The organism is Cytobacillus luteolus, assembly GCF_017873715.1.
Lineage (GTDB): Bacteria > Bacillota > Bacilli > Bacillales > Bacillaceae_L > Bacillus_BV > Bacillus_BV luteola.
Genome location: NZ_JAGGKM010000002.1, coordinates 1 through 57,671, shown reverse-complemented (window position 1 = coordinate 57,671; position 57,671 = coordinate 1). Strand labels below are relative to the sequence as shown.

The following is a 57,671-nucleotide window of genomic DNA, read 5'->3' as shown; positions in this document are numbered from 1 at the left end:
TAATTAAGTAAATTGCTGAGTTTTGAAAGTATTTTATAAATGTTGTTAAGTATTTATTAGTAATAGTTAAGTATTTTATCGAATTAATTAAGTATTTTACCCTTCAAAGAAAGTATTGTAATATCCTTCCAAAAACAACCCATAATCCTAACTCATCAGTAAGCCTCCCGCTCCACTTCCGTCGCTTTCCTTGCAGCTACTAAATATTCATACGAATAAATCATAAATTCGATCGTTAATCGCTTTTCATGATTCATAAAATCCGGGCCAAGTAGTTTTTCTAGTTTTTGAATTCGATGATAGAGAGTTTGCCTTACAATATAGAGTCTTTTGGCTGTCTCTTGTTTTGAGCCATTGCAGGATAAATAGATTTTTAACGTTTCCATGAGCTTTCCATTGTATTTTTTATCATAAGCAATAATTGGTTCAAGGTATTCTAGGACAATTTCGTGTAGGTCTAAGTGGCGATTTAGTTGTGAGATGATACGGTAAATGTGAAGGTCGTCGTAAAAGTGGCTTTCAGCTTTGTTTCCAATGCGTTCTTGGATTCGGATGGTTTCTAGTGAAGTTTGATAGCTTGAATGAATGGCTGTAATGTCTTCTACATATTTTCCGATGGCTATTTTTTTCTTTTGTTCACCTATTTGCGATTTTACATTACATACTCTTTCCATGCCTTGCTTGAATCTTTTTTTCCAGGTGGAACTACCTCTTTCATTTAAAAAGATGAAAATCAATGTGTTTCTCTTTTCAATCGCAAACAAACTGAACCCCTGTTGTTCGAATATCGATCTAACAAAAAGTTTAAAATAAGTTATATCCGCTGAAGAATATTGTTCGAATGACTCAAGTTTAATTAAACAAACAACGGCTCCTTTTGTTTTAAACTTCGGATTAAAATAAGAAAGGTATTCTCTGATCTCTTCTTCTGTATGTATACCTTCAATCCACCCATTAAGCCACTCGGTCTCTTCCATTCTTCTCTTTTCTTCTACATAAAGTTCCCGTAATAATAACTGAGCAAGTGCTGTTGCAGTCCTGTCTAATATTAGGTGGTCAAATTCTGTTAAGACTCTTTCATCAGAGCAAATAATCAACTCGGCATAATTATCACCTAATAGTTGAACTGGATTTCTTTCGATCGAGTAAAGCGTACTATCCTTTTTTTCAATAGATTTTAAGAGTAATTTTCGTTCATTACTACTACTGATTTCAGGTAAAAACTGAACTTCCTCATTACTAAATAGTAGAATCACTTGTACCTGTAGATACTGGTGAATGAATTTTAGAATCTCAATATAATTATCGATAGTCAAGAGCTTCTTATTTAGAGCCTGTGAGTAGCTTTCCAAGTCTGATATCATCTGATATTGACGGTGGATGAGGAGTGTGTGAATGTCTTGAGTAATTTCGACAAATGGAACTTCATGATGAAATAGAATAATTGGAAAGTGTGCTTGATTTGCTAGGTCAATGACCAGCTCTGGAATAGTGGATGTGAAGGTACCGATTTCAATACATAGGCCAGCTGCGTCTGAATCAATTAACTGCTGGACAAGAGAAAGAAAGATGTCATGGTTGTCCTTCCATGCAACACCTGTTGAAAGGATTAGTTCACTTCCATTTAATAGTTTACGAATATTTATAACCTCGACAACATGGACCCATTTTACTAATCGGCCCAGTCCCTCTTTCCCCGCAATCACTTCTATGTTCTCAAAATGTTTTCTTTCTAAAATATCCTTAACCATGAGATAAGATTTCAAAGTTTCGTCTCCCTTATACATAAATTAAAGAATTATAGTTAATTATAATACAAACGCTTTGAATTATCTAATTTTTCAGATAACAGAAAAACTGGTAAGCTATTTAGTAGCTTACCAGTTTCTAAAGTAAGAACTATTCATTTGGATAATATGCATCGTACTCTTGAATCATTCCGTTGAACTTCTCTTTGTCATAAAAGTCTTCGGACTGCCAAAAAGCTTTCATCCACTTGATCACTTCAAAGGGTGTGTTACCATTTCTAAGATTGTTGTTTACCAACTCTTCATGGTTAATTTTCGATTTAAATTTCACGAAGAATCCCACATATGCTCCTCCTTTAGGCTTCTTTGGTTTGTTTGATTAACATAACTGAGAAATACTTCCGAGCTTCTGCCGTTTGGATGTGTAGCGTTTCTTTTTCCTTTTCTTTGTTTTCAAAATCGACTAAAGCCCCACTTAGGTTTTCAGTAATGTTCGTGATTTTATAATCGTTTTGAAGTAGAAAATCAATTCTGTCTCGTTCCTGTAAAAATTGTTGATAATCGGACATTGTTTTTTTCTCCTTTATCTCAAAATTTTTATACTTTTACATCCACACTTTCAGGAATTATAACCGGCTCTGGATCTAAACTTATTTCCCAATCCCTACCTGCTGTAATCCCTAAATACTTTTCATCACTCGGGTCTTCAATTTCCGCTTGCTTATACTTGTTAAAATACCAGTACTTGCAGAGCACGTAATACATAATCGCCCCTACGCCAAACCCGACAAAGAAAGAGTAAGCAGATAACCAGTACGCTGCAAAACCTCCTACAATCCATGAAATTAAACCTGCTATATTTATCCCATTCATGTATCTAAACTGACCATCTGCCTTGTAAAGATCATGAACATTTACACGTCTTTTACGAAGCACATAATAATCAGTAAACAAAATCCCTACGATAGCTGATAGAATACCCCCAATAACGAGTAAAGCAGGGATAATAATTCCAAATAAGCTCCAAGGCTGAACAACAATTCCAACAATACCCGCAAGGATTACACCCGCCCAAAATGGAACTCTTGGTCCACCTACATTTGAGAATATTGTCGCTGCAGGAATAACATTTGCCGAAGTATTTGTTGACCACTGTGCTAACACAATCATTAAAAGGAGAATACCTAAAATAAATCCACTTGCTGCTTGTTGAAGTCCAACTACGGGATCATAGTTCATCACCGCAACATAAGAAACTGCTCCAATGATAACCATAAATGTATTTGTTAAAGGCATAGCGATTACACTACCAGCTAATTGGGCTTTATTACGTCTAAACCAGTTGCGCTCGTTTTTAGGTGCTTTAAAGAATCGGGATAAAGATGGCATATCAGCAGCTAAAGTAGCCCAGAATCCCATATTACTCATAACAACAACCATAAATGCGGTAAAGGCTGCACCACCAGTGACTGGATTTTCAACCCACGTCCATACATCCCTGCCTTCAGCTAAAGCCTTATCCGATAAAGAAACATACATCCAAGCTGAGATTAGAATGATGATAGGTGCTGCTAAATCAGCAAAGCGCTCAACTGCCTTAATTCCTAATGCGGTATTTACTAATTGAACTGTTGCAAATAAAAGGAAACAAATAAACCAATTGTCAAAGCCAAAGAGAGTTGCTAAAATTGCATTCATCGCGGTTGCACCAAAATAGGTATTAATTCCAAACCAACAGGAAGCTGTAATTCCACGAACTAATGAAGGAATATGGGTACCAATCGTTCCAAATGGTGCCCTCATGTAAACTGGAAAAGAGAGTCCGTGTTCAACCCCTATATCCCCGATAATCGTCATGAAAATACCTATTAAGACTGAACCCAAAAGTGTGCCAGCAATTACCCAGCCTAAAGGTAGAGATTGAATGCCCGAACCACCAATAGCAAAGGCTGCTAAAACAACAGCCATCCCAACCCAAATGACTGAGAATCCAAAAGCACTAATCTTCCTGTTACCATGAGAAATGGGAAGTAAATCTGGAGACTTTAAATAATTCCCGCCTTTTTCCATACAAACACCCCTTTAATATTTTTAATATTCTGAATAATTTATGCGTACTTCTTTATTCAGCAAGGTCATTTAGATCAGTGGAGGTATTCGAACACACCATCCACTGATCCTTTATTTAAAGGGTTACGGACTTGCTCTCTTTTGGCTCAAGCGAATGTCCGTAATTTGCTCGTTTCACAAACTGTCCTGCACCAACTGTACCTACAAACTGTTTATCGCGAATAACAAATTCCCCTCTTGAGAGCACTGTGACAGGTTCACCGGTCACTTCCATCCCTTCAAAAGCACTATAATCTACAGCCATATGATGTGTTTTGGCAGAAATAGTTCTTTCCACATTCGGATCAAAAATAACTAGGTCCGCATCAACCCCTACGGCAATGGTTCCTTTTCTTGGGTATAATCCAAATAGCTTTGCAATCCTTGTTGATGTAATATCAACAAACTGATTTAAGGAAATTCTTCCTTTTTTAACACCTTCTGAAAATAAAATGCTAAAGCGATCCTCGATAATTGGTCCTCCGTTTGGAATTTTTGAAAAGTCTCCTCTTCCTAATTCTTTTTGTCCTTTAAAATCAAATGAACACTGGTCAGAACCAACCGTTTGAAGCTGTCCTGTTTTTAATGCTTTCCATAACTCTTCTTGATTCCATTTCTCACGTAGTGGCGGTGACCAAACATATTTAGCACCTTCAAAATTCGGTTTTTCAAGGTAAGATATATCTAATACCAAGTACTGTGGGCAAGTTTCTCCCCATACTTCAACACCGTTTGCTCTTGCTTCTGCAATTTTTCGAGCAGCATCTGCGCAGGATACATGTACAACATATAATTGAGAGTTTGCTAGACCTGTTAAGGTTGCTGCTCTAGCCGTTGCTTCGCCCTCAATTTCAGGTGGCCTTGTAAGAGCATGGTAGATTGGGTCTGTGTTTCCTTCTCTCAATGCTTTTTTTACTAAGTAATCAATAACGTCTCCATTTTCAGCGTGCACCATAACAAGCGCACCGAGTTCCTTAGCCGCAAGTAGGGTTTGGAATAGCGTGTCATCATCTGCTTGAAGAACATTTTTGTAAGCCATAAATACTTTAAATGATGTAATTCCTTCCTCATTAATAACCAATGGTAATTCATTTAGGACCGATTCGTTGACTTCACCAATCATTAAATGAAATCCATAATCGATAACTGCTTTACCTTTTGACTTTTTATGCCATACATCAATCGCATTTTTCAAAGGTTCACCTTTTGTTGATAAGCAAAAGTCAATGATCGTCGTTGTTCCTCCAAATGCAGCAGCAATTGTACCTGTTTCAAAATCATCCTTGGTTACCGTACCTCCAAAAGGCATTTCGAGGTGAGTGTGGGGATCAATTCCACCTGGAAACACGTAGCAACCATTTGCATCAACGACCTCTGCTCCTTGTTCAGTCAGATTTTGACCTAGTAAGCTAATAACCCCATTTTCTATTAAAATGTCCGCTTGATACGTTTCTGTTGCCGTAACGATGGTACCGTTTTTGATAATCTTCTTCATGTTTACCCTCCTTAACAGCTATTTATTTTTTCACCGTTTCGGTACTACAAGAAACAGTTCCTAATACAGCTTGACGTTCGTTCCAGGTCATAGGTGGGAGTTCATTCGGTATCTCAACCATATCGATTGCACCATCGACCGGACACACAATTGAGCATAAGTTACAGCCAACACAATCTTCTTCTCTTACCTTCAAAATATTGTAGCCATTGCCATCCTTCAACATATCAATACACTGATGTGACGTGTCTTCACAGGCTATGTGACACTTATTGCAGTTAATACAAACATCATTGTTAATTCGGGCTACGATTTTATAATTCAGATCTAAATCGCCCCAGTCTGAGTATTTAGTTACTGATTTACCGACTAAGTCCATGGCTGAAGTAAGACCTTTTTCATCAAGATAATTATTTAATCCTTCTATCATATCCTCAACAATCCTAAATCCATGGTGCATAACCGCTGTACACACCTGAACCCCGGTTGCACCCATTAACATAAATTCAACAACATTTTGCCAGTTTGATATTCCACCAATCCCTGAGATTGGGATATTAATTCTCGGATTTCTTGCACAGTCTCCAACCATGTGAAGAGCAATAGGCTTAACTGCTGGACCACAATATCCACCATGAGCCCCTTTTCCACCAACATGTGGAATCGTGTCCCACGTATTGATATCGACTCCTGCTAAACTATTAATTGTATTAATCATACTGATCGCGTCCGCACCACCTCTTGCTGCTGCCTCTGCCGTTACAGTAATATCCGTAATATTTGGAGTGAGCTTAACAATTACAGGTGTTTTAGCTGCTTCTTTAACCCAGTAGGTTTGTTTTTCAACAAGTTCTGGTACTTGCCCAGAAGCAGAGCCCATTCCTCTTTCAGCCATCCCATGTGGACATCCAAAGTTTAGCTCTAGACCATCAACTCCAACATCTTCAACTCGTTTTACAATCTCATGCCACTTTTCCTGTTTTGGCTCAACCATTAGCGATGCAATGATCGCATGGTTTGGAAATCGTTTCTTCGTTTCATAAATTTCCTTTAGATTTACCTCTAGTGGTCTATCAGTAATGAGCTCTATATTATTAAATCCTGCAACTTTTTGGCCATTAAAGCTTACCGCAGCAAAACGGGATGACACGTTTAGAATTGGCTCGCCTAGTGTTTTCCAAACAGCTCCTCCCCAACCAGCTTCAAACGCTCGTTGAACCTGATACCCTGAATTTGTTGGAGGAGCAGAAGCTAACCAAAAAGGATTGGGTGATTTTATGCCTGCTAAATTAATACTTAAATCTGCCATTCTCTTACCTCCGTTCTATTTAGTGATTATGCTGTTTCTACCGATTGTTTTGATAATAGTTTATGAATTGCATAAGCGGTCTCTTTGCCTTGTTGAGCTGCAGAAACGACCATGGCCTCACCCTGACCCTTTCCAAAAATAACATCTCCACAAGCAAACACCTTTTCATTTGAGGTTTGATACGTATTCTGATCAATTTTCACAACACCGCCTGAGTGTTCAAGCTGGAATTTTTCAAGCAACTCCACATATCTGGATTGACCGATTGCCTTAATTACCGCATCTACTTCAAGCGTGAATTCAGAGCCCTCAATAGGCACAGGACGCCTACGACCATCTTTACCTGGCTCAGTTAATGTCATCTTGATACATTCGATGGCTCTCACTTGACCTTGCTCATTACCAACAATTCGAGTCGGAGCCGTTAACCATCTGAATTCAACACCATCTTGTTTTGCGAATTCGTATTCAAAATCATAAGCCGTCATTTCCTCGACTGTTCGTCTGTAAAGGATTTTGACATTTTCAGCTCCGAGACGTACGGAACAGGTTGCACCATCGATTGCTGTATTACCAGCACCAATAACCACTACTTTTTTGTTTAAAAATTGATCTGAGATTGGTGTTGTTTTTGTATTTTTAACAAACTCTATCGCATCGTAGACTCCATTTAATTCTTCACCTGGAATACCAAGATTAGGTACACTTGACATTCCAACGGCTAGAATCACAAAATGGTAGTTATTTAGAATCTCTTCAACCGAAATGTCTACGCCAACTCTAGTATTTGTTTGAATTTTCACATCCAAGCTTTTTACTTGGTTTACTTCCCAGAATGAAATCTGCTGTGGCAATCTAAACGAAACTATACCGTACGTGTTTAATCCACCCGCTTGTTCTTCTGCTTCAAAAATGGTCACATCATAGCCTAGTAAACCAAGCTCTCTAGCAGCAGATAAGCCAGCTGGTCCTCCACCAACAACGGCAACTGATTTCCCGTTCTTCCGACCAGGCTTGAACAAAACCTGCTCATTTTGAATAGCCCAGTCAGTTGCATACCGCTGTAAATTTCCAATCATGATTGGCTTGGTTGAATGATTTAAAACACATGCACCTTCGCATAATTCTTCGGTTGGACATACTCGAGCACAGCTTGCCCCAATTGGATTGGCTGTCATAATGGTCTTTGCAGAACCTTTGACATTACCTGATGAAATCTTTTTTATAAAAGTCGGGATATCAATCCCCGTCGGGCAAGCCTGAATACAGGGAGCATCATAGCAATATAGACAGCGATTTGCTTCTTCTATCGCTTCTTGTTTTGTTAACCCTGGATGCACTTCTTGAAAGTTCTTAGCTAAATTATCAAATGAAATTCTAGCTTGGTTTCCGTTATTCACCATTAATACCTCCTTTAGTAGATTCATAGGAATGAGAGCTAAAATAAAAAGACAGGGCCTTTACCATTCTCATGTATGTAAAGCCCTGTAGGATCTAAATTATGGTAATAAGGACGTCATTTCTTGATATGTCTCAGGACGGCGATCGCGGTAAAATTGCCATGTATCACGAACCTCTCGAATCATCTTTTTATTCATTTCGCCAATAATCACTTCATCTTGATCTCGGCTTCCCATGGCTACAAAATTGCCTCGTGGGTCAACCAAATATGATTGTCCGTAAAATTCACCCATATTCCAAGGGCCTTCAAACCCTACACGGTTTATCGCGCCAAGAAAGTATCCATTCGCTACAGCATGTGCTGGTTGCTCAAGCTTCCATAAGTATTCAGAAAGCCCTGCTACTGTCGCCGAAGGATTGAATACAACCTCAGCACCCTTTAAACCTAGTATTCTAGCACCTTCAGGGAAGTGACGATCATAACAAATATAGACACCTACTTTTGCAAAAGCTGTATCAAACACTGGATATCCTAAATTACCAGGTTTGAAATAGAATTTTTCCCAAAATCCATACCCATCATTCCCTACACCAACATGAGGAATGTGTTGCTTTCGGTATTTTCCTAGATAGGATCCATCTGCGTCTATAACAGCAGCTGTATTATAGTAGGTAGCGATACCTTCTCTTTCATAGATTGGTAAAACGATAACAACCTCTAATTCTTTTGCTAACTCTTGAAAGCGCCTTGTTGTAGGGCCATTAGGGATTTCTTCGGCTGCATCATACCATTTCGTGTTTTGTTCAGAACAAAAGTATGGCCCATAAAAGATCTCTTGCAAGCAGATAATTTGTGCCCCTTTTGCCTTAGCCTCTCTTACTAGCTTTATATGTTTTTCAACGGCTTTTTCTTTGTGAACCTCGACTGGTTGGTTTCCATCTACATCGTTCGAAGCTTGAATAAGACCAATTTTCACTTGATCTGACATCGGAAATGCCCCCCTTGATATTTTTTTATAGAAAACGCTTACAGCTAAAAAAGTGGTTACTAGGATGAATACTAGATGTTTTATAATCTAAGATATTCAAATTAACTGAAAAATTAGAACTTTATGTACATTTTACTTTTTAACAAATTTGATTGCATTATACACTCTGTTAAATGGTGTACTACTTTTGTGTTGCAATGTGTAACATGTACAAAAATAAAGACTAAATTCATAGTTTTGCTAATAGATTAAAAGTTGGTCAACTCTTCTTCTACTCATTGAGGTGCATCCTATGATATAATGAATGAACATTCATTCAATTATTGCATGAAAGAGGTGTTGTACAATGAACCGAATTGGCCCAATTGTCATTGTAGAAGGTCCAAATCAAAGTAAGGTTCCCTTTTCAAGAAGTTTATATATTGATTGTTCAGATAAAGTGTTAATTGATTCAGGTGGAGAAGCTTCTAGCTTACAAACAATTAATGAAGAGTTTGGAATAGATTTAATTATTAATACTCACTATCATCCTGATCATACACAGCACAATCATTTATTTAAAGATGCTCTAAAATGGATAAACCCAATCGAGTATAAAACGACACGGACGATTGAGGGTGTTGCTAACGAAAATGGCATTTACCAAGAATGGGGTTCCAAAGGTGTGGAAATGTGGCGTAAATCTCTTCCACAAGAATGGGTCGAAAACATAGGTCAAATCACAGGGACCTATGATTATGAAACAGAGTACTGCTTTGGTGATGTTAAGGTTCACTTTTTACATACGCCAGGACATACAAAAGGATTATCTTGTCCCTACTTCCCAGATCAAGGCGTCGTTTTCGTTGGGGATTATGATATGACCTCCTTTGGCCCTTGGTATAACGGATCAGACGGAGATATTGATGATTTTATTTCTTCTGGTAAACGCCTCTTAACACTTGATGCGGATACCTTTATAACTGGACATCAGAAAGGAATTTTTACTAAGCAAGAATTTAAAGTAGCAATGTCTGAATTCCTTGCCATCATCGATAAACGAGATGAACGAATTGAACACTATGTTCGTCAAGGGTTAAACTTTGAAGAGCTTGCATCAGTAGGGATTTTTTATCCTAAGAAATTATTATCGGAACCCCTACTACAAACTTGGGAACGCAGTGGGATTCGGAAGCATTTAATTCGCTTAGGACTTTCAGTTCCAGGTGCGAAACTTGAGTATTCACATAGTTAATGGATTAAACAGGGTTGTAACTTAAGAGACCCTGTTTTTATTATTGGGTGAATTTAAACCCTTGAATCAAAATAATTTTTAATAGTTTAAAAATAAAGTAAAATAAAATTCATAACTACTAAATTTGGAAGGTGGTTTTACTTTGAGAGAAGACATAGATACACCTAACACGACTAAAAAGCCGGTTGAGATTAGTAAAGATGGATCGTTTAAACGTCAAACAAACAGATTTACTACTCCATTTGGGAATGAGTTAGGTAATTTACCTGTTGAAGCAAATCGATACCGACTTCTATGGTCACCTGCCTGTCCTTGGGCACATCGTTCTGTGATTGTTCGTTGAGTACTAGGATTAGAGAATGTAATTAGTCTAGGAACAGCTAGTCCAATGCGCCCTATCCTACCACGTGTAGATTGGGAATTTTCTCTGGATGAAGATAGTACTGATCCTGTTTTAGGAATTCGATACATGAGTGAAATTTATTTAAAAACAGATCCTGAATATTCTGGTCGACCAACGGTACCTGTTATCGTTGATGTCTTAAAAAATGAAGCAGTTAACAATGATTATTTCAAGCTTACTAACTATTTTGAAACCGTTTGGGAACCATTTCATAAAGAAAATGCTCCTGATTTGTACCCTGAGCACCTCCGTGTGGATATTGACGCATTAAATGATGTTATATTTCATGACATCAATAATGGCGTATACAAGTGTGGTTTTGCTCAGTCTCAAGAATCCTATGAAGAAGCATACAACCAACTTTTCTCTCGTTTAGATGAATTAGAAGAACGGTTATCGAACCAACGCTTTTTATTTGGTGATTATATTACAGATTCTGATGTACGATTGTTTGCAACACTAGTTCGATTTGATGCAGCCTACTATAACGGATTTAATACCAATCGTAATTTAATTCGTGAATATAACCACTTATGGGGCTATGTTCGTGACCTTTATCAAACAGAGGGTTTCGGTGATACTACTGATTTTGATGCGATAAAAAAACATTATCATACGTCTATTACCATTTCCCCTGAAAAAAAGGAAGTGAAAATCCTACCTAAAGGGCCTGATTTAACTGTTTGGAATTCAGAACATAATCGCCATCTTTTAAGTAAACAAGAAGATAAGTTTCTTATTAAAAAAGGAAGTTGATTTCAATGAACATTCGAGATGCTTTACCTCATGAAGTCCCTATTATCCGAGAACAACGAGTTGCTGCTTACAGTGAACATGCAGAGTCCATCCCAACTGATCATTGGAATGCTTTAAGAAAAGCCATTTCTTCAGATGCTGATATTCAGCCTGGAGTCGAGTTAATTGTTGCAGAAATTGATGGCAAGATTTTAGGAAGTGTTGCCCTTTTCCCACCAAAAACGGATGCGTACGAAGGGTTTATCGAACAATTAGAACATGCTGAAATCAGATTGCTAGCCGTCTCTCCTGCTGCTCGTGGAAAGGGCGTAGCATCAGCTCTAATCCAAGATTGTATTGAGCGGACGAAGGCTAAAGGTTATGATGCAATCGGCTTACATACTGGTGACTTTATGGAAAGCGCGATGGCACTCTACGAAAGGATTGGTTTTGAGAGATTGCCTAAATATGACTTTGAACCGGCAAATGACGGTATTATTGTGAAGGCGTTTCGGTTGAAGATATAATTTGGATAAAGGAGTTGTTTGGATATGAGTAAAATAAGAGTAGGAATTATCGGTACAGGATTCGGGGCAAAGGTTCACGCCCCTATGATGAAGTTACATGGAGGCTTTGAGGTTGTTGCAATTTCTAGTGTATCACGAGGTAATGTGGACGAAGTTCGAAACACAAGTTTAGTTGAGAGTGTGTACACAGACTGGAAGCTTATGCTTAGAAAAGAAGAGCTGGATTTAGTTGTAGTTGCTTCTGCTGTTCACTTACATAAAGAAATGGTACTTGCTGCTTATGAAAAAGGAGTTCATGTTTTGTGTGAAAAGCCAATGGCGTTTGATACAATCGAGACGGAGGAAATGATTTCAGTTCGTGACACAGCAGGAAAACTTGGTCTGATTAATCATGAGTTCAGGTTCCTCCCTGCCCGTTCTAAGGTAAAGGAAATCCTGGAAAGTGGAAGTTTAGGTGATATAACGCATATTCGCTACCAAGCGTCCTTTGCGAACTACTCAGGTCTTTCTACTAGATCCCGTGGCTGGCTTGGTCAAAAAGAAACAGGCGGTGGAATGCTTGGCGCACTTGGTTCACACATGATTGATGGTCTTCACTGGTGGACCAATAGTCAATTTATCGAGGTGTTTGCAAATCTTCCTATCCATGTTCCTACCTCAACCGAGGCGGATGGAACAGTTGAAGTACGAACTGCTGATGATGGATTTCAAGTAATGGGTACACTTACAAACGGCGCTACTGTTACTCTTGAGTTAATCTCAGCTGCTCGACAAACAAAAGATACTTGGCGTCTTGAGGTGTTTGGTGAGAATGGAACCCTTGTCATGTTAGATGATAACAAAGTTTTCATTGGCAGTGGTGATGCTGGACTAGAAAGTGTTGAATTAGCCCCAGAAATTAAAGCACCTGATGAAATGCCAGCAGTTGCCGCTCGTTACTATAACGGATTTAATCGTATGTTAGATGCCCTTCAAGAAACACTACAAAATGGTTTAAAACACCCTTACCTTGCAGATTTTGAAAATGGAAACACTACACAAAAAGTGTTAGATGCTGTTAGGGTTTCACATGAGGAAGGCAGAAGAGTAAAAGTTGAGTAAAATATATGGATTTGAATTGGATTATAAGATCTGGTTCAAAGCCTCCCCTTTAAACTTCCAACCCTTTTTTTGCTAAACTATCAATATACTTTTTTATAAAACAGAAAGTGGTGAAACGCGTGACTAAAGTAAATGTTGAAGATAAAATCTCTGAACTAAAGCGAGAATACGTTCGAATACAAGGTGATATTGAGCGTCTTGAATCACTTGGCCATTCATTTGAAAAGCTTGAAGTAAGGCTTACTGAGATTGAAAAAGAAATTCAAGAATATCGTTTACTAAAATAGCTTCACAACAGCAGTTCAAAATTTGAGCTGCTGTTTTTTTATGTTTTTACCCCATCTACTCTTTCTTTTTAAGTATATTTTTACGCTTATGATAAAAAATAAAACTCAAACTATAATTTATGAGGAATTAGCGAATGAAGATTGCTTTAAAGAAGTTATTTCAACAAATCGGATTACTGTGTGATGAGGATATTGAGATTAATGGGATTGAATTCGATTCAAGAAAAATAAATGAAGGTAATCTTTTTGTTGCTATTTCAGGACATATTTCGGATGGCCATACCTTTATACAGGCGGCGGTAGACAATGGTGCTGTTGCAATTATTGGTGAAAAGGAGTTAAAGAAAGAGGTTTCAGTCCCCTATTACCAAGTTGAAAATTCCAGATCACTTTTATCGAAATTGGCAAATGCCTTTTTTCAAGAGCCTCAATATAAGCATAAGATGATTGGAATCACAGGGACGAATGGAAAAACCACATCAGCGTATATGCTCCACCACATTTTAACAAGTAACGGTAAAACAGCTTCGCTTATTGGAACTGTTGGATACATTATTAATGGAGAACAGCATGAGTCAAGCTTAACTACTCCTGACGCGATTACTTTGCAAAAAATGATTTTTGAAAGCAAGGATGAATATGTTGTGATGGAAGTTTCCTCACACGGTCTAGATCAATATCGCGTGGCTTGTCAAATGTTTGATTACGCATTATTTACTAATTTGACTCATGAACATTTAGATTATCATTTAGACTTAGAAACCTATTATCAATCAAAGAAAAAGCTTTTTAACTGTCTTAAAACCGAAGGGAAAGCCATTGTTGGTACGTATACCCATTGGGGAGAGAGATTATATAGAGAACTGTATAACGAAAAAATACCTGTTTTTTCATATGGGCAGAAAAAGCGGAGAGAAAACATTTATTTGAAGTCGTACACTTCCACTCCAACAGCAACTTTGATCGTACAAGATCATGGTGAAGAATATCAAATTCATATGAAAATTCCAGGAAAACACAATTTATTAAATGCTCTTGGAAGCTATATTTGCGCACGAGATATTGGGTTTTCTCCTGGAGAAGTTATTTATGCATTGGAGAAATTTGAAGGAGCACCTGGCAGATTTGAGCAAATACTCACACCAATTGGCTCGAAGGTTATTATTGATTATGCCCATACACCCGATGGCCTTTCTCACGCTTTAGAAACAGCTACTTATTGTATCAATAATGATCTTTATCATATATTTGGTTTTAGAGGAAATCGTGATCGTTCGAAGCGTAAAGAAATGGTTGAGATTAGTCAAAAGTATTGTAATCATGTCTACTTAACCCTTGATGATTTGAACGGGATAGAAGAAGAACTAATGGTTAAAGAATTGTTTGAGCTTAGTAAACCTTATGCGAATGTTACTGTGATTAAAGACAGGAGTGAGGCAATTTATCAAGCAATAGGCTTACTGCAAAACGGTGATGGATTAATTATTACTGGAAAAGGACCAGAAAAATACAATGAACAGTATACCTATCCTACCCTTACCGATAAGGAAACAGTTCTTCGTTTTTTACAGGAATCAATAATATATGATGAAAAATATCATAACCAGGAACAACAAAGATAAGGAAGCCTTCATTCTAACATGGGCTTCCTAATTATTTTTTATTGGAAAATAAACAACACGATAAAATATATGACCATACAAATTAAACCAATTGGTATACCAAAACGTGCCCATTCTACACTTGTAATGTTAAGCTTACCTGCTGCAATGATGTTAGGAATATTCCCTGGGATTAGCATTCCACCACTGATTAATAGACCTAATAAGATAGCTCGAATAGTTTCTCCATCCATTGAAGGACTGATTTCAGCAGCTGCAAGTGTTGCATTATCTAATACAGCTGAAATGATATTTAACCAGTATAACAAGGCTGGCTGTAGGCCAAGAATATACGCATCAATTAATGGTTTGAACCCATTTCCTAGATACGTCAAACCCATAACGAATATATAAATCTTAAAAGACCTAACAAGTACCTCAGTGTAGCTTTCTATAGGTTGGTTTGCTGTTAATCCTTTTGTACGAGAAATTGGCTTGATAAAAATAGGTGTTAATAGTCCTAATACAATTACCGCAGTTATAACCTCAGGTCCAATTAGTTTGAATAGGAGGGAAAAGTCTCCGTTAAGCTTACTGACCGTAATGGTACTTAGTGGTTCACCAATTGGGGTTAAAGCTGCTCCAAGACCAATCGAAAAACACGCTAAAATCGTAAATCGGATTTCTGATTGACGGTCTAGTGATATAACACTGATTACCGTTACTAGTATAATAGCGGCAATAATTGCAGTAATCATACTTGAAGCAAGCCCTAAAATAATGACCGTTAACGCGAAAAATACTCTTGGTGACAATACGCGGATTAGTAAAACGATTGAACGCTCAATCGATTCTTTTAGCCATTTACACAACAAACCCGCTATCAATACGGCAATACTAATATTTATTGGATCTATAAGTGCTTTACTTATGATTGTACGATCCATAGAGGTACTCACAATACAAGCAGCAACCCCCATAACAAGTAGAAACAATTCTAAATTGTGCTCTACCCTCTTATTCCAAAAAGGCAAAAACAACACGAACACCAAGATGACAACTAGTCCTATCATAACTTCAGATCCCTCTTACCCGAATTTTATAATTCACTAACCACTATTAACCCTATTCGGACTAGCATCAAAATATGACAGAAGGGGCCTGACCCCCGGCGCTTTAAAGCGTTATCGCGCTGGGGGTCAGGCCCCAATTTTAGGATATGTTGTTTTCGGTTAGTTCTTGCCTTGCTTTATTTGTTTTAGGTATTGTGATGGATACTGTTGTTCCTTTGTTTTGAGTGCTCTTGATTACAAAGTTCCCGTTGTGATTATGGATAATTTTTTTACTGACCATAATTCCTAGACCTGTTCCTTCTGTTTTTGTTGTGAAGAAGGGATTTCCTATTTGTTTCATGTCTTCCATTGAAATGCCAACACCCTCATCAATAATGGTTAGTGAAATTGTTGAGTTGTCACTTTCAAGTTTCACATATATTTTCCCACCATCTGGTGTTGCTTCAATTGAATTTTTAATCACATTAACCAAAACTTGTTTGATTTGATTTTCCTCACATGTGGTTAGAAAATCGTTGCCTACGATAGCAGTGAGTATTTCAATATTTTTTAAAACCGCTTGAGTTTTTAATAATGTAACCACACTATGTAAAACACTAGATAAATCGCTAGAGGTAAACTTCACTAAGTGTGGTTTTGATAAGACCATAAACTCACTAACGATGAAATTGATTCTGTCGATTTCATCCATCATGATAGTTAGGTATTCTTTATTTGTTTTATCCCTCGTTTTTTGATAGATGATTTTTGTGAAGCCTTTTAACGAGGTTAACGGATTACGGATTTCATGAGCCACACCGGATGCTAGCTCACCTACAAGTGATAGCTTTTCTGACTCTTTTAATTTCCTCTCTGTTTCCCGTAGTTCTTTAATATGTACAATTAACTTTTTATCTAAAAAAGCACTTGATACAAACATAATGAATAACACGATTATTGCTGGTAGACCTATAAATGAACTAAGTGTATCCGAGGTGATTTCATAGTATGTAAAGTATTCTTCAGGTATTGGGTCAATGTAAAAATGTGTACCCCACATTCCACTATAATGCATGCCTGAAATTCCGATTCCCATTAAAACACTACTAATAATTCGATGACCAATTCGGACGGAATGTTTATCATTAAAGAAAAATAATAACCACAATGCACCAAATGCAGCAGTCATCGCGATTAAAGTAGAAATTATCCCAAACAGGGGATCGTAGTGAATGATATAATTTACACTCAAAGCACTAAGTCCAACATAATGCATACTTGATATACCTGTACCCATGAACAAACTTGCGATGATTAAACGAAGTAGATTTGTCTTCATTATCAAAAAAGCAATTCCCGTTCCTATAATAGAACAAATCATAGAAAGTAAGACTAGCCTCATATCATAAACCAAATCACCTGGCATCTCCAAGGCTACCATTCCGACAAAATGCATAATCCAAATTCCTATACCCATTACAACGGCACAGCAAATTAACCACTTTTTATACATTATTTCATTAAACTCTATCATTTTCCATCTAAGGTCTAAAGCTATATAAGAAAAGATAATTCCAATAAAAATGGAGAATACGAACCAGTAAATATTATATGAACCTATATGTTCCATGAGTGAATCTCCTATCCAGATATATTTCTAATCTAGCATAGCCTTATAGTTGGAAATATATAATAAAAATAGGAAGTAAGTACGAGTAAGCTTATTTCTACTGAATAATAAAAGGACCTGAGCCCTAGTGCACTAACGCTTTAACGCACCGGGGGTCAGGCCCCAAAAGACACAATTAGACCATAACTTTACAGATGTCGTTTGTAAATTCGACTGGGTCACCTACAGGTAGTCCTTCAACGAGAAGGGCCTGGTTGTAAAGGAGGTTTGTGTATAGGTTTAATTTTTCTTTGTCATGTTCAAATGCATTTTTTAATGATTTGAACACATCATGATTTTTGTTGATTTCAAGTATTTTGTCAGCTTTAATGTTTTGGTTATCGGGCATTGCTGCTAGAATTTTCTCCATTTCGATTGTTACTTCCCCTTCTGTTGCTAGGCATACAGGGTGTGTTCTCAATCGTTTGGACACGCGTACATCTTTCACTTTACCAGTTAATAACTCTTTCATATAATCAAATAACTCTTTGTTCTCGTTAGTTTCTTGTTCTGTATTCTCTTTGTTATCCTCTTGCTCGATTCCAAGGTCACCGCTTGATACAGACTTGAATTCTTTCTCTTTGTATGTCATTAACATACGAATTGCAAATTCATCGATGTCATCCGTGAAGTATAGGATTTCATAGCCTTTTTCAGCTACTAGCTCGGTTTGTGGTAATTTCTCAATTCTTGCATGAGACTCACCTGTTGCATAGTAAATGTACTTTTGGTCCTCTGGCATTCTTGACACATACTCGTCTAATGTGACCATCTTCTTCTCTTTTGAAGAATAGAACATTAATAGGTCTTGAAGAACATCTTTATTGCTTCCAAAATCACTATAAACACCGTATTTTAATTGTCTGCCAAAGGATTTATAGAATTCGTCGTATTTTTCTCTCTCATTTTTTAACATAGCTTGTAGTTCACTCTTAATCTTCTTATTAATATTTTTAGCAATGAGCTTTAGTTGGCGGTCATGTTGTAGCATTTCACGAGAGATATTAAGTGACAAATCCTCTGAGTCTACGAGCCCTTTTACAAAGCTGAAATAATCAGGTACTAGGTCTGCACATTTGTTCATGATTAGTACACCATTTGAATACAGCTCTAAGCCTTTTTCATATTCTTTTGAGTAAAAATCATATGGCGTTTTTTCGGGAATATATAAAATCGCATTGTATCGGATTGTACCATCTACACTAATATGAACATGCTTTAAAGGCTTATCAAATCCGTAATGCTTTTCATTGTAAAACTTCTCATAATCTTCATCCGTTAGTTCATTCTTATTCTTTTTCCAGATTGGAACCATGCTGTTGATCGTTTTTTCTTCAACAACTTGCTCGTACTCGCCTTCTGTTCCCTCTTTTGGTTTGCTTTCTGTCACATCCATTTTAATCGGGTAACGAATGAAATCTGAGTATTTTTTAATAATAGACTTTAATTGGTACTCCTCTAAATACTCATCATAGCTTTCATCTTCTGTGTTTTCTTTAATCGTTAAGGTGATTTCAGTTCCAACAGTATCTTTTGAAGTTGGTGCGATTGTGTAACCATCCGCTCCCTTTGATTCCCATTTATACGCTTCATCGCTTCCTAACGCCTTACTTACAACCGTTACGACATCTGCTACCATGAAGGCTGCGTAAAAACCAACACCAAATTGTCCAATAATAGCATGTCCATCTTTAATTTCATTTTCATTTTTAAATGCTAAAGAACCACTTTTGGCAATAACACCTAAGTTATTTTCTAGCTCTTCTTTTGTCATCCCAATCCCAGTGTCAGTAATTGTTAGCATTCTATTTTCTTTATTCGCTGTTATTTTTATGTAGTAGCTGTCTTTATCAAAACTTAATGATTCATCTGTAAGAACTTTGTAGTAAAGCTTATCAATTGCATCACTTGCATTTGAAATTAATTCCCTCAAGAAAACTTCACGTTTTGAATAGATAGAATTGATCATCATTTCTAATAATCTTTTAGATTCTGCTTTAAATTGTTTTTTGGCCATAACTAGATCTCCTTCCACAACGATTATTTCTTATTTTACATATTAATTAGCACTCGTTCAAGGAGAGTGCTAAACTCACTAATTTTTAATTATCATAAAAAACTTTTTCTGTCAATAAAAAAATGCAAGTAGCTCTGTATTGAAACAGATCTCTTGCATGATTCTACTATACTCGAAGGACGGTAAACTCTCCTCCACCTAATAGCTTTTTCGTGTAATCAATCTTTGCAGAATCAAAATATACTTTATCTTTTTCATGTACAAGGAACTGTATGCCATCTTGCTCAGTTACTTCATCATTTTGTAATGCTGACTCTTCCAGAGCCAGGCGAAGTTGTGGACCTCCTCAGCCAATTCCCATTGTTAATCGAATAAAGGGCTTCTTTCCCTCAGCAATTACATCTTGGACTTCTGACTTGATTTTATCTATTGCCGCTTGAGTTATTTTAACCATTGTGATTCCTCCCTTTTCCTTATTTTAGACTACTTATTATTATTGATACAATTAAAAGAACCTGAATTATAGCGTCAGTAATCCTTGACGCATGGAAATCAGGCTACCTTCTGTTTGGTATAAAATGGACCAATGAGATGGATAATAATATCGTAGTTTATTTTACATAGGGGGGTACACCATTGGAAAAAGAAACGTTTCAACCAAAGGACACTGGTAAATTAACGAATAAACATTACGGTATGGAAGATGACAAACGAACTGAAGAAGTACTAACCGACCATGGCACAGTTAACATGACGTCAATTGTTGACAAGGAAAAGTAGAAAATCAAATAGATGAGTTTTCAAGAAGATAGCTTGGATTTCTTTCGTCCAGGCTATTTCTATACTCTTCTATAAAGATTTAAACAACGCATTGAAAACAATGAGCAAAATTAAAATTGTCACAACAAGAACGATTTCCCCATCGCTGGCCTCAGTTTCTTTCCTTTTCTGTTGTTTAATCTTTCTATACTTTGCTTGAATTTGTTTTCGCAATTGTTTTCTTTTCTCATCTCGATTCATCTCAGACTCCTTTTTTCAGATTAAATTAGTTTTTTACGTTCTAATCTAATGAAAAAGTAGTACAGTTCTAGAATTTTTTATGAGTCCACATTCTTGTCTTCTTCCCCTATCATCCGTTACCATTAAAAGATAAGGAGACGTGATTTTAGCATGCCTAAAAATCGAATTGTAATTTCATATAGTGGTGGCAAGGATTCTACACTAGCTTTGTACCGAATCATACAATCTGGAGAATGGATTGTTGACTCGCTGTTGGTTACGTTAAATGAAGAAAATAAACGAACAAGCATGCATGGTGTTAGGGAGAGTTTGTTGAATGCTCAGGCAAAAGCATTAGGAATCCCGTTACGTAAAGTATATATCCCACCTACTTGTACGAATGAACAATATGAGAAAATTATGGGGAAAGCCCTAGATGAAATTGAACAGGACAAGGTCTCCTATATTATGTTTGGAGATATTCATTTAGAGGATGTAAAGGCGTATAGAGAAAAAATGCTAACCAACACTTCCATAACGTCCATTTTTCCATTATGGGGTGAAGATTCCCAATCACTAATAAATGAGTTTCTGGAGTTAGGTTTTAAGACAGTAATAACATGTGTTGACGTTGAACAATTAGAGTCGTCATTCGTTGGAAGAGTAATTGATAAAGGTTTTATTGCTGAACTACCTACAAGTGTCGACCCATGCGGAGAAAATGGTGAATTTCACACCTTCGTGTTTGATGGTCCTCTCTTCTCTAAAAAGATTGAATTCACCATCTCGGATGAAACAACGATTACTCAAGACCTATTCACTGGCAAAGATCGATTCTACTATGCCGACCTAAACGGGGCCTGACCCCCAGTGCGTTAACGCATTAACGCGCCGGGGGTCAGGCCCCAGAGTTCTAGTTGTTTGTCATTGTTTTGAAGGCATCTGTTTTTACCATTTTTAGTAGAAAGTCGTCTGTGGCTTCATTATCTTTATGTACGACATGCATAGTTCCATCTGGTTCAGTATGGCTTGTCGTTGTTTCGTTTTGTACGTTATCATTGTTGATATTTTGATCTGTCATATTTATCACCTCCATGTATTTAGGGTGTGTAAATATGACCTTATTTAACCACTATACCCTAGTAACTCAGTTGCAATAAGTTTATATGAGTTTAAACGGTCTTCAGGAGAGTGGGTTATCGTTACAATCATGATTTCGTCAACTTTGTAATTTTCATGTATCTCGTATAGTCTTTTGCTAACTTCCTTTGGATTACCAATAATCATTTTCCGGTTCATTTTTTCTATGACCTCTGTTTCTTCTGCAGTTAACAAGAACCGCTTAGCATCCTCTATTGATGGAACACCTTCATTCCCTTCCCCTCTACCTTTTTGGATCGACCATATTTGTGTACTTAAGGCAATCTCTTTTGCTTTTTCAGTTGTCTCTGCACAAACGACAGAAACAGTTAAAGACGCCTCTGGCTTTTGTTTCTCATTACGAGAAATAAAGGCATCTTTATATTGCTGTATAATCTGAACACCATCACTGTCGCTCATAAACTGTCCAAAATTATAGTCCAACCCGTTTTCACCAGCTAGTACCGCACTTTTTTTACTTGTTCCAAGTAGCCAAGGAGTAGGTGAAATCTCTGGTATTGGCTCTGCCTTAACCTTTGCATAAGGATGATCCTGTGGAAAATTATTGTCTAAAAAATTTAGGAGTTCCTTGACCGAAGTAGGCATCCTCCATACCTGTTGCAAAAAATTATCCGACAAAGCATTGGTTGCTTCAGCTGAGCCACCTGGGCTCTTCCGATTCCAACATCAATCCGACCAGGAAACAAAGTTGCCAGCATATTGTAAACTTCGGCCACCTTATAAGGCTTGTAATGAGGTAACAACACAGCTCCTGAACCGATTCGAATGCTAGATGTATTTGCTCCTATGTAACTTAACATGACCTCCGGAGCTGAACAGGCCAACCCAGATAAATCATGATGTTCTGCAATCCAATATCTTGTATAGCCGTACTTTTCCCCTACCTGTGCCAATTTCATCGATTCCTGTAAAGCAACTTTTGGTGTTTGGTGAGAAGATATTGGTGCTTGGTCTAAAATGCTTAATCTCATGAATTCTCATTCCCTTTCTTAAATAACTTCAAGCAGCACCAAACGATTATCTCCAACCTGCTCTTACTAAATATGAAAAGAATAGCATTTGCAAGAAGAACGATGCAATTCTTATGCCTAACGTGTTCGGTTAATTAATGCCCAAAAAAAGACCGAATTCAATTTGAATTCAGCCTTGTCCATTTTATAGGATACCGTTACTCTATGGGAGTAATACCTCATCAATAACATGAATGACACCATTAGAAGCTTGGATGTCAGCTTTTACAACATTGGCATTATTTACTTTAACAGGGTCAAGTGATATTTCTACTGATTTCTTTGCTAATGTCTCAGCTTTCATCCCATCTTTAAGGTCACTAGACATAACTTTGCCTGATAAAACATGATACAACAGAATTTCCTTCAAATCATCCCTAGCTAATAACTCTTCTGCTGTAATGTCTAGTTTCTTTAATAGTTTTTCAAATGCTGCATCTGTCGGAGCAAAAACTGTAAATGGTCCTTCTCCTTTCAAGGTCTCGACCAAACCAGCCTTTTTCAAAGCAGCTGCTAACGTAGTGAAATCACCCGCTGCTACTGCCGTATCGACAATATCCTTTTTATTTGTAGGATTCTCTTGTGCTAATACTCCATTTGCCACTGACATAAACATTATTAAAACGAATATAACCAATACATACTTTTTCTTTTTCATTCCTTGATCCTCCTCGATTTGTTAAAGTCAAAAAGAAAGTTATGTAGGAAGGTTTAGTCTCCATTTTCATTTAAATGGCATCTCCCTCGTGTAAACACAAAGGTAGTATTCGTTTAATTAACATTTTTATCCTATGATAAATAAATTTAATTTCCGACCATCCAAACCGAAGAGTGAAACAGTTCTATCTTTTTCTTTTGTTCAATAAAATGACCTTATAGTCCGATAAATTTGTCATTTAATTGATTTAGGAGGTAAGAGAATGTGTAGGGTTTTTAATAAAAGGCATAAACAGTTATCGAAAACTCAAAAGGAACTAAAAAAAGCCTTGAAAAAAAACACCTCCATTAAGCGTTCACTCTCCACAGAAGAACAGTTACTTATTGAGGAGATACAATCGACTACAAAAATCCTGAATCTAAACAATCTCACTCGAACGATGGCCTATCTTGATTTTTATCTAGAACACCCTGAAATTCATTGGTCTTTTTTAGCTCATATGGTGTCAAGAAATGCTGGATGGAATATGACTGATTTAAAAGGAGAGTATTTACCAAGAATCTTAACGGAAAAAGAGATAAAATCTTTTTTTAATTTTATCGAGCGAGGCAATTGGTTGATTTTTCAGGATGCTTTTCCTCAACTATTATTGTATGAAAAAAGTATTCAAACTGGAATAAACCTCTTCTATTTACTACCACACTTGAATGTGTCTGTGTTTATGGAACCCATCTGGAATCAGTTCCTGGAATATAGAGATTCTTACACGCTTACTGTCGCGTTAATTATCAATGAACAGAGCTATATAGAGAGTAGAGTAATTGAGAACAACAGATTCAAGGAGGATGTTTTAAATACCTTTGAGTTTAAATTGCAGGATTTATTATCTATGAATCATATACTATTTCCATCTTCCAACGATACAAAAACCAAGCTTACTGGCCAGACTGTCCGTCATTTTGACAGTCTAGATGAGAGGATATTATTAGGAAAGAGGCTTTACTCTATCTTGTTTTCCATGCACCATCTACCGCCCATTGAAAAATGGGCAAAACAAACAATCCATACAGGATCTAGAAAAGATTACTGGCCGCATCTATTTAATGATATTGCAGAACTGGCTCCTGGTAGTGAATTAAAGCCCCGATTACAAAATTGTAAACTTACGAAAGGTACACCAAGAATTTATAGTCCTGCACTTGCGTCAGTTTGGGAAAATCAACAGCACGAACCGGCATCACCTGGTGATTGGTATAAGGACTGGGATGTGTTACACTACATGGCGAAATCTGAGGAAAAAGTGAATGGTGATATTGAAGGAGATTATTGCAAAACAGTAGAAAGACTTGAAATGGTCGCTTTATCGACAAAATTAATTCAATTTCTTGATAAAGATTAAAGGGGATATAACATCCCCTCTTCTTACACTTCTTCGTCAAGAATGGCATCAAATGCACTAGATACCTTATCAAACTCTTCATCGCTCTCGATTGCCGTGAAGTCACCATCTTCGTCCACTTTCAAAAAGAAAACATCAATGTCTCCTTCTTCACCTTCTTGAAGGTCTTCAACAAAACTAACAGCTATATAGTCCGTATTTTCAAGAGTAACGACTCCTAGCACCTCTACCTCTTGCTCTGTATCATTCTCATCTGTAATTGTAAATACTTCTCCAACTTCGATCTTTTCCATATTTTCTCCTCCTTATTTTGCGGTAATAAACTACATAAGTAATTCTATCTTTTATTTTCCCAAACACAAGTAAATTCATGCAAAAGAGGAATTTTTTTCATAATTTTAATCACTTCACTTTATCACATTAACGCACCGGGGGTCAGGCCCCAAATTTAGTATTCTATGTTTTAAGTTAGTTAATATACATATAATACAAGCTTTTTTCAGATAAGGAGGGACAATTTATGTCTACAAGTCTTGCAATAGCACCTTGGGAGCATCATGATTTTCACATATCCAAAGAGGACGAGGATTCAATAAAAAGATTAATAGAATTAAATAACAAACATAACAAAAAGAAGAGTCAACATACGACCGTGTTATATGCCTTTATTGTAATAGCAAGTATAACTCTCATTAAATATTTCTTCCCTGTAAGCTTTTTTGCCAACTTTTATTTAATAGAAGCATTTTTTCAAGATAAAAACCTAACAAGAGATTTATTTGTAAACGGTGCACTATTTTTCGTCTCAAAGTTAACATTTGACCTGCGTGAAAAAGCTAAAGAGGACTACCATTCTTTACGGGTTGAACTAGTAGATTTATCAAACAAAGAATGGTTAAAGAAATACGGTGAGGCCACAAATACCAAAATCTATGAATACCTTTACTCACAACACAAAATTAGAATTAACCATAAAACAAAATAACATTCACTTTTACACTTTAAAGCACCGGGGGACAGGCCCCCGGTGACACATTTAAAGAATAGCGCCTGAGACTGGATAGAGTTTGAGGTCGATATTGAGTGGTTGGTCGAGTGCAAGTTTGGCTAACTGGAACCCTAGATATGGGCCAACTGTTAGTCCTGAGGCACCAAGACCATTAGCTACTAATACTTCATCATTGTTCGGAAGCGAACCAATAACGGGTAGAAATCCTGGGGTAAATGGTCTGAATCCAACTCTTGTTTCACTTACTGTAGATTCTTCTAGTCCAGGTGCAACTCCTAACGCTTTATCTAATACTTCATGAAGTCCACCTACTGTGACACGCTTGTCGAATCCTTTATCGTTTTCATGTGTGGCTCCAATTACGATTTTCCCTTCGTCAAATGCAACAATATACTGATCATTAGGCGGCATAACCACAGGTAATTCAGCTGTTTCATGTTCGTCAACTTGTAAATGTACAATTTGTGCCTTCTGAGCATCTACTAAGAATTCAATGCCCAGCGGTCTAATTAACTCCTTTGCCCACGCTCCAGCAGTTACAATCACTTTCTCACCTAGAAAAGAATCACTGCCCACCGTTACACCAACCACTTTCCCTGCCTCTATTTCTAAACGAGCATTTCCTTGTAAAACTTCAGCACCATGTTTCTCTGCTCCTTTTACAAGCGCATTACGAAGTGCTCTGCCATTCACTCGTGCTGCCCCGCTAATATGAACAGATGCAAATTTTTCATCCAAGTAAGGAAATAACTTCTTTGATTCTACCTCAGATAACCGAGTAATCTCACCAATTTCCGGGGCATCTTCTCTCCTTTTATATGCTCTTTCTTCCATTTTATCTAGCTTTCCAGAATCAGTATGAAGACTGATGGCTCCAACCCTCTTATAGCCTGTATCTTTTTCTCCATCCTTTTCTAGCTCAGGAATTAATGAGGAATAGTAACTAGCACCATTCTTTGCAAGCTGATACCATGCTTTATTTCTTCGTTGTGATATCCAAGGACATACAATTCCTGCTGCTGCATCCGTCGCTTGACCTTTATCTTCGCGATCAATTAATAGCACTTTCGCTCCGTTTTTTGCCAAATGATAGGCTGTCGACGCTCCTAAAATTCCCGCTCCAATTATAATAAATGGTTTCATCTCTAACACCTTTTCTTTTTTTAAGTCTAATTATGTCGTTATTTTACAAGATAGGTAGAAAGCTTTCAATAAAACAAAAACAGACTCGGTTTACACACCAAGCCTGGTTTCAAACAAACTACTTATTCTTCAAACCCACGATTAAATTCATCCGGGTTGGGTCCGACACGTTCATCCTTGTTCAACCCACTAATTCGTTCCATATCCTCAGCTGAAAGTTCAAAGTCAAATACATCAGCATTTTCAATAATACGATGTTCTTTAATCGATTTAGGAATCGTTACAACTTTATTTTGTAAATCCCATCGTAAAATAATCTGAGCAGTGGATTTTTGATATTTTTCAGCAATCTCATTAATGGTTGGGTCACTTAAAAGCTGACCTTGTTTTAATGGTGACCATGCCTCGAGTTGAATTCCCTCACTTTGACAGTAAGCTAATAACTCCCTTTGTGTTAAATGCGGATGAAACTCAACCTGGTTAACCATAGGCTTAACCTCAGCATCTTTAATCAGTTCTTGTAACTGGTGAACATGGAAATTACTCACGCCAATAGCACGAACTCGACCATCTTTATATAATTTTTCAATAGCCTTCCATGTATCTTTAAACTTGCTGCTATCTAAACCTGGCCAATGAATTAAGTACAAATCTAAATAATCAAGACCTAACTTGCTAAGGCTTGTTTCAAAAGCCTGTAATGTAGTGTCATAGCCTTGCTCTGAATTCCAAACCTTTGTAGTTATGAATAGCTCATCACGAGCAACACCTGATTCTTTAATTCCTTGTCCTACACCTTCTTCATTTTGATAAATAGCAGCAGTATCAATGCTTCGATACCCATTTTTAATAGCAGCCTTTACTGATTCAATAACCTCGGACCCTTCTTCAACTTTAAAAACACCGAGTCCAAACCAAGGCATCTTTACTCCATTATGTAATGTTGTTGTATCCATTAAGCTTTTAGGCACGTGTATTCCTCCTACAAGTAAGTTCTAGAACGATTACTATTATCTCAAAAAAGAGAAATCTTAACCAACGTTTTGCTTGCCTGATCCATTTGTTTAATTTATCATTCATCATTTATAGTAAAATAAGATTACAAAACTAAAGGAATGAAATAAATGAAGATTATTGTCCTCTCAGACACTCATATGCCCAAACGTGGAAAAAAGCTCCCAGATTTGTTAGTAAAGCAGCTAGCAAATGCAGATTTAATTATTCATGCTGGCGATTGGACTGACCTAGAAGTCCTTACTCAACTCGAAAAATACGGTACGGTCGTTGGAGTGAGTGGAAATGTTGACACTCCGGAGGTTAGCCAACTCTTTGGAGATAAAAAGGTGCTGCAACTTAATGGCTTTAAAATCGGAATTGTTCACGGCCATATCGGCAAAAAGAAAACAACACAAGAGCGCGCACTTGAGGCCTTTAACGATCCTAGTCTTGACGTTATTATATTTGGTCACTCTCATATTCCATACCAGGAATACCACGAAGGTACTTTATTGTTTAATCCTGGTTCTCCTACTGATAAACGATTTCAGAAGGAGTATTCATTTGGGATACTTGAACTAAATGACAAGATACATGCTGATATTTGTTATTATCATGATAAAACATAATAAAGATGAGGCCTATGCACCTCATCTTTTTAAATAAAACTTATGGACGCACTCGCTCATCAACGAGTAGTTTTTCCCTTTTCGATAATTCTCCAATGTTTACCCTTTTAACAATAGGGCTCACTCTTATCACATCTTGAAGTTTGCTAACAAGATCTTGATTCAATTCAGTAGCTGATTCAACAGTTATCTCTAATTGATCTTGATTTTCCCTACTCGAAACAAGGGCTTGAAAAGATGTATAACCTTCGTTTGCCAGTACAGCAGCAAGCTGTTTTTCTCTAACAAACATCCCCTTCACTTTAACTCCATCACTTACACGGCCTAGAACCCCCACAATCCGTTCTCCCTCATAGCCTTCAACCCATTTTGATAAATCCCCTGTTCCAAAACGTATCAGAGGATAGCTTTTATCAAATAACGTAACAACAACTTCCCCTTCTCCATCATCAACCAATTCACCAGATACCGGGTCACAAATTTGAACGATGGCGGAGCTTGTAATCTTTAACCCTGGTCCTTCCTTATCTTCAAAAGCAATACAGCCACAATCTGCCGTACCATATCCCTCAAAAACTTGAATACCTAATTCTTCACACCTTTGACGTAATGCCACAGGTGTCATCTCCGCTGTGAAAAATGCCTTTGACAAGGCTAGTTCTCCCCCCTTCACCCAACCTTTTTCCACAGCAGTATCTAGTAGAATGGTAAAAAAGCTTGGTGTACCTACATAACCAGTTACTTTTATATCCTTCATAACCTGGAGTTGCAGCTCTCGATTGCCTGTTCCAGCTGGAATAACAGTCGCACCTAGCTTTCTCAAGGCAGAATCAAACATAAAACCAGCAGGTGACAGGTGGTAAGAGAATGTATTTTGAACAATATCATTCTCATTAAAACCAGCAGCCTCAAGTGCTTCTGAAAATCTCCAAAAATCATCCTCATGTGTTTGAGGATCATAGATTGGACCTGGTGACATAAATACCCTTGCCATTTCAGCTGTAGAACGGGTTGACAATCCTGCAAAAGGTAGATTCTCCTGTTGCAAATCTGGTAATCTATCCTTTTTTAACACAGGAATTTTTACGAGATCCTCTACAGTTGTAATTCTATCAGGAGTTAGTTCTTGTACCTCCATTACAACCTTAAAGCCCTCTGCATGTTCATACGCATAGGATATCAATTCTTGAATCGATGACAATTATAGCCACCTCTTTCTACGTTTGTAAGATTTAATATCTTTATAGTTTTTCGCACCCTTTGAACTTACACCAAGATAAAATTCACGCACATCTTGATTGGATAATAACTTATCAACAGAGCCTTCCATAACAACACGTCCATTTTCCATGATATAGCCATAATGAGCAATCGAGAGGGCTACCTTTGCATTTTGCTCGACAACCAAAATGGTAGTCCCTTCTTCTTCATTAATCTTTTTAATGATTCCAAAGATTTCTTTTACCAACAATGGCGCAAGTCCTAAGGATGGCTCATCTAAAAGTAATACACTTGGTTTTGCCATAATGCCTCTTCCAATTGCGAGCATTTGCTGCTCTCCACCAGATAAATAACCAGCCTGCCTGTTTTTTAGCATTTCTAACTTCGGAAAATAGTGATACACCTTTTGTATATCACCTTTAATATTTTTTCGATCCTTCCGAGTATGTGCACCTGCAATTAAATTATCTTCCACAGTAAGGTGCTCGAATACACGGCGACCTTCCATACATTGAAAAATTCCCTTTTTTACAATAACATCTGCACCATTGGTATCAATTCGCTCATCATTTAATTCAATAAAACCATCCGTTACTTCACCATTCTCACTTTTTAAAAGACCTGAAATAGCCTTAAGGGTCGTTGTTTTGCCAGCCCCATTACTACCTAATAAAGCGACGATCTTCCCTTTTGGTACTTCCATCGATAGTCCTTTTAAAACTAATATAACGCGATCGTACACTACTTCGACGTTGTTTAAAGTTAGCATCATAATCCTCCATTTACTTAAAAAATAAGCGTGGTGTCGAACATTTTCAAAAAAAAGGGGGACAATTCCTCTCCCCCTTAAGTAATTAATAGCCAATATAGTCAGTAAATACTTCCCACTTTCCGTTTTTCACTTCAGCTAAACGGATTTGGTTTGTACCAGCGTGATTGTCGGCAGTGAAAGTAATTGGTGCGGCTAATCCACCAAACTCTAGGTTAGAAATCTTCTCTAATCCTTTACGGATTCCCTCACCAGTTGTTGGGTCATCTGCCAATTTCACACCTTCAACCATAATTGATGCTGCTACCCAGCCTTGAACGAATTTTTGGTTGATGTCATCAATCGTTTTTCCTTTGCTTTCTAAGTACTCTTTAATATCAGCCATACCTTCTAAGTCTTCATATGGGAAGGCATGTGTAACCACGCCAATAAATCCTTCAGCAGCTTCTCCTGCAATTGGAAGTAAGCCTTCCCCTGTTGCCCAGTTTAAACCAATAAACTTCGTGTCAATGTCTAGTTTTTTCGCATCCTTTAAGATCGTTGCAGTAGCACCCCATGTTTGTTGAATAATCGCATAGTCAGGATTTTTCTTTTCCATGTTTAATAATTGAGATGTTGCATCTAATGCACTTAGTTCAACAATCTGCTCATCAACAACTTCTACACCATTTTCAGCGGCGAATGCTTTTGCATCTTCAATTGGTGATTTACCAAATGCAGTGTCATTGTAAATTAATGCCAGTGTAGGAGTTCCACCCTTGTGATTATCCTTGATCCATTTAATCGCAGAACGAGCTTGGTCAGAATAAGTAGCTGCCACTAAGAAGTTGTATGGACTCTCCTCAAGATTTTTAAGGTTTTCTGAGTAGGAAGCTGAAATGTACGGTAATTTGTCATTTGCTACTAAACTACGAAGTGCTTCGGTATCACCAGTACCCCATCCTAATACACCAGCTACTTTGTCTTTTGATTTAAGCTTTTGATATAGCTTTTGGGCTTCTGGAATTTTGTAGGCATAATCATCCCCAATTAGTTCTAGCTTGTAACCATTTACAAGACCCTTTGTAGCAAGGTGCTCAAAGTATGCCTTTTCCCCCTCAGCATAAGGAGTGCCTACATCACCAGTCCCACCGGTTAAGTCAAATAGTCCACCGATCTTAATCGTACCTTTTTCATCACCTGAAGCCTTTTCTCCTCCTGAACAGCCAGCCATAACACCTAGTACTAGTAACAAGATCATACTGATTGACATGAACTTTTTCATACTTTTCCCCCTCATTTTCCTATAAATATTTTTAAGTAGAAATACATATTTTTCCGTAGCTAGTAGGAATACGGCCAGAGCTTAAAGTAATCTTTAATATTCTTCCACATTTTCGCTAGACCTTCAGGCTCATAGATTAGGAATAGGATAATAACTAATCCAAAAACCACTTCCTTTAACCCTACTAGTACATTCGCTAGGTCCGGCATTACTCCACTTAAAACCTCGATTCCACCACGGAGGAAAACTGGTAGTAACGTAATAAAGATTGCACCATAAATCGATCCGAACACACTTCCTAGACCACCTACTAAAATCATTGCTAAGAATTCAATAGAAACCGTTATGCTGTATAGCTCAGGGCTAACAATCATCGTGTAATGGCCAAGCAAAGCACCAGCAATTCCTACGAAGAAAGAGCTGATTGAAAAAGCCAACACTTTGTATTTGAAGATATCAATACCCATCACTTCTGCAGCTATGTCACGGTCACGTACCGCGATAAAGGCTCGGCCCACTCTAGACCTAAACAAATTCAACGTAAAAACTGTCGTAATAAGTAATACAATAAACATTAGATAGTAATAACTTGTTTCACTCGCAAACATGAATCCACCGACACTAGGTCTAGAAAGTACCATTCCAGCTGTTCCACCTGTCAACGAATCCCATCTTGAAATGACAAACAAGATGATTACTTGAGCTGCTAGAGTTGCAATGGCTAGGTAAAGTCCTTTTAAACGCAGAGAAGGAATTCCAAATAGTGCACCTACAAGCGCGGTTATTAATCCAGCTGTGGGCATCGCTATCCAAAAACTTAAGCCTAGCTTTACAGTTAAAATAGCTGACGTATAGCCTCCAACCCCTAAGAAAGCACCAACCCCAATTGAGATTTGTCCTGTAAAACCTGTTAAAATATTTAACCCGATCGCTCCAATTGCTGCTATCCCACACAAAGTGGCAAGTCCCACGATATAATCCGAAGAAATTAGAGGGAAAATCGCAAAGAGTAGAACGATTGCGTAAATTCGCATTCTAACACGGGTAATTTTCCAAATGTTCATGTCTTGCTTGTAGTTAACATGGAATTCACCACAATCCATTACGAATGGATTTCGCATAGTTTACACCCTCTCGATTTCTTTTTTACCGAACAATCCATACGGCTTAAACATTAAAATAAAGACCAGTAGAATAAATGGCATAACTTCTTTCATCCCACCACCAACTAATGGATCTAAATAGCCACCAGTCATACTTTCTATGATTCCGATAATTAATCCCCCTACAATCGCACCTGGAATACTATCGAGACCTCCAAGAATTGCAACAGGTAAAACCTTAAGTCCGATGGCTGATAACGATGCATTTACACCATTGATGTTTCCGAGTAAAATACCTCCAACTGCAGAAACAATCGCAGCGATAGCCCATGATACGGCGAATATTGTCTTTACGCTGATTCCCATAGACATGGCAGCCTGTTGATCATCTGCCGTTGCACGCATCGCAATTCCAAGCTTGGAATACTTGAAAAAGAGAGTGAAAATTAAGAGCATGACTACGACAATCCCTAGTGACCAAAGGTAAACGGGTGCTACAACTACTTCACCAAACTTAACTGGTTGTTCGGAAAAAATTTTAGGGAAAACACGTGTTTCATGTCCCCAGATGATATGAACAACCCCTGCTAATACACTGGAAAGTCCAATCGTTGCCATAATCATTGATATGACGGGTTCTCCGATAAAGGGCCTGAGAACAATCCGCTCTATTACAAACCCTAAAATGGCACTAAATAATAATGCAATTAGAAGAGCAGGTAGAAATGGAATATTATATGCTGTGATGAGTGTTAAACAGACATACGTACCCACTAGTAAAAACTCGCCTTGAGCAAAGTTAATTGCGTCACTAGATTTATAGATTAATACAAATCCTAGGGCAACTAGTGCGTACACACTACCTACAACGATTCCTGTTACTAACATTTGTAAGAAAAACGTCATTAAGCTGCTCCCTCGCCTTCATCCATAAAGATTACTCGAAGTGTTGTTTGAATCAGTTGTTCATTCCCGTCACGATATTTAATTCGCCCTTCCACATCGATTTGGTCACTTTCTGAATAGATTCCATCAATAAGCTTTTCATACTTTTTAGCCACAAACTGTCTTCGTACTTTTTTCGTACGAGTTAACTCTTCATCATCTGCGTCTAATTCTTTATAAAGCAGAACAAACTTTTTAATGCGGGCTTTTTCAGGTAGGGACCTATTTACCTCATTGACCTGTTCTTGAATAAGTTCAAGAACAGCAGGTTTAGATGATAAATCTGTATAAGTTGTATATCCAATTTGTTTTTTCTCTGCCCAACGGCCGACATTTTCCATATCAATATTAATCATTGCAACAACGTAAGGACGATCTCTTCCTGTCGCAACTGCTTCTTGGATGTAAGGACTGAACTTTAATTTATTCTCAATAAATTGAGGAGAAAACATTTCACCTGTATGTAGACGAATTACGTCTTTCAAGCGATCGATGATATACAGATGTCCCTCTTCATCCATTCTTCCTGCATCCCCTGTGTGTAGCCAACCGTCCTCAATTGTTTCCTTGGTTGACTGCTCATTTTTGTAATACCCTAAGCACACACTAGAGCTTTTAATGAGAACCTCACCTTTATCCAAAATTTTTACTTCAGTACCAGGTATCGGAGTCCCAACACTATCAAGCTTAATATCACCATCTCGGTGAACAATCGAGATTCCTGATACCTCAGTCTGACCGTAAATACTTTTTACATTAACCCCAATGCTATGAAAAAATGTAAATACATCTGGACCTAGTGGCGCTCCTCCTGTATAGGCACGTTTAATACGCAGTAACCCAAGATGGTCGCGTATCGCAGAAAATAAAAAGTAGTCTGCTAGTTTATACTTCATTCTCAATCCACGTGGAATTTCTTCCTTATTGAACTTAGCTTTGGCTACTTTTTCACCAATCGGCTTGCACCATTCATACACTTTACGCTTAAACCAGCCGGCATCCTGGATTCGCACTTGAAATTTTGAAACCATATCTTCATAGATTCGTGGAGGTGAAAACATAACCTGTGGCCCGATTTCACGAAGGTTTTCCAATACAGTCGTTGGTTCTTCTGGAAAATTAATCGTCATCCCACTTGATAGTCCGGTGGCAATGGTCATCATTTGCTCACCAATCCATGCTAGCGGTAAAAAAGAGAGGTATTCGTCATTACCATCTAATGGATCAAATGAGGTTAGGTTATGCGCCATATCAAATAGGTTTTGATAACTTAGCATAGTTCCCTTAGGATTTCCTGTCGTTCCAGAAGTATAAGATAGAATCGCTAAATCCTCATAGGTTCCCTTATTAAGTTCTTTTTCAAAAAATGTAGGGTTTTCTTTGTTATGTTCCTTCCCTATTTTTAGTACGTCATCAAAGAATAAGAGATTTTCAGCTTTATAATTTCTCATTCCTCTTGGATCATAATAGATGATTGTTTTGACCTTCTTAATCTGATCCATCACTTCATAAAGCTTATCGACTTGTTCCTGATCTTCTACAACAACGATTGAAGCATCACAATTATCAAGAATATAAGCAATTTCATTAGGAAGAGATTCCTGGAAAATCCCTACGGATATTCCACCTAAGCTTTGAGCGGCTAACTCACTGATGACCCACTCTGGGCGATTGTCACCGATAATCGCTAGCTTATCTCCACGATTTAATCCTAGTTTTGCAAGCCCTAAACTAAAATGTTGCACATGTTCGTAGTATTGATGATAGGTAACTTCATTCCAAATTCCATAATCCTTTTCTCGATAAGCTACCTTCGAACCCTTTAATCTACTATTTTCCCTTAATACTTGAGGAAATGTCATGTTTGACATCAAATACCTCCTCCCCGATTGTTAGCCTACTTGCTCTTCATCCTCACCTAAGTAAGCATTGATAACTTGTTGATTATTTTGTATTTCATTTGGTGTCCCATAGCCTATTAACTTTCCGAAGTCTAAAACAGCGATATGATCTGAAAGGTCCATTACGACTCGCATATCATGCTCGATTAAAATGATGGTCGTCTGTTTTTCAGCATGAATATCAATAATATAACGAGCCATGTCTTCTTTCTCTTCACTGTTCATTCCGGCCATCGGCTCATCAAGTAACAATAGCTCTGGCTCAAGTGCTAATGCTCTTCCTACCTCTACCCGCTTTTGTAAACCATAAGACAATCTGCCAACTGGGGTATTTCGGATATCTTCAATTTCAAGAAAGTCAATTACCTCCTCAACCTTCTCTCTGTGCTCAATTTCCTCTTTTTGAGCCTTCCCCCAGTAGAATCCGCCTGAAAGTAGACCCGTTTTCATTCTTGCATGTCTGCCAAGCATTAAGTTGTCCAAAACCGATAAATGAGGAAAAAGCTCAATGTTTTGGAAAGCTCTAGCAATGCCCATGCCGGCTCGTTTATGTGGTTTTAATTGAGTGATATCTTCGCCTTTATAGCAAATGGCACCACTCGTGGGTCGATATAACCCACTTATACAGTTCAACATACTCGTTTTACCGGCACCATTTGGTCCGATTAACGAGAAAATCTCACCTTCTTTTACCTCATATGTAACCTGATTTAGTGCCGTAACACCCCCGAAACGTAACGTGATATCCTTGATTTCTAAAATCCCCAAATTTCTTCCTCCTTTCGGGAAATTCTGCAAGCGCTTACGATTCTGAAAAATCGAAATACTTAAACAATATATTCTTCGTGTTCCAGAAATATCCTTGTTAGTTTTTATAATTTTTAAACAATTTAGTATATTTTAATAAAAATAGGCCAAAACTCCCGGTACATCATCGCTTTAAAGCACCGGGGGTCAGGCCCCAAAAGACATTATTCTATTATAGTGATGATGGGTGGCTTGTGAAGGTATTGGAATAGTTCTTTGCCATCTTCTTCTGTCGCTTTCGCTTCTGGGCTAGCTAGTGAATCAATAAGTGTACTCATATTCTCAAATTCAAGTATTGTTATTAAATATAGATTAAGATCTGTATTTTCATTTTGGATCACTCTGTGAATGGAATCCTTTTTCAAATTCGGAATCTTTTTTCCTAGAGGCACATGAACTTTAAAATAATGCTTCTCAAACCCTTCAACATCTTTTGGTTTCTCGTACATTATGACCACCTTAGCCATTAACCAACACCTCTTTATACGAAATTTTTTCATTACAATATATTCTGTAACAACCATTTAATTCCGAAAAAGAAATAAGCCTGACCTCCGGTGCGTCAACGCTTTAAAGTACCCGGGGGTCAGGCCCCAAAAGACATATTTATTCAATATTTGTTAGAATGTATTGACCGTCTTTGTTTTTATAGTATTCTACGATAACACGTTGATTTTTATCGAAGCTGCTCCAGTCAACATTTTTGATTTCTCCAATTTGGAGTGTTAGTTGTTGGAATTCTGTGTTTACTTGAATGGAATTCGCATCTACTTGACCTACATAGGCTGCTTCTTCTCGAATTGTATCTGCTTTTGTTTCTTCTTTGCTTCCCCCACCTACTACTTCTATATGCTGTAGTACATGTTGACCTTTGCTATTTTTAACATACTCAATGATAACATGTTGGTTTTTAGGTAGGTTACTCCAGTTAACATTGACTGTCTCTGAAATTTGTAGAGTTAACGATTCAAACTCTGTATTCACTTGGATTGAGTTACCATCCACTTGCCCTACATAAGCTGCCTCTACACGAATCACTTTTTCTTTACTGTCGGGCTTTTTAGTCTCTTCTTCCTTCTTCTCTTCAACCACATTGATGCTAGTTAACATATATTGATCATTCTCATTTTGATAATACTCGATGATAACATGTGCATTCTTAACGATAGAACTCCAATCAACGCCAGTAACCTCCGTAGTTTGTAGAGTTAACGATTGCGATTCTGTATTTACTTGAATTGAGTTTGCATCGACTTGACCTACATATGCTCCTTCTTCTCTCACCATTTCCTTCTCAGTTTCTTCTTGCTTGTTTTCTGTTTCTTCACCAGCTCCATTTACAGGTGTAGCCTGTTCCACTGCATCTCCAGAACTGTCGTCATTCCCCATTCCGCAAGCCGCAAGTGTCATTACTATAATCATCAACATTGGTAGCATTTTAAACCATTTCATCATTTCTATTCACCTCATAATTTTTTGTTTTACACTTATGAGACGGTTATATTACCAAATTGTTACATCATTTAAAGAAAAAGTTTCAAAAAAATAAGGGTGAAATCATAAACATGATTTACACCCATTTATCCTTATTTCTCTAATGTAGTAACTAGTTTAAACAGCAGTTGATGTATCATTAAGTAAGCCTCACCAATGGTTAACTCATCAGAAAAACCCTTTACATAATTTAGTGAGAAATTAATATCCCATATTCCTTCATCACCATTAAACATTGCTGCATATTTAAGTAAATCACCTTCGAGCTCCGTTTCAAGAAAAGATTTGATCACTGGTCCAACATTTTTCTTCTGCTTTAACCCTACCATAACTCCATAGGTCTTAAACACATCATCTAGTTCAAGTGACGCTGCATCTACCCCTAAAGCATCAAACCATTTGGACTCCATATAGATATATTCATCTTTGTGTTTTTGTAGGTAGCTTAAGGGTTGACGTAAAAATTCTACGTCAGCTTCAGCAATAATTTCTTCATTCTCTTTATGACTCCTAACAATATAGGCATCTGAAAAACGAGATGCAAGTTCGATGGTTCCAACCTTTACATTCTCTAAGGAAATACCCTGTTTCTCTGCATACTCTTTTTCAAGCTCCGTTACATCAGCCTTTGCTATTACCATCTCTTCTAGAAATGCTTTTACCATTCACTTTTCCTCCTATACCAACTCATACAAACAGTATTCCCAAATCAACCGATCCATTTACAAAAAATTATAACTCTACCTCAATACAAACAGGACAATGGTCACTTCCCAAGATTTCAGAATGAATCTGCGAATCTTTTAACAAAGAAGCTAGTCGTTCAGACATAATAAAATAATCAATTCGCCAACCGATATTACGCTCTCTTACCTTATTCATGTAGGACCACCATGTAAAGGAATCTATTTGGTCAGGATATAGATGTCTAAAAGAATCAATAAATCCAGCACTTAATAATTTGGTCATTTCCCCACGTTCTTCATCTGTAAAACCTGAGTTTCCTGTATTCGGCTTTGGATTTTTTAAATCAATTTCCTGGTGAGCAACATTTAAATCACCACATAAAATAACGGGCTTTTCATTATTTAAATCAATTAAATAGTTTCGTAGATTTACTTCCCACTCTAATCTTACTGAAAGCCTTGCTAAGTCCCGTTGAGAGTTTGGTGTATAGACATTCACTAAATAAAAGTCTTTAAATTCTAATGTGATAATTCTTCCTTCAGATTCGGAATCATTTGTACCAACACCATATGAACATGATATAGGTTTTTCTTTTGTAAAAATAGCCGTACCAGAATAGCCTTTCTTTTCCGCATAGTTCCAATACTGATGATAACCTTCTAAATCAAGGTTGATTTGTCCTTCTTGTAGTTTTGTTTCCTGTAAACAGAAAATATCTGCATCAACTGAGTGAAAGTAATCTAAAAACCCTTTCCCTACACACGCTCTAATCCCGTTTACATTCCATGATACCATTTTCATGTTACTCTTCTCCTTACTTTAAAAACAAGTATGCTAGATTAATCTGTGAATCTATCATATCCTATTATCTTAGAAAAATAAAAAAAGTTATGCTTTACTACATAACTTTTTAGACCACACCCTATTTAAACCAGCCTTTTTCCTTGGATTGCGTAATGGCTTCAATCCGATTTTTAACTTCCAGTTTTTCTAAAATAGCAGATATATAGTTTCTAACCGTTCCTGTTTTAATTCTAAGTTCCTCTGCAATTTCCTGAGTATTTTTACCATCAGCAACTAACTCAAGAACTTCCTTCTCACGCTCTGTAAGTGGGTTCTCCTCACTATAGACGTCATCCATCAGTTCTGGGGCATAAATTCTCTTTCCAGCAAGACAAAAGCGAATAGAACTTGCTAATTCCTCACTCGGACTATCCTTTAATAGATAACCACTTACTCCTGCTTTTAAGGCACGTTGAAAATAACCCGTACGAGCAAATGTTGTTAAGATAATGAGTTTACAGTCAAATCCTTTTAATTCTTCTGCTGCCTCAAGACCAGATTTTTCAGGCATTTCGATATCCATGATGCATACATCTGGTTGAAGTTTACGAACGAGATCGATTGCCTCTTGACCATTACTTGCCTTTCCGATGACTTCCATATCATCTTCTAAGTTAAGTAATGATCCTAATGCTCCTAACATCATTCGCTGATCTTCAGCTATGACAATCCTTATCATATCTGGTCCCTCCTATCCGGCTGCTTTACTACATTTGGTATTTTCATAATTACCGTCGTTCCCTGGTCTGATATAATCTCCAAAATCCCATTTACAAACTCAAGGCGTTCTTCTATTCCTTGAAGTCCACTACCTTTTCCAATGTCTGTCTCTTTTACAATCCCGATTCCGTTATCCTGAATGGTGACAGATACTTCATCCCAAGTTTGATTGATTGAAATACGACAAACTGTGGCCTTGCTATGCCTAACCACATTGGTTACAGCTTCCTTCATACACATACTTAAGATATTTTCGATAAACAACGATACATTCGCAAGGCTGACATCATCATCACAAACAAGTTCAATTTCAGCAGCCTTTAATAACTGCCTCACGCGGATAAGTTCTTCCTTTAAACGTATGCCACGCATTTGAGAAACCATTTTTCTAACTTCATTTAGCGCGGTTCTCGCTGTTTGTTGGACATCCTTAAGCTCATTTCGAGCCTGTTCTGGGTCCTTACTTATTAATTTACGTGCCAAGTCACTTTTTAAGCCGATAAGAGAAAGCTTTTGTCCCAGTGTATCGTGTAGATCTCTTGCAATTCTTTGCCGCTCCTCTTGCTTTACCAACTCAGCAATTCTTTTGTTCGCATCCTCTAGTTTCTCTTCAAGTAGATCTTGTTTTTTTCGATTGTGTATTGTAAATGGAAGAAGGATTACAGCAATCCACATGATAATAATAAACGGAATTTGTCTAAGGAACATCTCATCCTGCATGACAAAATTATAATTAATGGAAATGGTTGTACTGACAAGATGAATAATATATAAGGTCATAAAAGCAATTCGATTTTTTATATTTCCATTATAATAAGCGATATAAAAAGCAAAGTATACAAACTGAAAAAGTAATGTCATAGTAAACGATATTGCAATCAGAATACACGTCCATAGATAGACCGGCCACTTTTTCGAGATAAAAGCTAGACGATAGCTAATAAAAAAGACAATGGTCAACAGGATTCCAATTGCGATTTCAGTTGTGGAAGAAGATTGGAAAATAAAATAAAATGGCAATATACTAAAAACACTCCAAATATAGGGGGAAATCCCCCAGTTCTTTTGGAATAGCGCAAGTTTTTTCTTCATTTAAACCTCTTTAAAAATGTATTTACATGCAATCATATCACATTTGGAAAAGATTGCATGTAATTCGTTTTATTCTTCAACAATCACACGATTTTTCTTAATAACAGCTAGCTTTTCTTTAATATCCTTATATCCGACAAAAACTTTTTTGTCCTCGTCCCATAATCTAAATCTTAAGGATTGTAGACTTGTTGCCAGAGTAATCGTAGGTACATTTTGAAGTGGTTCACTTTGATTATGAGCTTCTTCTAGCTTATAGTTAGGGATTCTCGGGCTTAAATGGTGTACATGGTGATACCCAATATTACCAGTCATCCACTGAAGTATTTTAGGCAGCTTATAAAACGAACTTCCTTCAACAGCGGCTCTAACGTATTCCCAATGTGCATCTTCTTCAAAATAAGAATCCTCAAAGGTATGCTGTACATAAAACAACCATACACCTGCAGTTCCAGATATTAAAAAGATTGTACCTTGCACTAATAAAAACGATTGCCATCCAATTGCCCAACACATTAAGGCAATAATAGCGAAAATAGAAGTATTCGTAATGTACATATTAACGCGTTCTTTCCATCTTGCATTTCTACGGTTAAATCTGTTTTCAATCAGAAAGACATAAATCGGACCTAATATAAACATAACCAGCGGATTTCGGTATAGTCTATATGCAATGCGTTTCCAAATAGATGCTTCTATATATTCGTCAACTGTTAATACCCAAATGTCACCTGTCCCGCGCTTGTCTAAGTTAGAGCTCGTTGCATGGTGAACCGAGTGAGTGTGAGCCCATTGACTGTAAGGGAATAAAGTTAATATTCCTGTAATTGTCCCTACAATCTTATTCGCTGTTCGGTTTTTAAAGAAGGAATGGTGGCAGCAATCATGAAAAATGATAAAGGTCCTTACTAAAAAACCTCCTGCAAACACACTTATGATGAACGTTAGTATATAAGATATCTCAAGGCTAATATAGGCTAGAAACCAAAGCGCAAAAAAAGGTACAAGTGTGTTAATCATCTGTACTATACTGTCTCTAGTGTTCGATTTTTCAAAAGGTGCCATTTCTTTTCTAAGAGTTTTTTGATTTTGGTTTGTCATCTCATTTTCCTTCCATTTCGTTATTTTATCATACTATACTTTAACTAGAAGAAACATGGTAGACATAGATGTCATATCCAAAACATGATAAATGTCATGTATGTACTAGATTACTCCTTAGCTAGCTCTATTAATTCCTTTAATTCATTTGTAAATCCCTTTATAGCGCGATTTTCTAAAACTGTAACAGGCACTCCCATAAATCCTAACTGCTCAACTTCTTTTTGGAAGTTAGGGTTGATTGAAAGATCTCTCAGCTCAACTGGTATTCCCTCCTCTTCAAGTACTTTTTTTACCATAGTGCATTCAATACAGTCGTTTGTAGTATAGACAATTATTTTTTTAATCATGAAAATTCCTCCACATTTTTAAGATAAAGAAAAATTTGTAATATTATATAAATTCCTGTCATTTTCTGCTATGATTGTAATGGAATATGAACAAGAAACATTATGATTTATATAGGAGTGCAAAGGAATGTTTAGGCAAAAGGTAACAGATAAAATGAAGAAAAACTCCTACAATCTCTTTCTTTTATTTATACATTTAACTTTTATGATTTTAAATTTCTATCTCATTTTAAAAGAAGGCACACTTAGTAACTTAAATTATATCTTTTTACTCTCTTACTTGTTAATTTTATTTACTAGCGTTTATTTATTATTTTCCTACTATCGATCAAAAAGAGAAATTAAAAGACGAATTGAAAGTGAAGAGCGTTATAAACAATTAATAGATAATCACCCTGATGGTATCGTCATTCATGAAAAAGGTGTCATTTTGTATGTAAATCCAATTGCATTAAGTTACACAGGTCATGATGAACATGAAGTAATAGGCAGAAGTCTTCTAGATTTCACCCATATATCACACCATGAAAAAATAAAACTTAGACAACAAAAAATCTATGCCTCACCAGAAGAAATAGCCTTAGATTTAAGTGAATATGAGCTGGTCTCAAAGGATGGCTCGTCTACCTTTGTTGAATCAAAAGCGATTGTTTGTCAATTCAATAATAAACGTTGTGTTCAACTTGTCCTACGTAATATCAATGAACGTAAAAAGCAGGAAGAACTATTAAAGGCATCCGAGAAGCTAGCCGTTGTTGGACAAATTGCCGCTGGCATCGCCCATGAAATTAGGAATCCTCTTACTAGTATAAAAGGTTTTATACAGATGATGGGTGAAGATTCAAAGGGAGAACACTATTATGATGTACTTATGTCTGAAATAGACAGAATCAATCAGGTTACAAATGACTTCCTGATTTTAGCAAAACCACAGGCTCAAAATTTCAAGGTTCACCCTGTAAATCATATTATTAGGGAAGTAATTCTCCTTATGCAACCTGAAGCAATGCTGCATGATGTGGAGTTTACATACCTTCCTTATGATGAAGAGCTTCAATTATTATGTGACCGAAATGAGCTTAAACAAGTCTTTATTAATATTATAAAAAATTCAATAGAAGCGATGCCATCAGGCGGTTTTATCACAATACATACTTTTCCTATAGATAACAAAGTTCAAATTGAGCTCACAGATTCTGGTATAGGAATTCCTAAAGAACGAATTGTTAATATCGGACAACCTTTTTATACGTTAAAGGAAAAAGGAACAGGCTTAGGTTTGATGACCACTATAAAAATTATTGAAAAGCACAACGGTACCTTTCAGTTGCAAAGTGAAGAAGGAAAAGGGACCACGGTTACAATTGATTTTCCACTTATTCATTAACAAAGGGAAGCATCATTAGCTGCTCCCCTTTTTGTTCATATTACCACGGAAAACGTGGTCTGCGACGGTCGTCAATTCCTAGTACGTCATCGTCTCTTCTTCTCCGTTTACGACGATCATCAACTCCTAGTACGTCATCGTCCCTTCTACGTTTACGACGGTCGTCAAGTCCTAGTACGTCATCGTCTCTTCTACGTTTACGTCTGTCGTCAACCCCTAGTACGTCATCGTCTCTTCTACGTTTACGTCTGTCGTCAACTCCTAATACATCATCATCTCTTCTGCGTTTACGATCATGTCTTCTATCATCGTTTTCAATAACAATAACTTCATCAGCGTTGATAATCACACGATCAGCATCAATTCGTAATCTTCTTCTACTCAAAGGTATCCCTCCTTTTCCTGTAATTATTATTATTTTATGAAAGTAGATGTGAAGTGTGTGGACGAGTATGACAGGGTAAAGGTCTATTTGTTGTCTGCAGATTAAAGAACAATGTAAAAAAACTGGACAGCAAGTGTCCAGTTTTTACTTAATCGATATTGTAAATATGCTATGGAAATGGAGAGGAATGGTGAGAAGGACTATAAATATAAAACTATAAAAATAAAAGAGCCTGAGAATATTATGTATCCCCAGGCTCTTTGTTTCGTTGAGATATGTGATCTCATTGTCGGATTTTTGATTTTGAGGGTACAAAAACCTTTTTGTGACCTCATTTCTCCGATTCGGGTATTTCCCGAAACGTAAAACCCTTTACGTTACCTTATTTCCCCAATTCGGCTATTTCCCGAAACGTAAATCCGTTTACGTGACTCTATTTCCCCAATTCAGTAATTTCCCGAAATGTAAATCACTTTACGTTACCTTATTTCCCTGATTCGGCTATTTCCCGAAACGTAAATCCGTTTACGTGACCTCATTTCCCTGATTCGGCTATTTCCCGAAACGTAAATCCGTTTACGTGACCTAATTTCCCTGATTCGGCTATTTCCCGAAACGTAAATCCGTTTACGTGACCTAATTTCCCAGGTTAAGCTATTTCCCGATACGTAAATCCGTTTACGTGACCTCATTTCCCAGGTTCAGCTATTTTCCGAAACGTAAAGCTCTACTACTCCACCCAAGTATACATATATCCAGTATCCTCGTAATCCTTTGCCTTTTTCACAACCTTAAGCGGCTTAAATGTATCAATCATCACCGCTAGCTCAAGGGTTTCTTTTTTCCCGATACTTGCTTCCGTCTTCCCAGGGTGAGGCCCATGTGGAATCCCGCTTGGATGTAATGTAATGGACTCTAATTTAACTCCCTTACGGCTCATAAAATTACCTTCCACATAATAGAGAAGCTCATCACTATTCACATTGCTATGGTAATATGGTGCCGGAATCGCTTCCGGATGATAATCGAACAGCCTTGGTACAAACGAACAAACAACAAAATTATGTCCTTCAAACGTTTGATGAACAGGTGGTGGTTGATGAATACGTCCAGTGATTGGCTCAAAATCTTCAACATTAAAGACCCAAGGATACAAATATCCATCCCAACCAACTACATCAAGCGGATGATGGCCTAAAATATGAGAGTGTAAATATCCTCTCGTCTTTGTGATAACCTCAAACTCCCCTTTTTCATCAAAGTGCTCAAGAGTTTCAGGTCCTCGAATGTCTCGTTCACAGAATGGACTGTGCTCAAGCAATTGACCATATTCATTTCGATATCTTCGTGGCGTCGTAATTTGGCTGAATGACTCAATAAACAAAATCTTCGTCGGTGCACCCTCGTCAGGTACGACACGATAAATGGTTCCAATCGGAATCACAACATAATCTCCTGGGCGGTATGTAAGTGTCCCAAACATCGTTTCAACCTTACCACTACCATAATGGATAAAGAGCATTTCATCTCCGTCCCCATTTCGATAGTAATTATCCATTGCTTTATCAACATTCATTGCACCAATCAACAAATCATCATTTCCAAGCAAATACTCTCGTGCAGTCAGTGCATCCCCACTCTGCGAAAGCTTATCTGTGTAAAAATGACGATGATCTAGTGAACCTTGCTCTTCATACTCTGGCAAGTATTTGCCGATTAATTCCGACTTAACAACAGAGGTCGGCATATAGTGGTGATATAAAATAGACTGTGTTCCAGAAAATCCTTTCGTCCCCATCACTTGTTCTCGATAAAGACTGCCATCTTCTTTTCGAAAAGTTGTATGACGTTTATGTGGAATGTTCCCCATTGACCGATAATACATTTACTTCACCTTCTCCCTACCCTATTCGATTTTTTAAAACACCAAGACCCGTAATTTCTAGCTCCACTTCATCTCCAGGTTCTAACCAACGATGAACTTCTGTACCTAACTCTAGAATACAACCACTTCCAACCGTACCTGATCCAATAATTTCTCCAGGATACAATGTCACACCATCAGATGCTCGCTCAATCATTTCTCCAAATGAATAGTGAATATCTTTAAAATTACCCTTTGAAAGCAGCTCTCCATTCACCTTGGCTGTCATATCTAAGTCATAGCCCTTCAACGTTCGAAACGATTCGAGTTCATCCTTTGTAATAATCACAGGACCAATTGATGTTGCAAAGTCCTTACCTTTTGCTGGACCTAATCCTACCTTCATCTCCTGCCGCTGAAGATCTCTTGCACTCCAGTCATTTAAAATACAATAACCAAAGATATAGTCCTCAACTTCACTGGCTTTTATATTTGTCCCTTCTTTTCCAATCACACAAGCAATTTCCAGCTCATAATCAAGCCACTCACATTTACTTGGTCGTGTTATAACTTGATTCGGACCCTTTATTGCCATGTGGTTCGAAAAATAAAACACAGGTATCTCGTACCACTCTGGAATCATGTCTAGGCCTCGATTTTGTCTAGCTGTTTTCACATGCTGTTCGAAGGCATAGAAGTCTCTAAAGCTACGTGGGTTAGGGAGAGGAGAAACGATTTCAACCTCATCTAAAGCATAAACACTTTCTAAAGGCTCGGATAATGAAGATATAATATCCATATATTCTTCTTGCTTATCTAAAAATGAAAGCATATTGCAAGGAAGTTTTCCTTTACTTGTTTCAAACATATCAACAACATGGTGATTACCTAGCATCCATCCGGCACGCGACACACCATCTTTTTTTATAAACGTCACAAATTTCATAACATCACCTTAGGATTATTTTCGAATTAATTCAAATGTATCTGCCAATGGCTTTGTATATGTTTGACCAGCCATACGACCAATAGGGTTTAATTTTTCAGTAAGTATTCGACCATGATCATACAATTCATCCTTCACATGAACATGTTTCACTTTTCCAATGACCAAACTGCCCGCTCCAGGATGATCTCCAAAATCAAGTGCTTGGTGTAATTCACACTCTAAATGAACCAATGATTCCTTTACTCTTGGTGGTCTTACCGAAACACTTTCATCTTTTGTTAGACCTGAAGCATCTAGCTCATCTATATCTGGTGGATACTCAATTGCACAATCATTCATTTGAACGGCCATTTCTTCACTGACAATATTAATGACAAATTCCTTTGTCGACTCAATGTTTGTCAATGTATCTTTCTTTGCTCCATCTGTCCCACGTCTCATCGGTGAAAAACAAACCAACATTGGATCTGCTGAAATGACGGTAAAGAAACTGAACGGTGCGGCGTTAACTACTCCATCTTCAGAAATAGAAGTAACAAAAGCAATTGGACGAGGTAAAACTGAACCAACGAGTAGTTTGTAAGCATCTTTCCATTCAAGAGTTTCTGGTTTAATTTCCACGAGTTACACCACACTTTCTTTTAAAAACTGACCTATCGTCTCTATAAATGCATCATTATCTTTTCTCGTACCTAACGTCATCCGGAAGGCTTCAGCCCATCCAGACATCTGTAGACCTCTAACAATAAATCCTTTCTCCATAAGCAACGTAACAAGGGGCTGCTTGCTACAAACAAATAAAAAGTTTGTTTCGGATGGGTAAACCTGCATTCCTAAAGCAGTCAAAGCCTTAGACACATATACTCGCTCTTCACTGTTTTTCTTGGCACAATGCTTTATAAAGCCCTGATCCTCAAGAGCAACCGAAGCAGCATGTTGAGCTAGATGATTGACATTGAATACATCCTTTACCTTAGCAAGTTCCGTCACAATATCTTCAGCCATGATGCCATAGCCCACTCTTAGTCCTGCTAAGCCATAAATTTTTGAAAATGTTCTTAATACAATTAAATTAGGAAACTGTTCTAGTAATGGCAGTGTTTCTAAATAATCGTCAGTCATCACGTATTCGTAGTAAGCTTCATCAACCACCACAATAATGTTTTCAGGAACTCGCTTTATAAAATCGAACAGTTCCTCTTTGCCGACAATTGTTCCGGTCGGATTATTTGGATTACATACAAAAACCATTTTCGTTTTTTCAGTGACTGCTTCAAGCATCGCATCTAAATCATGTGTGCCATTGTTTAGAGGAACTTTAATTGGCTGTCCACCTTCAATCACAACATTTGTTTCATATCTCGGAAAGGTAATATCGGCCATGATTGCTTCATCTCCATGACGGATGTAAGCTCTTGTGAGCAGTCGGATCATTTCCTCAGAGCCGTTGCCGATAATAAATTGGCTCTTTGGAACGTTATAAAATCTTGCTAATTTTGAAATCAGTGTTGATGTTGTGCCATCTGGATAATAGAAAAGTTGATTCAGATTTTTGCTGATAGCCTCACGTACCTGTGGAGAACATCCGTACACGTTTTCGTTATCAGACATTTTTCGAATAACTTGTAAATTGTAATCCGTTTTAATTTCTTCAAGTGATTTGCCTAGAGCATATGGTTTAATTCCTTTTAGCTCTTCTCTGGCAATAATCTTAGACATGTAAGCACCTCAATTTTTAAAAATTGCTTTTGATAAAGGAAAGAAGGAGACCGCAATCTCCCTCTCTTTGGCTATGTTAATCTGAACTGTTGATTTCCGCTACAGGCACTCGCTTTCCGCGGGCGGTCCGTGAGCCTCCTCGGCGCGTTGCGCCTGTGGGGTCTCACTTTGACACACTACTCCCGCAGGAGTCTCGTGCCTTCCGCGGAAATCAACATAGTTGCAAAACTAACACTAAGCTTTCACATAATCTAACTCTTACAAGTTACCTCGTTTTTCTTGTTCACGTTCGATAGATTCAAAGAGTGCTTTGAAGTTACCTTCACCAAATCCACGAGCACCCTTTCGTTGGATGATTTCGATAAATAGGGTTGGACGGTCTACGATTGGTTTTGTGAAAATTTGTAGGAGATATCCTTCATCATCACGATCTACTAAAATATTTAATTCTTTAATTCTTTCAATCTCTTCATCAATTTCACCTACGCGCTCTGATAGCATTTCATAATAGGTGTCAGGAGTAGATAAAAACTCAACCCCATTTTTCTTTAGAGTAGCAACTGTGCTACAGATATCTTCTGTTAGAATTGCTAAATGCTGAACACCAGGTCCGTTATAGAAATCAAGGTATTCTTGGATTTGTGATTTTCTTTTACCTTCTGCAGGCTCGTTAATTGGGAATTTAATTCTTCCACCGTTATGCATTACTTTTGACATTAGTGCAGAGTATTCTGTTGTAATGTCTTTATCTGTAAAGTGCTTCAATTCTTTAAAGCCCATTACATTTGCATAGTAGTCAACCCATTCGCCCATGCTTTCTACATTGCCTACCACATGGTCAATTCCAATTAATTCTGCATCTTGATAAGGAATATTCATTTCTAATTCATTGAACCCTGGCAGGAACGTTCCTTTATAATTTTTACGTTCTACTAACGTATGAATGGTATCTCCATAAGTACCGATGACTGCTATTTTTACAATTCCATTGTCATCACTTAACTCAAAAGGAGGCGTGATCGCAATCCCACCACGAGAAACAGCCTCATTGTAAGCCTTTTCAACATCATCTACAGTTAACGCTACATCTCTAACACCATCTCCGTGTTTTTTTACAAATGAAGCCACACGGCTCTCCTCTGTTAATGAGCCTGTAATCACTAAACGGATTCGACGCTGTTGTAAAACATAAGACACTCTTTCACGATTCCCTGTTTCTAGTCCTGAATAAGCAACAGGCTTAAATCCAAATGCAGTACAGAAATAATGAGCCGCTTGTTTTGCATTTCCTGAATAAATCTCTAAATAATCTACCTCTCTTACTGGAAAAAAGTCTTCTTGAACAGTTGTTTCTTTCATAACTCTTTCTCTCATCTTTATTCCCCCTACTAAATTAATAATTTTCTGAATTAATAATATAGTAACTTTGCAAACTATCTCAAGAGTGTAATGTAAAGTTATAACGCTTTTTAGTAGTAAAGTGTTAATTCCGTTATACTTTTTCCTTCACTTTTTTTGGACTAGCATGAATTGCTTGATCCTTCAATGCCTCTACTGCCTCAAGTATTGCTTCATTCATGCTTGGGTGAGGATATAACGGAAAAGCTAAATCCTCATCTCTTGCAACCATTTCTAACGCAGTTGTCCCCATTGAAATAAGCTCAGTTGCTCCCTCACCGATGATATGCATACCTAATAACAGGTTCGTCTTTATATCCATAACCACTTTTACTAACCCGTCTTTTTGTCCGATAAGAGTAGCATATCCGTTACCTGCAATCGAAAATTGACCTGTTTTGACATCGTAGCCTTGTTGTAAAGCTTCTTTCTCTGTTAGACCTACCACAGCAATTGGTGGCTGGGTTTTTACGATGATTGGAACGAAGGTTAGATCAGCCTCTGAAGAAAATCCAGCACACATTTCTGCAGCAACTTTCCCCTCTTTAATTGCCTTTACAGCTAATTGTGGCCCTCCAGTAACATCTCCTACGGCAAAAATATGAGATTGTGAGGTTTGACAATGTTTATTTGTTAAAATAAAACCATCATCATTCATACTTACTCCGATCCGTTCTAGTCCTAGTTCCTTTGAATTAGGAGCATAGCTAGATGAAATAAATAATTTTGACGCCTTAGCCTGTACCGGCTCACCTTTTACTACTAAATCAAGAGTACAGTCATCAGAAATTGATGAAGCATCCATTACCTGTGCACCCTTTATGACTTTTATTTTAGACTTTTTAAAAATTCGTAAAAGCTCACGATTAATATTGTCATCAAACGGTAAATCTTCCTTCTGGTCATCTAGAACAAGCGTTACCTCAACTCCAAATGAATGAAAGCTCATCGCCATTTCAAGTGCGATGTAGTCACTTCCATACACAATCAAGCTTTCAGGAAATTCCTCAAGGCTCGTTATCGTCCATGGATTAAGAAGTACGTTACCTTCTACATTCGTAAACTTATTTGATATGTAAGGTGAACATCCCGTTGCAATGATTGCTTGTTTAAACCGATAGATTTCGTACTGATCGCCACTTTCCACCCCAATTTTAAATTCTGATAAAAAGAAAGCATGACCGGTAATCAGTTCGATTTTGTTTGCACTACAAAGGGACTCGACTCCCTTGCGTAACTGTTCCACCACTTTATTCTTGTAATCAATTAATTTTCTAAGATGAAAAGTAGGGTTTACACCCTCTATTCCGAAGTTGCTAAAATCCTTAACAGAAGTTAATTTTTTGGCACTTTCGGTAAAAACTTTAGAAGGTATACACCCTTTATTAAGACAAACTCCGCCCAAATGCTCTTTTTCTATTAGTGTCACTGACTTTCCAAGCTGAGCGGCCCTAATTGCCGCATGATATCCGCCTGGTCCACCACCGATTATTACAACATCTCTTTCATGTGCTAGTTCTCCTACAACCATCTATATCATCTCCAACAGTAGTAGTTTTGGGTCTTTAATTAAAGCAGCGAAACGATTTGTAAATGCAACCGCTGTGGCTCCATCGGTCACACGATGGTCAAAGGACATTGATAGATTCATAATGGAGCGAATGACAATTTGGTCGTCGTCTGTAACGACTGGCATTTTCTTCGTTTTGTGGAAGGAAATTAACCCAACCTCCGGATGCTGAATGATTGGAGTAGCCCCAATACTGCCACCAAGTGGACCAACATTACTTATCGTAAAAGTTCCACCTGTTATATCGTTCATAGTAAGCTTGTTCGCTTGCGCTTTTTGAGTAAGGATTTTCATCTGATCATGAATTTGAAGGAGTGATTTTGTTTGAACATCTCGAATTACCGGTACGATTAACCCTTCCGGAGTATCCGTGGCAATTCCGATGTTATGATTGGATTTCAACTTAATTTGCTCATTGTCTTCATCAAGCTCTGCATTGAAGATTGGAAACTCCTTTAAACAAATCGAGATTGCTTTAATAAAAAACGCAGTTGCTGAAATGGACTTATTTAGAGTCTTAAGCTCATTACGGAACTTGATCAAATTCGTAACATCTACTTCCTCAAAATGAGTGCAGTGTGGAATGGTATAAACAGATCTGACCATACTCTTCGCAATTTGTTTTCTACGTCCACGGAACGGTATTGTTTCAGTAGAATTAGGAGTTTGTAGAGAAGAAACAGCTCCCTTTTCAACTTTTTCTATCTCATTTGCTGATTCTATGGGTGTATTAACGATTGTATCTCCCTTTTCAAGGAATCTATAAACATCTTCATCTGTAATTCTTCCTGCAGGGCCTGTACCTGGTACTACCGAGAGATCCACCTGGTTCTCCCTAGCAATTTTTCTAGTATAAGGTGATGCCATAACACGTCTACTTTTATTCGTTTCAAAAATAAGGACCTGCTTTGGTTCTACAGCCTTTACCACTTCTTTAGGTAGTTCAACGGTATTCCCATCCTCAATAAGTAATAACGTCGTGCCAACACGAACGGTTTGCCCTTGTTCCACTAATAATTCCTTTACAATACCACTTTTAGGAGAGGGAATTTCTGCAGTCATTTTGTCCGTTTGAACCTCAACTAACGGATCATCTATGTTGACTGAATCTCCAGGCTTGACTAAGAAACAGTTAATGTCCGCTTCTGTCATACCTTCACCAATATCATGAAGCTTTACCTCGATCATCTTTTCCCCTCCTAAAATGTCATCACTTTATTTATTGCATATACAACACGCTCTGTAGTAGGCAAATAGTGGTTTTCGAATCCGAAATATGGAACAGGTACATCAAAGCCCGTCACACGTTCAATTGGGGCTTTTTGAAAAAGAAATGACGTATCATTAATAATTGAAACGATATCATTCCCCACTCCACCTGTAGCATGTGCCTCATGAACAATAACTGTTCTACCAGTCTTTTGTACGGACTCTGCAATAATATCCTTATCTAAAGGATAAAGGGTACGAAGATCAATAAGCTCACAGCTTACACCCTGTTCCTTCATTTCCTCGACGGCTTTCTGAGCAACAGGAATCATCGCTCCCCAAGCTAGAACAGTAACATCATCACCTTCTATTAACTTCTTTCCTTTTCCAATTTCAACAGTGTATTTACCTTCTGGAACCTCTTCACGCCCAGCGCGATAGTTGTGCATTGGCTCTAAGAATAAAACAGGGTCTGGATCTTCAATAGCTGCAATTAACAAGCCTTTCGCATCATATGGATTGGAAGGACAGACAACCTTAATCCCAGGCATGTGGGTAAAAATAGCTTCTGTACTGTCACAATGAATTTCTGGTGCTCTTACACCAGCTCCGTATGGGGCACGAATGACCATTGGCACAGTGAAATGTCCCATTGTTCTCATTCGTAAACGTGAAGCATGTGTCATAATTTGCTCATAAGCAGGATAAATAAAGCCAAGAAATTGGATTTCAACAACCGGACGGAAGCCATTTACAGCCATTCCAATTGCAGCACCAACGAAACCAGCTTCACTTAGGGGTGTATCCATTACCCTTGTCTCACCATACTTTTGTTGCAAACCATCTGTAGCACGGAAAACGCCACCATTCTTACCAATATCTTCACCTAGAACGATAACTTCCTCTGATTCTCCTAGCATTGTATCCATTGCATCTGTAATTGCTTGAACAAGGGTTAATGATTTTGTATTAATTGCTGTTGTCACTATTTTCCACCCCCGATTAACTTTAAGTAATCTTGTTTCTGCTGCTCAATCGTCCATGTTGGTGTTTCAAATACATAGTCAAATATATCTGCAGGGTTCGCAGTTGGGTATTGTTCCATTTCACTTACAGCTGCTTCAATTTCTTCTACAGCTTTGACTTCGACTTCCTTCACCCATTTTTCATCATACATGCCTTCATTTTTCATCCAACGCTCTAGACGAAGAATAGGATCAATTTCATTTCTTCTATCGTTACTTTCAGCTTGATTACGGTATTTAGTTGGGTCATCAGCTGTTGTATGTGCTCCATATCTCCAAGTTAGTGCCTCAATTAACGTTGGTCCTTCACCGTTTCGTCCACGTTCTAAAGCTTTTAATGTTTCAAAATACACAGCAAAAACATCATTTCCATCAATTCTGACACCAGGCATATCATAAGCAATGGCTTTTTGCGCAATAGTTTTTGAGTTCATCTGTTTATGTATTGGTACAGATATCGCATATTGGTTGTTTTGATTAAAGAAGACGACAGGCGCTTTTACAACACTTGCAAAATTCAAGCCTTCATGGAAATCACCTTCTGAAGTTGCTCCATCTCCAAAATAAGCAATAGCTGCATTTTTAGTTCCTTTAAGTTTTTCTGCATAAGCTGCCCCAGCGGCGTGTGGCAACTGTGTAGCAATCGGAATGCCAGGAGGAAAGATTTTCTTTCCATCTGGAGGCACGCATCCTTCATTACGTCCATTCCAAAAAAGAAGGATATTTCGTAATGAATGACCGAAAGTCATGGCTGCTCCATGGTCACGATAGGTTGGGAAGAACCAATCATCATCCTTTAAAGCTAATGCGCTACCAACCTGTGATGCCTCTTGTCCCTCATATGGTGCATAGGTTCCAATTCTCCCCTGTCGTTGGAGACTAATGGCCTTTCTGTCAAAGACTCTGATTCGAATTAAATGTTGAAGAAAGCTCTTGGCGAGGTCTTCTGTAATCCTATCCTTATATTCTGGAGAAACAAGATTTCCTTGTGTATCTATCACTTGTACGATTGGAAAATCTACTTGCATAATCCTCCCCCTCTCATAGATTGCTACTTTTGTAACATATTCACTATTTTTATGTTGTTATATTTCTAAAAAAAATCACGTTCTAACTGCCCATTTTGGACGTTTATTGTGTGAGAAAAAGCTATTACGCTGTGTTCTCGCTTTAATTCGTTGTTCACAGAACTGATTTGCTGCCTCGACTGTTGTAATTCCTTGTTCAGTTGAATATTGATACACATTTAAAAGAGAATTATAGATTGCTTTTGTTTGTCGTAATACTCGCTCTTTATTAGGAGTATAAAGCTCATCAGCTACTTGAATTAATCCACCAGCATTAACAATATAGTCAGGAGCATAAAGAATGCCGCGTTCCTGTAACAGTTGACCATGTTTCATTTCAAGAAGCTGATTGTTAGCTGATCCTACAATAGCCTTAACTCTAAGTTGGTCAATTGTTTTATCATTAATAATTCCACCCATAGCACAAGGGATGAAAATATCTGCATCGGCACTATAAATTTCGTCTGTACTTACAACTTTAATCCCTGCGCCTAATTTCTTGGCTTTAGCGACAAGCATATCAATGGCTTGTTGGTTGATATCTGTAACAAAAAGATCTGCCCCTTCTTCAAGCAATCTCTCTGCCACTTTATAACCAACTTTTCCAAGACCTTGAATCGAATAACTTCTTCCTGATAAATCGTCTGTACCCCATAGAACCTTATTCGTAGCTTGTAGTCCATAAATAACGCCTTGTGCTGTTGGAACTGAAGAATCACCACTGCCTCCATAGGCCTCGTCAACACCAACAATACAATTCGTTTCTTTTAAAGCATGCACAAAATCATCTGTTGTCGTCCCCATATCTGTACCTGTATAGAAACGCCCATTTAGAGATTCAACAAACTGACCAAAAGCACGGAAGAGTTCAGGACTTTTATCCTTTGTTGGATCACCAATGATTACAGCTTTCCCACCACCAAAATCAACATCGGAAACAGCACACTTATACGTCATCCCTTTAGATAATCTCAATACATCCTCTAACGCTTCATCAACACTTTTATACGGATACATACGGCACCCACCTAAAGCTGGTCCTAGCTTTGTACTATGAATGGCGATGATTGCTTGGAGACCTGTTGCCTCATCATTACAAAAAACGACCTGCTCGTGCTCTCTTATTTTCATAAAAAGATCCATTTGTGTTGAATCCCCCTTTTTCCCCGTTACTTTGATAGCGCTTTCAATCATTCTCGATTCATCCCCTTTATTTATATATTCGATAAGCGATTGTTAAAGTCGTTCTTTTACCCTTTAATAGCCTGCTGAATTTGAGTTTTGGGAAGGATGACTTGCTTTACCTCACCGACTCCTATTACCCCTTTTTCATTGTGGATAGAAACTTTGGTCATGACGATATTATCTAGTAATCTATCAAGGGTTGCTGTGACTGTGAGATTTGATCCTCGTGGAGATGGGGCAATATGTTTAACATTAACCGCTGCCCCCATCCCTTCCTCATGCTCTTCTAAAAAGGGAAGGATGATTTGTCTTGATGCCCATTCCATGTGGTATACCATCGATACTGTAGAATACACTGGGTGCACGACTTTACCTTCGAACTGGGCAAACATTTCAGGTGTAACTTGAACCTTTAATGTGGCTTTATGCCCCTCAATTAAACCAGGTTTCATTTCGAATCCCCCAACTCACACTATCAAGTATATGACGTTTATTTAACGATATAATACCATTTCGTTAAATGAGTAGTCAATGAATTGTGTTAATTTTTAACCAATTCACACGAATATAAAAATTCTTACTCTTTTGGGCTAATGCTTCAACTTAATAAAGTCCACTGAAAATCCACAGTTCTAACTTCAACATACAGAAACCTGTTTTTATGTGATCTCATTTTGCTTTGCTTAAAACCTCTGGATGAGAGCTCATAAATCTGTATATGTGACCTCATTTTGACCAAAACCTCTGGATGCTGGCTCATAAATCCGTTTATGTGACCTCATTTTGCTCAAAACTTCTGGTTGAGGGCTCATAAATCTGTTTATGTGACCTCATTTCGCTCGAAACCTCATATTGAGGGCTCATAAATTCGTTTATGTGACCTCATTTCGCCCGAAACCTCATATTGAGGGCTCATAAATCCGTTTATGTGACCT

General features: G+C 37.6%; 57 protein-coding genes and 1 pseudogene. 13 read left to right on the top strand and 45 right to left on the bottom strand.

Features of this window, described 5'->3' with window-relative positions; genetic code table 11:
• Positions 1 to 155: 155 nt before the first annotated feature.
• From J2Z26_RS05140 to J2Z26_RS05105, 8 genes are all read right to left on the bottom strand, one after another.
• The gene (locus J2Z26_RS05140; RefSeq protein ID WP_406565553.1) at positions 156 to 1,787 is read right to left on the bottom strand and encodes a PucR family transcriptional regulator; all 1,632 of its coding nucleotides are present in this window, start codon (positions 1,785 to 1,787) and stop codon (positions 156 to 158) included.
• A gap of 112 nt (positions 1,788 to 1,899) precedes the next feature.
• Positions 1,900 to 2,091, bottom strand: coding sequence for a hypothetical protein (locus J2Z26_RS05135; RefSeq protein WP_193536183.1), 192 nt, complete (start codon positions 2,089 to 2,091; stop codon positions 1,900 to 1,902).
• A gap of 13 nt (positions 2,092 to 2,104) precedes the next feature.
• Entirely contained in the window at positions 2,105 to 2,317 is a 213-nt protein-coding gene (locus J2Z26_RS05130; RefSeq protein ID WP_193536181.1) for a hypothetical protein, read from the bottom strand.
• A 28-nt stretch (positions 2,318 to 2,345) separates the two neighbouring features.
• On the bottom strand, positions 2,346 to 3,818 hold the full coding sequence (locus J2Z26_RS05125) for an NCS1 family transporter (protein ID WP_193536179.1): 1,473 nt from the start codon (positions 3,816 to 3,818) through the stop codon (positions 2,346 to 2,348).
• A 115-nt stretch (positions 3,819 to 3,933) separates the two neighbouring features.
• Positions 3,934 to 5,352 carry a dihydropyrimidinase gene (gene hydA / locus J2Z26_RS05120; protein WP_193536177.1) on the bottom strand — a complete coding sequence of 473 codons (1,419 nt, stop codon included), beginning with the start codon at positions 5,350 to 5,352 and terminating at the stop codon, positions 3,934 to 3,936.
• Positions 5,353 to 5,374: 22 nt separating this feature from the next.
• Positions 5,375 to 6,661: an NAD-dependent dihydropyrimidine dehydrogenase subunit PreA gene (preA, locus tag J2Z26_RS05115; protein WP_193536175.1), complete on the bottom strand. Its 1,287-nt coding sequence runs from the start codon at positions 6,659 to 6,661 to the stop codon at positions 5,375 to 5,377.
• Positions 6,662 to 6,687: 26 nt separating this feature from the next.
• The gene (locus J2Z26_RS05110) at positions 6,688 to 8,064 is read right to left on the bottom strand and encodes an NAD(P)-dependent oxidoreductase (protein WP_193537313.1); all 1,377 of its coding nucleotides are present in this window, start codon (positions 8,062 to 8,064) and stop codon (positions 6,688 to 6,690) included.
• Positions 8,065 to 8,160: 96 nt separating this feature from the next.
• Positions 8,161 to 9,051 carry a nitrilase-related carbon-nitrogen hydrolase gene (locus tag J2Z26_RS05105; protein ID WP_193536173.1) on the bottom strand — a complete coding sequence of 297 codons (891 nt, stop codon included), beginning with the start codon at positions 9,049 to 9,051 and terminating at the stop codon, positions 8,161 to 8,163.
• A gap of 346 nt (positions 9,052 to 9,397) precedes the next feature.
• Between J2Z26_RS05105 and J2Z26_RS05100 the strand changes: the two genes are divergently transcribed.
• The 7 genes from J2Z26_RS05100 to J2Z26_RS05075 all read left to right on the top strand — a co-directional run bounded on the left by J2Z26_RS05100 (position 9,398) and on the right by J2Z26_RS05075 (position 14,960).
• Complete coding sequence (locus J2Z26_RS05100; protein WP_193536171.1) at positions 9,398 to 10,285, top strand: MBL fold metallo-hydrolase; 888 nt, start codon at positions 9,398 to 9,400, stop codon at positions 10,283 to 10,285.
• Positions 10,286 to 10,427: 142 nt separating this feature from the next.
• Positions 10,428 to 10,628 (top strand): hypothetical protein, encoded by a 201-nt coding sequence (locus J2Z26_RS22380; protein WP_319638047.1) that lies wholly within the window; start codon positions 10,428 to 10,430, stop codon positions 10,626 to 10,628.
• Positions 10,629 to 10,754: 126 nt separating this feature from the next.
• Positions 10,755 to 11,444: a glutathione S-transferase C-terminal domain-containing protein gene (locus J2Z26_RS05095; RefSeq protein WP_319638046.1), complete on the top strand. Its 690-nt coding sequence runs from the start codon at positions 10,755 to 10,757 to the stop codon at positions 11,442 to 11,444.
• 5 nt (positions 11,445 to 11,449) lie between these two features.
• Positions 11,450 to 11,950, top strand: coding sequence for a GNAT family N-acetyltransferase (locus J2Z26_RS05090; RefSeq protein ID WP_193536169.1), 501 nt, complete (start codon positions 11,450 to 11,452; stop codon positions 11,948 to 11,950).
• 24 nt (positions 11,951 to 11,974) lie between these two features.
• Positions 11,975 to 13,051: a Gfo/Idh/MocA family protein gene (locus tag J2Z26_RS05085; protein WP_193536167.1), complete on the top strand. Its 1,077-nt coding sequence runs from the start codon at positions 11,975 to 11,977 to the stop codon at positions 13,049 to 13,051.
• A gap of 119 nt (positions 13,052 to 13,170) precedes the next feature.
• Entirely contained in the window at positions 13,171 to 13,338 is a 168-nt protein-coding gene (locus J2Z26_RS05080) for an SE1832 family protein (protein ID WP_193536165.1), read from the top strand.
• Between the two features lie 134 nt (positions 13,339 to 13,472).
• The gene (locus tag J2Z26_RS05075) at positions 13,473 to 14,960 is read left to right on the top strand and encodes a UDP-N-acetylmuramoyl-L-alanyl-D-glutamate--2,6-diaminopimelate ligase (protein WP_193536163.1); all 1,488 of its coding nucleotides are present in this window, start codon (positions 13,473 to 13,475) and stop codon (positions 14,958 to 14,960) included.
• Positions 14,961 to 14,998: 38 nt separating this feature from the next.
• Here the strand turns inward: J2Z26_RS05075 and J2Z26_RS05070 are convergent, their stop codons facing one another.
• The 3 genes from J2Z26_RS05070 to htpG all read right to left on the bottom strand — a co-directional run bounded on the left by J2Z26_RS05070 (position 14,999) and on the right by htpG (position 19,677).
• Positions 14,999 to 16,012, bottom strand: a complete 1,014-nt coding sequence (locus J2Z26_RS05070) for a DUF1646 family protein (protein WP_193536161.1) — start codon at positions 16,010 to 16,012, stop codon at positions 14,999 to 15,001.
• Positions 16,013 to 16,151: 139 nt separating this feature from the next.
• Positions 16,152 to 17,621: an MHYT domain-containing protein gene (locus J2Z26_RS05065; protein ID WP_193536159.1), complete on the bottom strand. Its 1,470-nt coding sequence runs from the start codon at positions 17,619 to 17,621 to the stop codon at positions 16,152 to 16,154.
• Between the two features lie 175 nt (positions 17,622 to 17,796).
• Positions 17,797 to 19,677 carry a molecular chaperone HtpG gene (gene htpG / locus J2Z26_RS05060; RefSeq protein ID WP_193536157.1) on the bottom strand — a complete coding sequence of 627 codons (1,881 nt, stop codon included), beginning with the start codon at positions 19,675 to 19,677 and terminating at the stop codon, positions 17,797 to 17,799.
• A 636-nt stretch (positions 19,678 to 20,313) separates the two neighbouring features.
• Between htpG and J2Z26_RS05055 the strand changes: the two genes are divergently transcribed.
• Positions 20,314 to 20,457: a hypothetical protein gene (locus J2Z26_RS05055; protein WP_193536155.1), complete on the top strand. Its 144-nt coding sequence runs from the start codon at positions 20,314 to 20,316 to the stop codon at positions 20,455 to 20,457.
• Between the two features lie 69 nt (positions 20,458 to 20,526).
• On the opposite strand, the gene J2Z26_RS05050 is transcribed toward J2Z26_RS05055, so the two are convergent.
• Positions 20,527 to 20,697 carry a hypothetical protein gene (locus J2Z26_RS05050; RefSeq protein ID WP_193536153.1) on the bottom strand — a complete coding sequence of 57 codons (171 nt, stop codon included), beginning with the start codon at positions 20,695 to 20,697 and terminating at the stop codon, positions 20,527 to 20,529.
• 150 nt (positions 20,698 to 20,847) lie between these two features.
• On the opposite strand from J2Z26_RS05050, the gene J2Z26_RS05045 reads away from it, so the two are divergent.
• Entirely contained in the window at positions 20,848 to 21,540 is a 693-nt protein-coding gene (locus tag J2Z26_RS05045; RefSeq protein WP_193536151.1) for a Dph6-related ATP pyrophosphatase, read from the top strand.
• A 49-nt stretch (positions 21,541 to 21,589) separates the two neighbouring features.
• Here the strand turns inward: J2Z26_RS05045 and J2Z26_RS05040 are convergent, their stop codons facing one another.
• The 3 genes and pseudogenes from J2Z26_RS05040 to J2Z26_RS05030 all read right to left on the bottom strand — a co-directional run bounded on the left by J2Z26_RS05040 (position 21,590) and on the right by J2Z26_RS05030 (position 23,505).
• The gene (locus tag J2Z26_RS05040) at positions 21,590 to 21,757 is read right to left on the bottom strand and encodes a hypothetical protein (protein WP_193536149.1); all 168 of its coding nucleotides are present in this window, start codon (positions 21,755 to 21,757) and stop codon (positions 21,590 to 21,592) included.
• 44 nt (positions 21,758 to 21,801) lie between these two features.
• Positions 21,802 to 22,808, bottom strand: a pseudogene (locus tag J2Z26_RS05035) (LLM class flavin-dependent oxidoreductase).
• Between the two features lie 202 nt (positions 22,809 to 23,010).
• A complete protein-coding gene (locus tag J2Z26_RS05030; protein WP_193536148.1) occupies positions 23,011 to 23,505 on the bottom strand; it encodes a fasciclin domain-containing protein in 495 nt (164 codons plus the stop codon).
• Positions 23,506 to 23,767: 262 nt separating this feature from the next.
• On the opposite strand from J2Z26_RS05030, the gene J2Z26_RS05025 reads away from it, so the two are divergent.
• On the top strand, positions 23,768 to 24,904 hold the full coding sequence (locus J2Z26_RS05025; protein ID WP_193536146.1) for a DUF2515 domain-containing protein: 1,137 nt from the start codon (positions 23,768 to 23,770) through the stop codon (positions 24,902 to 24,904).
• A gap of 23 nt (positions 24,905 to 24,927) precedes the next feature.
• Here the strand turns inward: J2Z26_RS05025 and J2Z26_RS05020 are convergent, their stop codons facing one another.
• A complete protein-coding gene (locus J2Z26_RS05020) occupies positions 24,928 to 25,197 on the bottom strand; it encodes a DUF1292 domain-containing protein (protein ID WP_193536144.1) in 270 nt (89 codons plus the stop codon).
• Positions 25,198 to 25,424: 227 nt separating this feature from the next.
• On the opposite strand from J2Z26_RS05020, the gene J2Z26_RS05015 reads away from it, so the two are divergent.
• On the top strand, positions 25,425 to 25,889 hold the full coding sequence (locus J2Z26_RS05015) for a DUF2663 family protein (RefSeq protein WP_193536142.1): 465 nt from the start codon (positions 25,425 to 25,427) through the stop codon (positions 25,887 to 25,889).
• 51 nt (positions 25,890 to 25,940) lie between these two features.
• Here the strand turns inward: J2Z26_RS05015 and J2Z26_RS05010 are convergent, their stop codons facing one another.
• Positions 25,941 to 27,056, bottom strand: a complete 1,116-nt coding sequence (locus J2Z26_RS05010) for an NAD(P)/FAD-dependent oxidoreductase (RefSeq protein ID WP_193536140.1) — start codon at positions 27,054 to 27,056, stop codon at positions 25,941 to 25,943.
• A 122-nt stretch (positions 27,057 to 27,178) separates the two neighbouring features.
• The gene (locus J2Z26_RS05005) at positions 27,179 to 28,027 is read right to left on the bottom strand and encodes an aldo/keto reductase (RefSeq protein ID WP_193536139.1); all 849 of its coding nucleotides are present in this window, start codon (positions 28,025 to 28,027) and stop codon (positions 27,179 to 27,181) included.
• A 153-nt stretch (positions 28,028 to 28,180) separates the two neighbouring features.
• Here J2Z26_RS05005 and J2Z26_RS05000 point away from each other — a divergent pair, with 153 nt between their 5' ends.
• Entirely contained in the window at positions 28,181 to 28,681 is a 501-nt protein-coding gene (locus J2Z26_RS05000; RefSeq protein WP_193536138.1) for a metallophosphoesterase family protein, read from the top strand.
• Positions 28,682 to 28,721: 40 nt separating this feature from the next.
• On the opposite strand, the gene J2Z26_RS04995 is transcribed toward J2Z26_RS05000, so the two are convergent.
• The 15 genes from J2Z26_RS04995 to J2Z26_RS04925 form a co-directional block, all read right to left on the bottom strand.
• Positions 28,722 to 29,882, bottom strand: a complete 1,161-nt coding sequence (locus J2Z26_RS04995; RefSeq protein ID WP_193536136.1) for a phenylacetate--CoA ligase family protein — start codon at positions 29,880 to 29,882, stop codon at positions 28,722 to 28,724.
• On the bottom strand, positions 29,883 to 30,671 hold the full coding sequence (locus J2Z26_RS04990) for an ABC transporter ATP-binding protein (protein ID WP_193536134.1): 789 nt from the start codon (positions 30,669 to 30,671) through the stop codon (positions 29,883 to 29,885).
• 85 nt (positions 30,672 to 30,756) lie between these two features.
• Complete coding sequence (locus tag J2Z26_RS04985) at positions 30,757 to 31,935, bottom strand: ABC transporter substrate-binding protein (protein WP_193536132.1); 1,179 nt, start codon at positions 31,933 to 31,935, stop codon at positions 30,757 to 30,759.
• A gap of 59 nt (positions 31,936 to 31,994) precedes the next feature.
• Positions 31,995 to 33,056: a branched-chain amino acid ABC transporter permease gene (locus J2Z26_RS04980; RefSeq protein ID WP_193536130.1), complete on the bottom strand. Its 1,062-nt coding sequence runs from the start codon at positions 33,054 to 33,056 to the stop codon at positions 31,995 to 31,997.
• Positions 33,057 to 33,059: 3 nt separating this feature from the next.
• Positions 33,060 to 33,944, bottom strand: coding sequence for a branched-chain amino acid ABC transporter permease (locus J2Z26_RS04975; protein WP_193536128.1), 885 nt, complete (start codon positions 33,942 to 33,944; stop codon positions 33,060 to 33,062).
• Positions 33,944 to 35,854: an AMP-binding protein gene (locus J2Z26_RS04970; protein WP_193536126.1), complete on the bottom strand. Its 1,911-nt coding sequence runs from the start codon at positions 35,852 to 35,854 to the stop codon at positions 33,944 to 33,946. The genes J2Z26_RS04975 and J2Z26_RS04970 overlap by 1 nt, the downstream gene beginning before the upstream one ends.
• A gap of 21 nt (positions 35,855 to 35,875) precedes the next feature.
• Positions 35,876 to 36,652 carry an ABC transporter ATP-binding protein gene (locus J2Z26_RS04965; protein ID WP_193536124.1) on the bottom strand — a complete coding sequence of 259 codons (777 nt, stop codon included), beginning with the start codon at positions 36,650 to 36,652 and terminating at the stop codon, positions 35,876 to 35,878.
• Between the two features lie 203 nt (positions 36,653 to 36,855).
• Positions 36,856 to 37,158 (bottom strand): EthD family reductase, encoded by a 303-nt coding sequence (locus J2Z26_RS04960; RefSeq protein WP_193536123.1) that lies wholly within the window; start codon positions 37,156 to 37,158, stop codon positions 36,856 to 36,858.
• Between the two features lie 139 nt (positions 37,159 to 37,297).
• Positions 37,298 to 38,146: a hypothetical protein gene (locus J2Z26_RS04955; protein WP_193536121.1), complete on the bottom strand. Its 849-nt coding sequence runs from the start codon at positions 38,144 to 38,146 to the stop codon at positions 37,298 to 37,300.
• 131 nt (positions 38,147 to 38,277) lie between these two features.
• On the bottom strand, positions 38,278 to 38,850 hold the full coding sequence (locus J2Z26_RS04950) for a branched-chain amino acid aminotransferase (RefSeq protein WP_193536119.1): 573 nt from the start codon (positions 38,848 to 38,850) through the stop codon (positions 38,278 to 38,280).
• Positions 38,851 to 38,917: 67 nt separating this feature from the next.
• The gene (locus J2Z26_RS04945) at positions 38,918 to 39,673 is read right to left on the bottom strand and encodes an exodeoxyribonuclease III (RefSeq protein ID WP_193536117.1); all 756 of its coding nucleotides are present in this window, start codon (positions 39,671 to 39,673) and stop codon (positions 38,918 to 38,920) included.
• A gap of 121 nt (positions 39,674 to 39,794) precedes the next feature.
• Positions 39,795 to 40,394, bottom strand: a complete 600-nt coding sequence (locus J2Z26_RS04940; RefSeq protein WP_193536115.1) for a response regulator transcription factor — start codon at positions 40,392 to 40,394, stop codon at positions 39,795 to 39,797.
• Complete coding sequence (locus J2Z26_RS04935; RefSeq protein WP_193536114.1) at positions 40,391 to 41,527, bottom strand: sensor histidine kinase; 1,137 nt, start codon at positions 41,525 to 41,527, stop codon at positions 40,391 to 40,393. The genes J2Z26_RS04940 and J2Z26_RS04935 overlap by 4 nt, the downstream gene beginning before the upstream one ends.
• Positions 41,528 to 41,596: 69 nt before the next feature.
• On the bottom strand, positions 41,597 to 42,628 hold the full coding sequence (desA, locus tag J2Z26_RS04930; RefSeq protein ID WP_193536112.1) for a Delta(5) desaturase DesA: 1,032 nt from the start codon (positions 42,626 to 42,628) through the stop codon (positions 41,597 to 41,599).
• Between the two features lie 110 nt (positions 42,629 to 42,738).
• Complete coding sequence (locus tag J2Z26_RS04925; protein WP_193536110.1) at positions 42,739 to 42,978, bottom strand: glutaredoxin family protein; 240 nt, start codon at positions 42,976 to 42,978, stop codon at positions 42,739 to 42,741.
• 127 nt (positions 42,979 to 43,105) lie between these two features.
• Here J2Z26_RS04925 and J2Z26_RS04920 point away from each other — a divergent pair, with 127 nt between their 5' ends.
• Positions 43,106 to 44,365, top strand: a complete 1,260-nt coding sequence (locus J2Z26_RS04920) for an ATP-binding protein (protein WP_193536108.1) — start codon at positions 43,106 to 43,108, stop codon at positions 44,363 to 44,365.
• A 40-nt stretch (positions 44,366 to 44,405) separates the two neighbouring features.
• Here the strand turns inward: J2Z26_RS04920 and J2Z26_RS04915 are convergent, their stop codons facing one another.
• The 12 genes from J2Z26_RS04915 to J2Z26_RS04860 form a co-directional block, all read right to left on the bottom strand.
• Positions 44,406 to 44,750, bottom strand: a complete 345-nt coding sequence (locus J2Z26_RS04915; protein ID WP_209794311.1) for a hypothetical protein — start codon at positions 44,748 to 44,750, stop codon at positions 44,406 to 44,408.
• A 730-nt stretch (positions 44,751 to 45,480) separates the two neighbouring features.
• Positions 45,481 to 46,635 carry a homogentisate 1,2-dioxygenase gene (locus tag J2Z26_RS04910; protein ID WP_193538628.1) on the bottom strand — a complete coding sequence of 385 codons (1,155 nt, stop codon included), beginning with the start codon at positions 46,633 to 46,635 and terminating at the stop codon, positions 45,481 to 45,483.
• 16 nt (positions 46,636 to 46,651) lie between these two features.
• Positions 46,652 to 47,560, bottom strand: a complete 909-nt coding sequence (locus tag J2Z26_RS04905) for a fumarylacetoacetate hydrolase family protein (protein ID WP_193538630.1) — start codon at positions 47,558 to 47,560, stop codon at positions 46,652 to 46,654.
• Positions 47,561 to 47,575: 15 nt separating this feature from the next.
• On the bottom strand, positions 47,576 to 48,184 hold the full coding sequence (locus tag J2Z26_RS04900) for a flavin reductase family protein (RefSeq protein WP_193538631.1): 609 nt from the start codon (positions 48,182 to 48,184) through the stop codon (positions 47,576 to 47,578).
• 3 nt (positions 48,185 to 48,187) lie between these two features.
• Positions 48,188 to 49,282, bottom strand: a complete 1,095-nt coding sequence (gene hisC / locus J2Z26_RS04895) for a histidinol-phosphate transaminase (protein WP_193538633.1) — start codon at positions 49,280 to 49,282, stop codon at positions 48,188 to 48,190.
• Between the two features lie 258 nt (positions 49,283 to 49,540).
• Entirely contained in the window at positions 49,541 to 50,656 is a 1,116-nt protein-coding gene (gene hppD, locus J2Z26_RS04890) for a 4-hydroxyphenylpyruvate dioxygenase (protein ID WP_193538635.1), read from the bottom strand.
• 118 nt (positions 50,657 to 50,774) lie between these two features.
• On the bottom strand, positions 50,775 to 52,211 hold the full coding sequence (gene lpdA / locus J2Z26_RS04885; RefSeq protein WP_193538636.1) for a dihydrolipoyl dehydrogenase: 1,437 nt from the start codon (positions 52,209 to 52,211) through the stop codon (positions 50,775 to 50,777).
• Entirely contained in the window at positions 52,212 to 53,438 is a 1,227-nt protein-coding gene (locus J2Z26_RS04880) for a dihydrolipoamide acetyltransferase family protein (RefSeq protein ID WP_193538638.1), read from the bottom strand.
• Positions 53,439 to 53,449: 11 nt separating this feature from the next.
• On the bottom strand, positions 53,450 to 54,445 hold the full coding sequence (locus J2Z26_RS04875) for an alpha-ketoacid dehydrogenase subunit beta (protein ID WP_193538640.1): 996 nt from the start codon (positions 54,443 to 54,445) through the stop codon (positions 53,450 to 53,452).
• Positions 54,445 to 55,512, bottom strand: coding sequence for a pyruvate dehydrogenase (acetyl-transferring) E1 component subunit alpha (pdhA, locus tag J2Z26_RS04870; RefSeq protein WP_193538641.1), 1,068 nt, complete (start codon positions 55,510 to 55,512; stop codon positions 54,445 to 54,447). The genes J2Z26_RS04875 and pdhA overlap by 1 nt, the downstream gene beginning before the upstream one ends.
• 75 nt (positions 55,513 to 55,587) lie before the next feature.
• Positions 55,588 to 56,694: a Leu/Phe/Val dehydrogenase gene (locus J2Z26_RS04865; protein WP_193539707.1), complete on the bottom strand. Its 1,107-nt coding sequence runs from the start codon at positions 56,692 to 56,694 to the stop codon at positions 55,588 to 55,590.
• Positions 56,695 to 56,801: 107 nt separating this feature from the next.
• Positions 56,802 to 57,188: a thioesterase family protein gene (locus J2Z26_RS04860; protein ID WP_193538643.1), complete on the bottom strand. Its 387-nt coding sequence runs from the start codon at positions 57,186 to 57,188 to the stop codon at positions 56,802 to 56,804.
• Between the last annotated feature and the right edge of the window lie 483 nt (positions 57,189 to 57,671).

Bases quoted from the DNA above. Each gene is read 5' to 3' on its own strand.
- J2Z26_RS05090 (WP_193536169.1), top strand. From the start codon at position 11,450: ATGAACATTCGAGATGCTTTACCTCATGAAGTCCCTATTATCCGAGAA.
- J2Z26_RS05010 (WP_193536140.1), bottom strand. From the start codon at position 27,056: ATGAAACCATTTATTATAATTGGAGCGGGAATTTTAGGAGCGTCGACA.
- J2Z26_RS04980 (WP_193536130.1), bottom strand. From the start codon at position 33,056: ATGCGAAATCCATTCGTAATGGATTGTGGTGAATTCCATGTTAACTAC.
- hppD (WP_193538635.1), bottom strand. From the start codon at position 50,656: ATGAGAGAAAGAGTTATGAAAGAAACAACTGTTCAAGAAGACTTTTTT.
- J2Z26_RS05000 (WP_193536138.1), top strand. From the start codon at position 28,181: ATGAAGATTATTGTCCTCTCAGACACTCATATGCCCAAACGTGGAAAA.
- J2Z26_RS04985 (WP_193536132.1), bottom strand. From the start codon at position 31,935: ATGAAAAAGTTCATGTCAATCAGTATGATCTTGTTACTAGTACTAGGT.
- J2Z26_RS05030 (WP_193536148.1), bottom strand. From the start codon at position 23,505: ATGAAAAAGAAAAAGTATGTATTGGTTATATTCGTTTTAATAATGTTT.
- J2Z26_RS04975 (WP_193536128.1), bottom strand. From the start codon at position 33,944: ATGACGTTTTTCTTACAAATGTTAGTAACAGGAATCGTTGTAGGTAGT.
- J2Z26_RS04935 (WP_193536114.1), bottom strand. From the start codon at position 41,527: ATGAAGAAAAAACTTGCGCTATTCCAAAAGAACTGGGGGATTTCCCCC.
- J2Z26_RS04905 (WP_193538630.1), bottom strand. From the start codon at position 47,560: ATGAAATTTGTGACGTTTATAAAAAAAGATGGTGTGTCGCGTGCCGGA.
- desA (WP_193536112.1), bottom strand. From the start codon at position 42,628: ATGACAAACCAAAATCAAAAAACTCTTAGAAAAGAAATGGCACCTTTT.
- J2Z26_RS05075 (WP_193536163.1), top strand. From the start codon at position 13,473: ATGAAGATTGCTTTAAAGAAGTTATTTCAACAAATCGGATTACTGTGT.
- J2Z26_RS04945 (WP_193536117.1), bottom strand. From the start codon at position 39,673: ATGAAAATGGTATCATGGAATGTAAACGGGATTAGAGCGTGTGTAGGG.
- J2Z26_RS04910 (WP_193538628.1), bottom strand. From the start codon at position 46,635: ATGTATTATCGGTCAATGGGGAACATTCCACATAAACGTCATACAACT.
- J2Z26_RS05025 (WP_193536146.1), top strand. From the start codon at position 23,768: ATGTGTAGGGTTTTTAATAAAAGGCATAAACAGTTATCGAAAACTCAA.
- J2Z26_RS05105 (WP_193536173.1), bottom strand. From the start codon at position 9,051: ATGTCAGATCAAGTGAAAATTGGTCTTATTCAAGCTTCGAACGATGTA.
- J2Z26_RS05015 (WP_193536142.1), top strand. From the start codon at position 25,425: ATGTCTACAAGTCTTGCAATAGCACCTTGGGAGCATCATGATTTTCAC.
- J2Z26_RS05020 (WP_193536144.1), bottom strand. From the start codon at position 25,197: ATGGAAAAGATCGAAGTTGGAGAAGTATTTACAATTACAGATGAGAAT.
- J2Z26_RS05050 (WP_193536153.1), bottom strand. From the start codon at position 20,697: ATGAATCGAGATGAGAAAAGAAAACAATTGCGAAAACAAATTCAAGCA.
- J2Z26_RS05140 (WP_406565553.1), bottom strand. From the start codon at position 1,787: ATGTATAAGGGAGACGAAACTTTGAAATCTTATCTCATGGTTAAGGAT.
- J2Z26_RS04970 (WP_193536126.1), bottom strand. From the start codon at position 35,854: ATGTCAAACATGACATTTCCTCAAGTATTAAGGGAAAATAGTAGATTA.
- htpG (WP_193536157.1), bottom strand. From the start codon at position 19,677: ATGGCCAAAAAACAATTTAAAGCAGAATCTAAAAGATTATTAGAAATG.
- J2Z26_RS04990 (WP_193536134.1), bottom strand. From the start codon at position 30,671: ATGCTAACTTTAAACAACGTCGAAGTAGTGTACGATCGCGTTATATTA.
- J2Z26_RS04955 (WP_193536121.1), bottom strand. From the start codon at position 38,146: ATGATGAAATGGTTTAAAATGCTACCAATGTTGATGATTATAGTAATG.
- J2Z26_RS04960 (WP_193536123.1), bottom strand. From the start codon at position 37,158: ATGGCTAAGGTGGTCATAATGTACGAGAAACCAAAAGATGTTGAAGGG.
- J2Z26_RS04860 (WP_193538643.1), bottom strand. From the start codon at position 57,188: ATGAAACCTGGTTTAATTGAGGGGCATAAAGCCACATTAAAGGTTCAA.
- hisC (WP_193538633.1), bottom strand. From the start codon at position 49,282: ATGTCTAAGATTATTGCCAGAGAAGAGCTAAAAGGAATTAAACCATAT.
- J2Z26_RS04950 (WP_193536119.1), bottom strand. From the start codon at position 38,850: ATGGTAAAAGCATTTCTAGAAGAGATGGTAATAGCAAAGGCTGATGTA.
- J2Z26_RS05110 (WP_193537313.1), bottom strand. From the start codon at position 8,064: ATGGTGAATAACGGAAACCAAGCTAGAATTTCATTTGATAATTTAGCT.
- hydA (WP_193536177.1), bottom strand. From the start codon at position 5,352: ATGAAGAAGATTATCAAAAACGGTACCATCGTTACGGCAACAGAAACG.
- J2Z26_RS05095 (WP_319638046.1), top strand. From the start codon at position 10,755: ATGAGTGAAATTTATTTAAAAACAGATCCTGAATATTCTGGTCGACCA.
- J2Z26_RS05040 (WP_193536149.1), bottom strand. From the start codon at position 21,757: ATGACAGATCAAAATATCAACAATGATAACGTACAAAACGAAACAACG.
- lpdA (WP_193538636.1), bottom strand. From the start codon at position 52,211: ATGGTTGTAGGAGAACTAGCACATGAAAGAGATGTTGTAATAATCGGT.
- J2Z26_RS04880 (WP_193538638.1), bottom strand. From the start codon at position 53,438: ATGATCGAGGTAAAGCTTCATGATATTGGTGAAGGTATGACAGAAGCG.
- J2Z26_RS05085 (WP_193536167.1), top strand. From the start codon at position 11,975: ATGAGTAAAATAAGAGTAGGAATTATCGGTACAGGATTCGGGGCAAAG.
- J2Z26_RS04865 (WP_193539707.1), bottom strand. From the start codon at position 56,694: ATGGATCTTTTTATGAAAATAAGAGAGCACGAGCAGGTCGTTTTTTGT.
- J2Z26_RS05100 (WP_193536171.1), top strand. From the start codon at position 9,398: ATGAACCGAATTGGCCCAATTGTCATTGTAGAAGGTCCAAATCAAAGT.
- J2Z26_RS04925 (WP_193536110.1), bottom strand. From the start codon at position 42,978: ATGATTAAAAAAATAATTGTCTATACTACAAACGACTGTATTGAATGC.
- J2Z26_RS05070 (WP_193536161.1), bottom strand. From the start codon at position 16,012: ATGATAGGACTAGTTGTCATCTTGGTGTTCGTGTTGTTTTTGCCTTTT.
- J2Z26_RS05125 (WP_193536179.1), bottom strand. From the start codon at position 3,818: ATGGAAAAAGGCGGGAATTATTTAAAGTCTCCAGATTTACTTCCCATT.
- J2Z26_RS05130 (WP_193536181.1), bottom strand. From the start codon at position 2,317: ATGTCCGATTATCAACAATTTTTACAGGAACGAGACAGAATTGATTTT.
- J2Z26_RS05065 (WP_193536159.1), bottom strand. From the start codon at position 17,621: ATGGAACATATAGGTTCATATAATATTTACTGGTTCGTATTCTCCATT.
- J2Z26_RS04920 (WP_193536108.1), top strand. From the start codon at position 43,106: ATGTTTAGGCAAAAGGTAACAGATAAAATGAAGAAAAACTCCTACAAT.
- pdhA (WP_193538641.1), bottom strand. From the start codon at position 55,512: ATGCAAGTAGATTTTCCAATCGTACAAGTGATAGATACACAAGGAAAT.
- J2Z26_RS05045 (WP_193536151.1), top strand. From the start codon at position 20,848: ATGCCTAAAAATCGAATTGTAATTTCATATAGTGGTGGCAAGGATTCT.
- preA (WP_193536175.1), bottom strand. From the start codon at position 6,661: ATGGCAGATTTAAGTATTAATTTAGCAGGCATAAAATCACCCAATCCT.
- J2Z26_RS04940 (WP_193536115.1), bottom strand. From the start codon at position 40,394: ATGATAAGGATTGTCATAGCTGAAGATCAGCGAATGATGTTAGGAGCA.